This window comes from Streptomyces sp. NPDC002817 (assembly GCF_053592055.1).
Genome location: NZ_JBSFUY010000003.1, coordinates 473,644 through 528,702 on the forward strand (window position 1 = coordinate 473,644; position 55,059 = coordinate 528,702).

51 protein-coding genes, 1 tRNA gene and 2 pseudogenes (2 of these 54 cut by a window edge) are annotated in these 55,059 nt (G+C 70.2%); 21 read left to right on the top strand and 33 right to left on the bottom strand.

Annotated features, from left to right (window positions below; genetic code table 11):
* The 3 genes and pseudogenes from ACWD3I_RS08215 to ACWD3I_RS08225 form a co-directional block, all read left to right on the top strand.
* Nucleotides 1–980 carry the 3' portion of a HAMP domain-containing sensor histidine kinase gene (locus ACWD3I_RS08215; protein WP_365394651.1) on the top strand. 493 nt of this gene lie to the left of the window's left edge, so 980 of the gene's 1,473 nt are visible here — the last part of the coding sequence; its start codon lies beyond the left edge, outside the window; its stop codon occupies nt 978–980.
* Nucleotides 977–1,618 carry a hypothetical protein gene (locus tag ACWD3I_RS08220; RefSeq protein WP_365394650.1) on the top strand — a complete coding sequence of 214 codons (642 nt, stop codon included), beginning with the start codon at nt 977–979 and terminating at the stop codon, nt 1,616–1,618. The genes ACWD3I_RS08215 and ACWD3I_RS08220 overlap by 4 nt, the downstream gene beginning before the upstream one ends.
* Before the next feature lie 31 nt (nt 1,619–1,649).
* Nucleotides 1,650–1,832: pseudogene (locus ACWD3I_RS08225) on the top strand (hypothetical protein); the annotation flags it as partial.
* On the opposite strand, the gene ACWD3I_RS08230 reads toward ACWD3I_RS08225, so the two are convergent.
* The 10 genes from ACWD3I_RS08230 to ACWD3I_RS08275 all read right to left on the bottom strand — a co-directional run bounded on the left by ACWD3I_RS08230 (nt 1,765) and on the right by ACWD3I_RS08275 (nt 10,999).
* The gene (locus ACWD3I_RS08230; RefSeq protein ID WP_365394649.1) at nt 1,765–2,118 is read right to left on the bottom strand and encodes a helix-turn-helix domain-containing protein; all 354 of its coding nucleotides are present in this window, start codon (nt 2,116–2,118) and stop codon (nt 1,765–1,767) included. The pseudogene ACWD3I_RS08225 and the gene ACWD3I_RS08230 sit on opposite strands and share 68 nt — an antisense overlap.
* Nucleotides 2,119–2,657: 539 nt before the next feature.
* Nucleotides 2,658–2,996 (bottom strand): CBS domain-containing protein, encoded by a 339-nt coding sequence (locus ACWD3I_RS08235; protein ID WP_451084046.1) that lies wholly within the window; start codon nt 2,994–2,996, stop codon nt 2,658–2,660.
* 52 nt (nt 2,997–3,048) lie between these two features.
* Nucleotides 3,049–4,560: a DEAD/DEAH box helicase gene (locus tag ACWD3I_RS08240; protein ID WP_365394648.1), complete on the bottom strand. Its 1,512-nt coding sequence runs from the start codon at nt 4,558–4,560 to the stop codon at nt 3,049–3,051.
* A 244-nt stretch (nt 4,561–4,804) separates the two neighbouring features.
* Nucleotides 4,805–5,008 carry a cold-shock protein gene (locus tag ACWD3I_RS08245; RefSeq protein ID WP_004986771.1) on the bottom strand — a complete coding sequence of 68 codons (204 nt, stop codon included), beginning with the start codon at nt 5,006–5,008 and terminating at the stop codon, nt 4,805–4,807.
* Nucleotides 5,009–5,421: 413 nt separating this feature from the next.
* On the bottom strand, nt 5,422–5,889 hold the full coding sequence (locus tag ACWD3I_RS08250; protein WP_365394647.1) for a DUF5990 family protein: 468 nt from the start codon (nt 5,887–5,889) through the stop codon (nt 5,422–5,424).
* 67 nt (nt 5,890–5,956) lie between these two features.
* Complete coding sequence (locus tag ACWD3I_RS08255; protein ID WP_365394646.1) at nt 5,957–6,535, bottom strand: hypothetical protein; 579 nt, start codon at nt 6,533–6,535, stop codon at nt 5,957–5,959.
* Between the two features lie 381 nt (nt 6,536–6,916).
* The gene (locus ACWD3I_RS08260; protein WP_365394645.1) at nt 6,917–7,648 is read right to left on the bottom strand and encodes a GAF and ANTAR domain-containing protein; all 732 of its coding nucleotides are present in this window, start codon (nt 7,646–7,648) and stop codon (nt 6,917–6,919) included.
* 12 nt (nt 7,649–7,660) lie between these two features.
* The gene (locus tag ACWD3I_RS08265; RefSeq protein WP_365394644.1) at nt 7,661–8,512 is read right to left on the bottom strand and encodes a GAF and ANTAR domain-containing protein; all 852 of its coding nucleotides are present in this window, start codon (nt 8,510–8,512) and stop codon (nt 7,661–7,663) included.
* 22 nt (nt 8,513–8,534) lie between these two features.
* Nucleotides 8,535–10,400 carry a CheR family methyltransferase gene (locus tag ACWD3I_RS08270; protein ID WP_365394643.1) on the bottom strand — a complete coding sequence of 622 codons (1,866 nt, stop codon included), beginning with the start codon at nt 10,398–10,400 and terminating at the stop codon, nt 8,535–8,537.
* Nucleotides 10,400–10,999 (bottom strand): chemotaxis protein CheB, encoded by a 600-nt coding sequence (locus tag ACWD3I_RS08275; RefSeq protein WP_365394642.1) that lies wholly within the window; start codon nt 10,997–10,999, stop codon nt 10,400–10,402. Before ACWD3I_RS08275 ends, ACWD3I_RS08270 begins: the two co-directional genes overlap by 1 nt.
* Before the next feature lie 282 nt (nt 11,000–11,281).
* On the opposite strand from ACWD3I_RS08275, the gene ACWD3I_RS08280 reads away from it, so the two are divergent.
* Nucleotides 11,282–11,620, top strand: a complete 339-nt coding sequence (locus tag ACWD3I_RS08280; RefSeq protein WP_365394641.1) for an STAS domain-containing protein — start codon at nt 11,282–11,284, stop codon at nt 11,618–11,620.
* A 155-nt stretch (nt 11,621–11,775) separates the two neighbouring features.
* Here the strand turns inward: ACWD3I_RS08280 and ACWD3I_RS08285 are convergent.
* Nucleotides 11,776–11,849 (bottom strand) — tRNA-Gly (locus ACWD3I_RS08285).
* Nucleotides 11,850–12,350: 501 nt separating this feature from the next.
* Between ACWD3I_RS08285 and dcd the strand changes: the two genes are divergently transcribed.
* Complete coding sequence (gene dcd, locus ACWD3I_RS08290) at nt 12,351–12,926, top strand: dCTP deaminase (RefSeq protein WP_030600337.1); 576 nt, start codon at nt 12,351–12,353, stop codon at nt 12,924–12,926.
* Nucleotides 12,923–13,432 (top strand): phosphoribosyltransferase, encoded by a 510-nt coding sequence (locus tag ACWD3I_RS08295; RefSeq protein WP_365394640.1) that lies wholly within the window; start codon nt 12,923–12,925, stop codon nt 13,430–13,432. The genes dcd and ACWD3I_RS08295 overlap by 4 nt, the downstream gene beginning before the upstream one ends.
* 61 nt (nt 13,433–13,493) lie before the next feature.
* Here ACWD3I_RS08295 and ACWD3I_RS08300 read toward each other — a convergent pair whose 3' ends face one another.
* On the bottom strand, nt 13,494–13,973 hold the full coding sequence (locus tag ACWD3I_RS08300) for a hypothetical protein (RefSeq protein WP_365394639.1): 480 nt from the start codon (nt 13,971–13,973) through the stop codon (nt 13,494–13,496).
* 287 nt (nt 13,974–14,260) lie between these two features.
* On the opposite strand from ACWD3I_RS08300, the gene ACWD3I_RS08305 reads away from it, so the two are divergent.
* Entirely contained in the window at nt 14,261–14,590 is a 330-nt protein-coding gene (locus ACWD3I_RS08305; RefSeq protein WP_365394638.1) for a hypothetical protein, read from the top strand.
* Between the two features lie 254 nt (nt 14,591–14,844).
* Here ACWD3I_RS08305 and ACWD3I_RS08310 read toward each other — a convergent pair whose 3' ends face one another.
* From ACWD3I_RS08310 to ACWD3I_RS08340, 7 genes are all read right to left on the bottom strand, one after another.
* A complete protein-coding gene (locus ACWD3I_RS08310; protein ID WP_365394636.1) occupies nt 14,845–15,795 on the bottom strand; it encodes a Yip1 family protein in 951 nt (316 codons plus the stop codon).
* A 43-nt stretch (nt 15,796–15,838) separates the two neighbouring features.
* Entirely contained in the window at nt 15,839–17,251 is a 1,413-nt protein-coding gene (locus tag ACWD3I_RS08315) for an FG-GAP-like repeat-containing protein (protein WP_365394635.1), read from the bottom strand.
* Nucleotides 17,252–17,254: 3 nt separating this feature from the next.
* Nucleotides 17,255–18,706, bottom strand: coding sequence for an FG-GAP-like repeat-containing protein (locus ACWD3I_RS08320; RefSeq protein WP_365394634.1), 1,452 nt, complete (start codon nt 18,704–18,706; stop codon nt 17,255–17,257).
* Nucleotides 18,707–18,750: 44 nt separating this feature from the next.
* Nucleotides 18,751–20,106, bottom strand: a complete 1,356-nt coding sequence (locus tag ACWD3I_RS08325) for an FG-GAP and VCBS repeat-containing protein (RefSeq protein WP_365394633.1) — start codon at nt 20,104–20,106, stop codon at nt 18,751–18,753.
* 17 nt (nt 20,107–20,123) lie between these two features.
* Nucleotides 20,124–21,557, bottom strand: coding sequence for an FG-GAP repeat protein (locus ACWD3I_RS08330; RefSeq protein WP_365394632.1), 1,434 nt, complete (start codon nt 21,555–21,557; stop codon nt 20,124–20,126).
* A 146-nt stretch (nt 21,558–21,703) separates the two neighbouring features.
* On the bottom strand, nt 21,704–23,188 hold the full coding sequence (locus ACWD3I_RS08335) for an integrin alpha (RefSeq protein WP_365394631.1): 1,485 nt from the start codon (nt 23,186–23,188) through the stop codon (nt 21,704–21,706).
* Nucleotides 23,189–23,378: 190 nt separating this feature from the next.
* Complete coding sequence (locus ACWD3I_RS08340) at nt 23,379–24,662, bottom strand: FG-GAP repeat domain-containing protein (RefSeq protein WP_365394725.1); 1,284 nt, start codon at nt 24,660–24,662, stop codon at nt 23,379–23,381.
* A gap of 155 nt (nt 24,663–24,817) precedes the next feature.
* Here ACWD3I_RS08340 and ACWD3I_RS08345 point away from each other — a divergent pair.
* Both ACWD3I_RS08345 and ACWD3I_RS08350 read left to right on the top strand, forming a co-directional pair.
* A pseudogene (locus ACWD3I_RS08345) lies at nt 24,818–25,459 on the top strand (M15 family metallopeptidase); the annotation flags it as partial.
* A 90-nt stretch (nt 25,460–25,549) separates the two neighbouring features.
* Nucleotides 25,550–25,963, top strand: a complete 414-nt coding sequence (locus tag ACWD3I_RS08350) for a GNAT family N-acetyltransferase (protein WP_451084053.1) — start codon at nt 25,550–25,552, stop codon at nt 25,961–25,963.
* A 288-nt stretch (nt 25,964–26,251) separates the two neighbouring features.
* Here ACWD3I_RS08350 and ACWD3I_RS08355 read toward each other — a convergent pair whose 3' ends face one another.
* The 3 genes from ACWD3I_RS08355 to ACWD3I_RS08365 all read right to left on the bottom strand — a co-directional run bounded on the left by ACWD3I_RS08355 (nt 26,252) and on the right by ACWD3I_RS08365 (nt 30,074).
* Nucleotides 26,252–27,181, bottom strand: coding sequence for an RNA polymerase sigma-70 factor (locus ACWD3I_RS08355; protein WP_365394630.1), 930 nt, complete (start codon nt 27,179–27,181; stop codon nt 26,252–26,254).
* Between the two features lie 43 nt (nt 27,182–27,224).
* Nucleotides 27,225–27,608 (bottom strand): DoxX family protein, encoded by a 384-nt coding sequence (locus ACWD3I_RS08360; RefSeq protein WP_365394629.1) that lies wholly within the window; start codon nt 27,606–27,608, stop codon nt 27,225–27,227.
* Between the two features lie 198 nt (nt 27,609–27,806).
* Nucleotides 27,807–30,074: a (Fe-S)-binding protein gene (locus ACWD3I_RS08365; RefSeq protein WP_365394628.1), complete on the bottom strand. Its 2,268-nt coding sequence runs from the start codon at nt 30,072–30,074 to the stop codon at nt 27,807–27,809.
* Between the two features lie 207 nt (nt 30,075–30,281).
* On the opposite strand from ACWD3I_RS08365, the gene ACWD3I_RS08370 reads away from it, so the two are divergent.
* From ACWD3I_RS08370 to ACWD3I_RS08390, 5 genes are all read left to right on the top strand, one after another.
* Nucleotides 30,282–31,268: an MraY family glycosyltransferase gene (locus ACWD3I_RS08370; protein WP_365394627.1), complete on the top strand. Its 987-nt coding sequence runs from the start codon at nt 30,282–30,284 to the stop codon at nt 31,266–31,268.
* Between the two features lie 94 nt (nt 31,269–31,362).
* Entirely contained in the window at nt 31,363–33,207 is a 1,845-nt protein-coding gene (gene dnaK / locus ACWD3I_RS08375; RefSeq protein WP_365394626.1) for a molecular chaperone DnaK, read from the top strand.
* Nucleotides 33,204–33,851: a nucleotide exchange factor GrpE gene (grpE, locus tag ACWD3I_RS08380; protein ID WP_266889665.1), complete on the top strand. Its 648-nt coding sequence runs from the start codon at nt 33,204–33,206 to the stop codon at nt 33,849–33,851. Before dnaK ends, grpE begins: the two co-directional genes overlap by 4 nt.
* 42 nt (nt 33,852–33,893) lie before the next feature.
* A complete protein-coding gene (gene dnaJ / locus ACWD3I_RS08385) occupies nt 33,894–35,078 on the top strand; it encodes a molecular chaperone DnaJ (RefSeq protein WP_365394625.1) in 1,185 nt (394 codons plus the stop codon).
* 5 nt (nt 35,079–35,083) lie between these two features.
* A complete protein-coding gene (locus tag ACWD3I_RS08390; RefSeq protein WP_266889660.1) occupies nt 35,084–35,530 on the top strand; it encodes a heat shock protein transcriptional repressor HspR in 447 nt (148 codons plus the stop codon).
* A gap of 64 nt (nt 35,531–35,594) precedes the next feature.
* Here the strand turns inward: ACWD3I_RS08390 and ACWD3I_RS08395 are convergent, their stop codons facing one another.
* Nucleotides 35,595–38,027: a PA14 domain-containing protein gene (locus ACWD3I_RS08395; RefSeq protein ID WP_365394624.1), complete on the bottom strand. Its 2,433-nt coding sequence runs from the start codon at nt 38,025–38,027 to the stop codon at nt 35,595–35,597.
* A gap of 88 nt (nt 38,028–38,115) precedes the next feature.
* Nucleotides 38,116–38,631 carry a hypothetical protein gene (locus ACWD3I_RS08400; protein WP_365394623.1) on the bottom strand — a complete coding sequence of 172 codons (516 nt, stop codon included), beginning with the start codon at nt 38,629–38,631 and terminating at the stop codon, nt 38,116–38,118.
* Nucleotides 38,632–38,863: 232 nt separating this feature from the next.
* On the opposite strand from ACWD3I_RS08400, the gene ACWD3I_RS08405 reads away from it, so the two are divergent.
* A complete protein-coding gene (locus ACWD3I_RS08405; RefSeq protein WP_365394622.1) occupies nt 38,864–39,970 on the top strand; it encodes a sugar ABC transporter substrate-binding protein in 1,107 nt (368 codons plus the stop codon).
* Nucleotides 39,971–39,979: 9 nt separating this feature from the next.
* Here the strand turns inward: ACWD3I_RS08405 and ACWD3I_RS08410 are convergent, their stop codons facing one another.
* Complete coding sequence (locus ACWD3I_RS08410; RefSeq protein WP_365394621.1) at nt 39,980–40,534, bottom strand: DUF4352 domain-containing protein; 555 nt, start codon at nt 40,532–40,534, stop codon at nt 39,980–39,982.
* 177 nt (nt 40,535–40,711) lie between these two features.
* On the opposite strand from ACWD3I_RS08410, the gene ACWD3I_RS08415 reads away from it, so the two are divergent.
* Nucleotides 40,712–42,085: a WD40 repeat domain-containing protein gene (locus tag ACWD3I_RS08415; protein ID WP_365394620.1), complete on the top strand. Its 1,374-nt coding sequence runs from the start codon at nt 40,712–40,714 to the stop codon at nt 42,083–42,085.
* Nucleotides 42,086–42,128: 43 nt separating this feature from the next.
* Here the strand turns inward: ACWD3I_RS08415 and ACWD3I_RS08420 are convergent, their stop codons facing one another.
* Genes ACWD3I_RS08420 through ACWD3I_RS08430 form a run of 3 tightly spaced genes read right to left on the bottom strand, consistent with a single transcriptional unit; the run spans nt 42,129 to nt 45,449 of the window.
* Entirely contained in the window at nt 42,129–42,971 is an 843-nt protein-coding gene (locus ACWD3I_RS08420) for a transglutaminase family protein (protein WP_365394619.1), read from the bottom strand.
* 1 nt (nt 42,972) lies between these two features.
* Nucleotides 42,973–43,905, bottom strand: coding sequence for an alpha-E domain-containing protein (locus ACWD3I_RS08425; RefSeq protein ID WP_046247609.1), 933 nt, complete (start codon nt 43,903–43,905; stop codon nt 42,973–42,975).
* A complete protein-coding gene (locus ACWD3I_RS08430) occupies nt 43,902–45,449 on the bottom strand; it encodes a circularly permuted type 2 ATP-grasp protein (RefSeq protein WP_365394618.1) in 1,548 nt (515 codons plus the stop codon). Before ACWD3I_RS08430 ends, ACWD3I_RS08425 begins: the two co-directional genes overlap by 4 nt.
* 310 nt (nt 45,450–45,759) lie before the next feature.
* On the opposite strand from ACWD3I_RS08430, the gene ACWD3I_RS08435 reads away from it, so the two are divergent.
* On the top strand, nt 45,760–46,791 hold the full coding sequence (locus tag ACWD3I_RS08435; protein WP_365394617.1) for a helix-turn-helix transcriptional regulator: 1,032 nt from the start codon (nt 45,760–45,762) through the stop codon (nt 46,789–46,791).
* A gap of 21 nt (nt 46,792–46,812) precedes the next feature.
* On the opposite strand, the gene ACWD3I_RS08440 is transcribed toward ACWD3I_RS08435, so the two are convergent.
* Nucleotides 46,813–47,784: a helix-turn-helix transcriptional regulator gene (locus tag ACWD3I_RS08440; RefSeq protein WP_451084047.1), complete on the bottom strand. Its 972-nt coding sequence runs from the start codon at nt 47,782–47,784 to the stop codon at nt 46,813–46,815.
* Nucleotides 47,785–47,955: 171 nt separating this feature from the next.
* Here ACWD3I_RS08440 and ACWD3I_RS08445 point away from each other — a divergent pair, with 171 nt between their 5' ends.
* Nucleotides 47,956–48,153, top strand: a complete 198-nt coding sequence (locus tag ACWD3I_RS08445; RefSeq protein ID WP_451084048.1) for a hypothetical protein — start codon at nt 47,956–47,958, stop codon at nt 48,151–48,153.
* A 1-nt stretch (nt 48,154) separates the two neighbouring features.
* Entirely contained in the window at nt 48,155–48,490 is a 336-nt protein-coding gene (locus ACWD3I_RS08450) for a Rieske (2Fe-2S) protein (RefSeq protein ID WP_046247603.1), read from the top strand.
* A 151-nt stretch (nt 48,491–48,641) separates the two neighbouring features.
* On the opposite strand, the gene ACWD3I_RS08455 is transcribed toward ACWD3I_RS08450, so the two are convergent.
* Nucleotides 48,642–49,070: a pyridoxamine 5'-phosphate oxidase family protein gene (locus ACWD3I_RS08455; protein WP_266889637.1), complete on the bottom strand. Its 429-nt coding sequence runs from the start codon at nt 49,068–49,070 to the stop codon at nt 48,642–48,644.
* A 120-nt stretch (nt 49,071–49,190) separates the two neighbouring features.
* On the opposite strand from ACWD3I_RS08455, the gene clpB reads away from it, so the two are divergent.
* Nucleotides 49,191–51,788 carry an ATP-dependent chaperone ClpB gene (gene clpB, locus ACWD3I_RS08460; protein WP_365408091.1) on the top strand — a complete coding sequence of 866 codons (2,598 nt, stop codon included), beginning with the start codon at nt 49,191–49,193 and terminating at the stop codon, nt 51,786–51,788.
* Between the two features lie 36 nt (nt 51,789–51,824).
* Here clpB and ACWD3I_RS08465 read toward each other — a convergent pair whose 3' ends face one another.
* The gene (locus ACWD3I_RS08465; protein ID WP_365408088.1) at nt 51,825–51,956 is read right to left on the bottom strand and encodes a hypothetical protein; all 132 of its coding nucleotides are present in this window, start codon (nt 51,954–51,956) and stop codon (nt 51,825–51,827) included.
* 127 nt (nt 51,957–52,083) lie between these two features.
* On the opposite strand from ACWD3I_RS08465, the gene ACWD3I_RS08470 reads away from it, so the two are divergent.
* Complete coding sequence (locus tag ACWD3I_RS08470; RefSeq protein WP_365408085.1) at nt 52,084–52,614, top strand: type III secretion system chaperone family protein; 531 nt, start codon at nt 52,084–52,086, stop codon at nt 52,612–52,614.
* Nucleotides 52,615–52,640: 26 nt separating this feature from the next.
* Here ACWD3I_RS08470 and ACWD3I_RS08475 read toward each other — a convergent pair whose 3' ends face one another.
* Together ACWD3I_RS08475 and ACWD3I_RS08480 are read right to left on the bottom strand one after the other, a co-directional pair.
* The gene (locus ACWD3I_RS08475) at nt 52,641–53,831 is read right to left on the bottom strand and encodes a hypothetical protein (RefSeq protein WP_365408105.1); all 1,191 of its coding nucleotides are present in this window, start codon (nt 53,829–53,831) and stop codon (nt 52,641–52,643) included.
* Between the two features lie 481 nt (nt 53,832–54,312).
* Nucleotides 54,313–55,059: the 3' portion of a pyridoxal phosphate-dependent aminotransferase gene (locus ACWD3I_RS08480; RefSeq protein WP_307028046.1), read on the bottom strand. 414 nt of this gene lie beyond the right edge of the window; the window shows 747 of its 1,161 coding nt (coding positions 415–1,161); its start codon lies off the right edge, out of view — the gene reads right to left on this strand; the stop codon is at nt 54,313–54,315.

The window sequence follows — 55,059 nt, forward strand, 5'->3', positions numbered from 1 at the left end:
CCGTCATGCGGATGACCGACGAGCAGATCAACGTCGACGCCCTCCTCATGGCCGCCCGCGACGGAGCCCTGCCCGGCCTCGCCATCGCGCTGATACCCGCCCTGATCGCCGCGCGCAGCGTGCTGCGTCCGGTGCGGGAACTGCGCCAGGCGGCCCGGAACATGGGCAGCGGCAGACTCGACACCCGGATACGGGTGCGCGGCAGTGACGAACTGGCCGACCTGGCACGCACGTTCAACGAGTCGACGGGCCAACTGGAGCGGTCCGTACGGGAACTGCGCGAGGCCGAGGAACGCGCCCGCCGCTTCGCCTCCGACGTCTCGCACGAACTGCGCACCCCCCTCGCCGGAATGCTCGCCGTCACCGAGGTCCTCGACGAGGACGCGGACGGCCTGGACCCCGACACCGCCCGGGCGGTCCGGCTGGTCAGCGCGGAGACCGGAAAGCTCGCCGTGCTCGTCGAGGACCTGATGGAGATCTCCCGCTTCGACGCCCGCGCCGCCGAGCTGAACGCCGACGAGGTCGATGTGGCCGTGGCCATCCGCAAGACCCTGCAGAACCGGCACTGGACCGACGACCGGGTCCGCACCGAACTCCCCGACGGCATCCGGGCCCGGCTCGACCCGCGCCGCTTCGACGTCGTGATCGCCAACCTCGTCGGCAACGCCCTGCGGCACGGCGGCGCGCCCGTCACCGTACGGCTGCGCACCGAGGCACGCCTTCCGGGCCCGCCGGTGCTGATCACCGACGTCGTGGACAGCGGGCCCGGCATCCGCACCGAATCGCTCCCGCACATCTTCGACCGCTTCTACAAGGCCGACTCGGCCCGTACCCGCTCGGCGGGCAGCGGCCTGGGGCTGGCGATCACACTGGAGAACGTGAAGCTGCACGGCGGCACGATCCACGCCGGGAACCGGCCGGGGGGCGGTGCCGTCTTCGCCGTCGAAATACCGCTCTACTCGGAGGAGACCGGCGGATGAGGCGACGTGTGTCGGCTGTGGCCCTCGCTGTCGCGGCCGGCGTACCGCTGCTCGGTGGCTGCGGTATCCAGGAGACCGACGTCATCGAGGCGGGCGGTCCCGCCAGCGTCCAGGCCTTCCTCAATCGCGAGGACGACATGCTGCTCTTCTTCCGCTCCCCCGACGGAGGGCTGAGCCCCGTGATCCGGTCGGCCGGGCCGGAGACCGTGTCCGGCGAGGGATCCGCCGTCCATACGACGACCGCCGGGGACCAGGACGCGACTCAGCCCGTGCCGACGGAGAAGGTCGTCTCGGCGCTCCTCGCCGGCCCGGCGGACGAAGACCGGGCCGCGGGTCTGACCACCGCTCTCCCCGCCGCCCGCCCCGGCGGAACCGTCAAGGTCGACGCCTCCTTGAGCGGCAGGGTCACGACCCGCCTCCCGCTCGCCCTGGAGGGGCTGGACACCATCGCCCTGCGCCAGCTCACCTGCACGATCGCCTACAGCCAGGACGCCGACGGCCGGATCGTCGTGGAGTTGCGAGGACAGGACGGGGCATCGAGGTCGGGCACCTGCGGACTCGCTCCCGGCAGCGCGGGGAACGTGCCCACGGTCACCGAGACCCGGGAGCGGGGCTCGTCGGCCGGCGCGAGTGGCTGAGGAGACGTCGTAAGGGGGGAGGCCAGGCGTCGGTGGAAGCGAGGCCGAGATCGTCCGGCAGGGGATTCACCTCGCGGCGACGGCGAACCGGGTCCGGGACGAGCCACTGCTCTCGCGGACCTTCGAGGGGCCGGGTCGTCACGTGATCAGCTGGAACCGGGGACGGACCCGTCGTGCGCCTCGTGTCCGGCACGGCGGCGGTACTCGGCGTTGATGCGCTGAGCCTCCTCGAGCTGGTCCTCGAGGATGACGATGCGGCAAGCGGCCTCGATCGGGGTGCCCTTGTCGACGAGCTCGCGGGCACGCGCGGCGATCCGCAGCTGGTAGCGGGAGTACCGGCGGTGTCCGCCCTCCGAGCGCAGCGGAGTGATCAGACGAGCCTCGCCGAGGGCGCGGAGGAAGGCCGGGGTGGTGCCGAGCATCTCGGCGGCCCGCCCCATCGTGTATGCGGGGTAGTCGTCGTCGTCGAGACGATTACCGAGGGGGGTATCTGCTGTCATGTCACCTCGTAGTACAACGCGTCGAGGGGCCCTGGTGCCGTACGGCACCAGGGCCCCGAAGGAAATTCAACACCATCTGTCGGCTCTCGTGCTGTGCCGACCTTCTGTTTCCGCTACCGGCCCTTCAAGAGGGGGTGCGGGGATCGCGGCTGCGTGACCGGGGACCACCTTCCAATCCGGGGTCTTGCGGTACCCGGCCGAGTGCTGCTCGGGCCGGGCGATCCTGATGGCGTCCGTCCTCCGTCCTTCCTCTGTACCAACCACTTGGCCTGCGAACTTCAGGTACTGCAACCCCGGCAGTTCGTGTCTGCCGGGTATCGCCGGACCGTGCTCGATGAGAAAAGGCTAACCGTGTCGGAACTCAATGTCTACTCTGACAAGAACAGATTTCGGCTTCTTGGGGGAACAGATAGCTTTGATCTGTCACTAAGGGTGACGTGACCCTCCCCGCAGGGGCGAAGAACGGACGGCGTCAGACAGCAGTGAGGGCCCTGCCGACATGTGTCGGCAGGGCCCTCACCGGGATCCTGAAGGTGGTTCTAGCCGAGGCGAGCCATGGCCCGGCCGTGCTCCGCGACGACGGTGCGCCGAGGGGCGGGCGAGATGAACGCTCCGCCGAGGACGTCCCGCAGACGGATCCGGTCCGTGTACGTGGAACTGTCGCGGTGAACGACGAGCTCCGCCCGGGTGACCGAGCCCGTGCAGTGGTCGTCCCCGTCGACCAGGAGGAGGAACTCGACACGGGCACCGGCCATGACGGACAGCGCGACCTCGACGGTCATGTCGTCCCGGACCCGGGGGCCGGACGTGTCCATGGCGTCGACCACGGCCATCGGGGCCAGGTCCGCGTGCTGTCGCTGTGTCCGAACCGGTGTCAAAGGTGCCTCCTGGGAGATGGGGAGCTTCTGGACGATGCTTCGGGCCGCGGGGTCAGGCCGCGGAGTCGAGGGCGGGCTGCTGCGCCCGGCGCCGCCCCGCTCCTCCGCCGGCGCGCCCCCGACCGGAGCGGTCCTGGCGGCCTCGGGACGAGGGAGCCCCGGAGGACCCGGCACGGCGGGGACGGGCCACCGCCGGTGCCGTGATGACGACAGGGACGCCGGAAGGGGCCTGGGCGCCGGTGATACGCGTCAGTTCCGCCTCACCGGACCGTACGGAGGCGATCTGCGGGGTGATGCCGGCCGAGGCCATCAACCGGCTCATGCCACGGCGCTGGCCGGGTGTCACGAGGGTGACGACACTGCCGGACTCGCCGGCACGGGCGGTACGGCCACCGCGGTGCAGGTAGTCCTTGGGGTCGGTGGGCGGATCCACGTTGACGACCAGGTCGAGGTTGTCGATGTGGATGCCGCGGGCCGCGACGTTGGTCGCCACCAGTACCGTCACATGCCCGGTCTTGAACTGGGCGAGGGTCCGGGTGCGCTGGGGCTGGGACTTGCCACCGTGCAGAGCCGCGGCGCGGACACCGCTGTTCAGCAGGTGCTGGGTCAGCCGGTCCACGGCGTGCTTGGTGTCCAGGAACATGAGCACCCGGCCGTCGCGCGCCGCGATCTCGGTGGTCGTGCGGTGCTTGTCCGCTTCGGGCACGTGGAGCACGTGGTGCTCCATCGTGGTGACCGCACCCGCCGACGGGTCGACGGAATGGACCACCGGGTCGGACAGGTACTGGCGGACCAGCCGGTCGACGTTGCGGTCCAGGGTGGCCGAGAAGAGCATCCGCTGCCCCTCGGGGCGCACCTGGTCGAGCAGGGCGGTGACCTGGGGCATGAAGCCCATGTCGGCCATCTGGTCGGCCTCGTCGAGGACGGTGATGTCGACGTCGTCCAGGCGGCAGTCGCCACGGTCGATGAGGTCCTTGAGCCGTCCCGGAGTCGCGACGACGATCTCCACCCCGGCCCGCAGCGCGCGCGTCTGCCTGCTCATCGGCAGGCCGCCGACCACGGTGGTCAGCCGGAGCTTCACGGAGCGGGCGTACGGGGTGAGCGCGTCGGTCACCTGCTGGGCGAGCTCGCGGGTGGGGACGAGGACCAGGGCGAGCGGCTGCCGCGGTTCCGCGCGCCGTCCCGTCGTACGGGCCAGCACCGCGAGGCCGAAGGCGAGGGTCTTGCCCGACCCGGTACGGCCGCGGCCGAGCACGTCACGTCCGGCGAGGGAGTTCGGGAGCGTCGCGCCCTGGATGGGGAACGGCACGGTCATGCCCTCGCGTCCGAGCGCGGCCAGCAAGGGCGTCGGCAGAGCGAGGTCGGAGAACGACTCGACCGCGGGCAGCGCGGGTGTGATCGTCACCGGGAGCGCGAACTCGCCCTGGAGTGCGGCCGGTCGGCGCCCGTTGCCGTTGGAACGCCGCGGAGCACCCGAGCGCTGGGCGGCAGAGCTCCAGGAGGTGCGGGCCGGGCGGTCGGAGCGGGTGGTACGGGCAGTGCGGGCGGTGCGTGCGCGGTTCAAGCGGAACCTTTCCTCGATGTGAGCACGTAGGCACGTAGCAAGGAGTTTCCGCAGCAAAAGAAACGGCGCAGATAATCACGAGAACGGCCCGGTGATGATGAGCGCCGAATCGGATCGACGGGGGAATGCGTCACCGTTCGGTGATGCGATGGAGCCTTCCCGTCACGCGCTCTGAAATGCAGCGAGCTGGGGCCCGCACCCCAAGGTGCGGGCCCCAGCTGCGAAAGATGCGTTGCTGCCGGTGTCAGGCGGGAACGATGTTCTCCGCCGTCGGGCCCTTCTGGCCCTGAGCGATGTCGAACGACACCTTCTGACCTTCCAGCAGCTCGCGGAAGCCCTGGGCGGCAATGTTGGAGTAGTGGGCGAAGACGTCGGCGCCGCCGCCGTCCTGCTCGATGAAGCCGAAGCCCTTTTCCGCGTTGAACCACTTCACGGTGCCAGTAGCCATGTCATTTCTCCTTCGGAGACGATTTCCGGAATTCACCCTGTGTGGATTCCGCGTCGCCCGTGCTGATTAGCCCGTCGGAAAATGAACCCTCTGGCAACCACACCTGCAACTGACAACGACATTAGCATGCCGCGATCGTCCCTGTGCGGTCCGTAATTCCACTGAGGTTGACGGTCGAGGAATACTCGCAGTGCACCGGTCTCATTTCTTACTTCACGGATACAGATATTGGCCCGCGTGGATGAGCTGTTTTCTGGCGAACGTTTCCGGCCGCAGCGCCATGACCTCCGTCGATGTGCCGTGCGCCGCTGTCGGCGCCCTCGCCGCACGGGACACCGGCGGACGTGCCGGGACCCGGTCGACGCAAGGAATGTCACATCCGCCCGCAAGAGGCGGCACCGACAGCCGGCGTCCTACTCGGCGTGTGCCGCGGTCCAGGCGATCCGCGGGGGCTCGACCCGTGCGCACAGCGGCCCGCCCTGCGCGTCGGTCAGTCCGAGCCGCCCGACCAGCAGCCCGTCGCGCGCGGCGGCGGCCAGCGTGTCGGCGGGGATGACGTCGAGCATGAGCTTGGCGCGGCGGAACATCGTGAACGTGCCCGACTCGTCGACCGTGCCCCACGACAGATAGATGAACCGCCGCCCCAGACGGTTCTGCACGTAGGGACCCTTGACCTCGGTACCGGCCGGCGAGGCGTTCGACGTGCACTCCAGGGTCCATGTCGCGGACGGCGCGTCCCCGGGCTGCGGCTCGAGGAGCTCGGCCGGACGGTCGCGGCGTTGCACGGCGACATGGACGTTGTCGTAGGTGGTCACCGTGCCGTCGACAGGGGCGGGGTGGGTGAGGCCGGGCAGGTCGATGGCGTCGATGCGGATGCGCATGGCCGCCATCATCCGGCATGGCCCGCGCGGAGGGCAGGGGACCTCGAACGGCGGCACCGGCCCGAGGTCACCGCAGCGGCCTGCGGATCCACACATCGCGGGCCATCGGTGCCGGGCCGAAACCGTCATGGGCGGCACGGGGGCGGAGTTCGCCCAGTTTCGACCACCCCCAGGAGCGCAGGGCGTCCGCCGCCGCGTCGCTCTCCGACCCGTCGCCGGTCCGCTCCACGGCCGCGACGACCAGGTCGGCCTCGAGGCGTGCCAGGAGCCGCTCGCCCAGGCGGGTCGCGATGCCGGTGAGGCGGTGGGCGGGCAGGACCATCAGCTCGGCCAGCAGGAACATCCGGCCCGAGACGGTGAGTTCCTCGATGTCCTCGGGCAGTTCTCCGCGCAGTCCCGACCACCACGTGCCGGTACGGGCCATCCGGAATCCGTAGGCGCACCCCACCAGGCCGACCGCGTCGGCGACCACCATGTCGAAGTCCGGGTGCTGCACTTCCTGTTCGAACCGGTCGAGGAAGGCCTGACGGTCGTGGTACTCGGCGCCCGGGGCACCGCGATACGCCTTGGCGTAGAGGTCCGCCACGGCAGCCCGCTGCTGATCGGCCTGCCAGCGGGACAGTCTGCGCAGGTGCACCTCTGTCATGCGAGCCTCCCCCGGCCGAGGGACGGACACCCCCGGACACAGCATGGTGACATCCGGGGCTGACGGGGTAAACCGGGCGTCGGGACACGGGCCGACCGGGCACGAACTGATGGCTCCCCGTCACGCATGGCAGCCGCGGCGTGAGAGTGAGGGGCATACCGCTCACCCGTTGGTGGCGTCCACGTCGCCCGAGGGCCGCGCGATCATCAAGGCCGCCGAGCCTGGGGGTAGGTACGCGATCCGGGCCCGGGGCCTGTCACGCGGGTACCGACGCGACCCCTGCGCCCGGTCACCCCGACTTCCGCGCCGTACTTCCTCGCGGTCGCCCATCCACGTGCCAGGGCCTGCGGGCAGAAGATCCTCTGTGGTGTGCGGCCGCAGTCATTCCCCGATCAGCTCGCGATCGGCGCACCCTTCGACCACCTCGCGCGCCACGTCGCTCAACGGCCGTTGGCGTGAACGCGCATGCCTGCGCAGGCGGGCGAAGGCGTCGTCCACACTCACCGCCCAACGTGTCGCGAGGATGCCCTTGGCCTGTTCGATGATCACGCGGCTGGTCAGGGCCAGTTCCAGCTGGGCGGTGAGCGTCCGGCTGTGGTCGGCCTCCCGCGCGCGCTGAAGGGTGACGGCGGTGAAGTCCGCCATCGACTGGCCGAGGGCCAGCGCGTCCTGGGAGAAGGCGTGCTGCCGTGCGCCGGACAGCAGCACGAGTGCACCGCTGGTCCGGGTCCGCTCGCGCAAGGGGAGGGCGGCCACGCGGGTGTAGCCCAGTCCCAGGGCCCGCGCGGCATAGTGGGGCCAGCGCTGCCTGGCCGGGCCGCCGTCGAGGGCCGCCAGGGCCGGGAGCCCGCGGGTGAAGCGGCAGTCGTGACCGGGGCCTTCCCGCCAGCCGACAGCGTCGCGCTCCAGCCTCCACACCTCGGAGTCGGAACCCGCCACGTGCGTGGCCTCGAGCTCCCCGGGGGCGAACACCACGGCCGCGGCACCGGCGCCGAGCAAAGCCGGGCTGCGGCGCGCCAGGACCGAAAGGGTTCCGGGAATGTCCATGGGGCCGTCCGTCGTACCACCGGCCAGGGCCACGAATACGTCGGCCAGCCGCTGTTCGGGCGTCATGGCGTCGCTCCCTCAGTCGAGTTCCGGGGCGCCGTGCAGGATCCCTCGTGCGATCACCTCGGTGGACACCTCCTCGGTGAACGCCCGGGCCTTGATGAGCGCCAGTGCGTCGCCGACCGTGCAGCCGATCCGTGCGGAGAGCATGCCTGCCGCCTGCTGCACGGTCACCCTCAGGTCGGTCCCGCCGTAGAGGTCCGGGTCGGCATCGGGGCCGAGCAGCACGATGCGGGTGAGGGCCTCGGCGACATCGGCGAGACCGGCCGACCCGGAGTGGGCGGGGTGAGGGTCGAACACCGCCAGTGCGCCGATGCAGCTGTCCTGCGTCCGCAGCGGAACGGCGGTCACCGCGGTGATACCGAGGGAGGTGACGGCGGGGCCGTAACCGGGCCAGCGTGTCTCGATGGCCCGGCCCGACACCTGGACCGGGCGGCGGCCCGATGCCGCGTCCAGGGACGGGCCCTCACCGAGCACGTACTCCAGGTCCTGGGCGGCGCGGGACTGTTCGTCGGACACCGCGACAGCGAGCTGGTTGTGGCCGGAGTCGATCAGGGTGAGCGCCGCGCTGCTCGAACCGCACGCCTCCGCGACGCCGGTCATGAACCGGGGCTGGGTACCCCGTCCGGCCCATTCCGTCGTACGACGGGCGAATGCCTCATGGAGGGCGGCCGAGGAACGATGGCACGCGGCCGTGCGGTGGTGCGTCGCCGCGATCTGTGCGTACAACTCACGTCCGGTCTTCTCCGCCAGGCGTTCATGACGCTCGGCGGCCGCGTCGGCCCGCTCCGCGCGCTCCAGCGCCCGGGTGGCGCGACGCAGTGCCACCGCTGCCAGACCGTGGGCTTCTTCCTGACCCCGCGGGTTCATGCCTGAAGCGTACGTCGTGGTGTCAGTCGGAGTCGTCGCTTCTGCTCTCCTCCATCAACAGGACGACGCCTCCGTGGTGGCCGTCGAACGGGGAGCAGAACACGTCGCATGTGATGGACCGGCCGATGCGGCTCAGTGCCTCTACGCCGATCGGCCCGGAGCGTTCACGGGTCTTGAGGCAGGTGCGCACGACGGGTTGCAGCACCTCGGTGGGCAGCCCGAAGTCCAGTGCGAAGAACTTCTCGTCCATGACCTCGTCCGTACGCAGTCCCCACAGGTCGACCGCGCCTCGGTTCCAGCCCTTGACCTTCAGGTCGCGGTCCAGGACCACCACGCCCGCCTCGATGCTGGTCAGGACGGCCTCCAGGAAGGCCCTGGCCTCGTCCAGCTCCTCGGTGCGGATGCGCATCTCGTCGTTCATGGTCTCCAGTTCCTCGTTGCCCGACTGGAGTTCCTCGTTGGTGGTCTCCAACTCCTCGTTGGTGGACTGGAGTTCCTCGTTGGTGGTCTCCAGTTCCTCGATGCTGGACTGGAGTTCCTCGTTGGTGGTCTCCAGTTCCTCGTTGGTGGACTGGAGTTCCTCGTATGCCGTCTCCAGATCCTCGCGCACCCGCTTGACCTCGGCCTTCAACTGGGTGGCCACCGTGACGTCAAGGAAGGAGATGGTGGTGGCGACATGCAGGCCGCTGGGCCCGGCGATCGGCTGGATGACGATGTCGAAGTACTGGAGGTCCTCGCCCGTCCTGCGCTCCACCCTGTTGACCCGCAGGGTCCGGCGCTCGTGCATGGACTGGTCGATCAGGGACCGGAGTTCGACCGGCCGGTAGGAGATCTCCAGGTCCTGGAAGGGGCGCCCGATGTCGCTGGGTGTCAGGCCGAACTGGATCCTCGCCTGGCTGTTGATCACCACGACGGTTCCGTCGTCGTCGATGGCGATCGACGGGGTCGGGCTCGCGTCGAGGACGAGGTCGCGCAGTTGGCGGGTGCGGGCCACCGAGTGCAGTTCGATGCCCGCGCCGGCCCTGATCTTCGTGGGGGTCGGGTGGTACGGCAGCCCGGCGTCGCCCGCGCGGCGTCGGAAGATGCGCTGGCGCATGTTGACCACGTCGAACCGGTCGGCGTCGTTCAGCAGCATCTCGGCCTTGCCGAGGAAGAGGAAGGCGTTCTTGCGCAGGGCGAAGTGAAAGCGGTCGACGATCTGGGTCTGGGCCTCGACGTTGAAGTACATCAGCGTGTTGCGGCAGATCAGCAGGTCGAGCCGGGAGATCGGGGCGTCGCTGGTGATGTCGTGCCGACCGAAGATCACCCGGCGCCGCAGGTCGGGGCGGAAGCCGAACTGGGCGCCGTTCTGCTCGAAATACTTCTCGCGCAGCTCGGTGGGGAGCGGCTCCAGGCCCTTCGCCGGGTACAGCCCCGACCGGGCCTGGCGCAGTGCCTCCTCGTCGATGTCCGTGGCGTAGATCTTGACGCGGCGCAGGCACTCCTCGACGCCGAGTGCCTCCGCGAACATGATGGCCAGGGAGTACGCCTCCTCGCCGCTGGAACAGCCGGCGCTCCACACCCTGATCTCCTGTTCGGGCGGGATGTCCGCGAGCAGTTCGGGGACGACTTCACGCTGGAGGAAGGTCCAGGCGTCAGGGTCGCGGAAGAACGACGTGACGTTGATCAGGATCGTGTTGAAGAGGGCGCCGAACTCGTCCGCGCTGGTTTCGAGGAGATCCTGGTAGTCCTGGTAGGAGCGGACGCCCACGTCGGTCATCCGTTTGTGGATGCGCCGGCCCAGGGTGGAGCGCTTGTAGCCCGTGAAGTCGAAGCCGCGGGCGTCCCTGAGGAAGACGAGCAGTTCCTCCAGCGCCTCGTCGGTGTGTGTGTCCTCGGGTGCGCCCATCACTGCCTCTTGGCCTCGACAAGTCCGCGGACGACCGCCGCGATCTCCTCAAGGGGTAGCACGAAGTCCACCGCTCCCGTGTCCACCGCCGCCTGCGGCATCCCGTTGAACTCCGCCGACTGCGGATCCTGGGCGATCACCGTGCCGCCGCGCGACTTGACGGCGTCCACGCCCATCGAGCCGTCGCGGCCGGTCCCGGTGAGCACGCACGCGATCGCCCGCGGCCCGTAGGCACCGGCGACGGACTCGAAGAGGAGGTCCGCGGAGGGGCGTACGAAGTGGACGAGCTCGGTGTTGGACAGCGACATGACGCCGTCGGCGCCGATGAGGAGGTGCCGGTCGGGAGGGGCGATGTAGACGGTGCCTGGCTGTGCGCGTTCCTCGGCCTCCGCGAGCTTGACCGGAAGTTCGGTGCGGCGGGAGAGGACGTCGGCGATCACCGTCCGGTGCCGGGGGTCGAGGTGCTGGACCACCAGCACGGGCACGGGCAGCTCCGGGCCCAGCGCCCCGAGGAGCTCGGTCAGCCCGTGGATGCCGCCGGCAGATGACGCGACAGCGACGATGGCGTATTGGTCTGTGGAGGACTGGTCGGCCGTCACACTGGCGAGCCTAGTGGAGAACCGCAGGGCAGGGGCGATTCCTACCGGCCGAGTGCGTCAAGCCCCCTTGGCGAATTCCACCCCAACGGAGGAGTTCGATGCCTTGCTCATCGCATATGCCCCGGGAGCGGCCTGGCGTCGCCCTAGCATCGCCGTACTACGCCGCCCCTGCTCCCGGTGGCCGTGAACCCCTGTCGTCGCCCGCCCCGAGACCGAGGCGGGCAGTCCGTTGAATTCACGGTGATCTCCATGCCCCGGGATGCTTCTTCGCCTGTTCGCCATGTGCACAGATATCGGATACGAGGGCGTACGGTCGTCGAACTCCACGGCGAGGTGGACATCGCCGCGGCCGTCCGCATCGCCCCGGAACTGGACGAGGCGACCGACGGCCGCAACCTCTTGGTCGTGATCGACCTCAGCCCTGTCGAATTCCTGGACTGCGTCGGGCTGAGGCTGCTGTGCCGTGCCCGTCGGCGCGTCGAAGCGCGGGGCGGGCATCTGACGCTCGTCTGTCCCCATCCCATGATCCGCAAGATGCTCCGGATCGTGGGACTCGACCGGATCTTCGTCCTGGCGGTCACCCTGGACGAAGCTCTCGGCGGGCGTGCGCCGGTGAGCTGAAACGGCCGGCTGGGAGTGCCGACCGCTCGCGCGGCCGTCGATCGAAGCACCACAAGGAGAGATCCTCAGGGACCTGGTGGTGCGGTTGTGGTGCGCGCCCCGCCTGCCGGCCCAGACAACAAAGAACCCCCGGGCTCAAGGCCTGGGGGTTTTGCTGGAGCGGGTGACGAGAATCGAACTCGCACTCTCAGCTTGGGAAGCTGATGTTCTACCACTAAACTACACCCGCGTAAGACGCCGGTTGAGAACGGTGTCGGAACGCTCTGTCACTCTACCTCATGCCAGACCCCCGGCGCCGGAGCCGCGGGGTCTGAGTGCGTTTCAGGGGAGCGATGGGGCTGCGGGGCGCCGGAGTTGGGGCGTACGGTGGAGAGGTGGGAGAGGCTCCGGGAGCGGTCGGAGTGCCGCCTGGAGAGTCGTTCCTTCCATCCCGTAATGTGGCTTTTGTCGTCCGGCGAGCAGCAGCCGGACGCGGCTCTTGGGGAAGGGACTCCAGAACTTGATGGAGCGCACTGTCGTCCGTTGTGCCGATGGGCACGTGTTCAGCACCGCTTCGTTCCCGATGCAGCAGGCCGAGCGGCTCGGTCCCGGAAGACTCGTCCGGTGCCCTCGTTGCGCCCGGCTTCGCAGCGTCGTTCCGGTGACCTTGGAGAAGCAGTGAAGGAGTAGTACCCAGGCGCGCGGACCGTCCGATGGTGGTCGGTCCGCGCGCCTTGCGTATCCTCGGGGCGTGCTTCTCTCAGACAAGGACATCCGGGCCGAGATCGACGCCGGGCGAGTACGGATCGATCCCTACGACGAATCCATGGTGCAGCCGTCCAGTGTCGACGTGCGCCTCGATCGCTTCTTCCGGGTGTTCGAGAACCACCGCTACCCCCACATCGACCCCTCCGTCGAGCAGGCGGACCTCACGCGCCTCGTGGAGCCGGAGGGCGACGAGCCCTTCATCCTCCACCCCGGCGAGTTCGTCCTCGCCTCGACCTACGAGGTCATCACCCTCCCCGACGACCTCGCCTCGCGCCTGGAGGGCAAGTCCTCCCTCGGCCGCCTCGGCCTCGTCACCCACTCCACCGCCGGTTTCATCGACCCCGGCTTCTCCGGGCACGTGACGTTGGAGCTCTCCAACCTCGCCACCCTCCCCATCAAGCTCTGGCCCGGCATGAAGATCGGCCAGCTCTGCCTGTTCCGGCTCTCCTCGCCGGCCGAGTTCCCCTACGGCAGCGAGCGCTACGGCTCCCGCTACCAGGGCCAGCGCGGCCCGACGGCCTCCCGCTCCTTCCTCAACTTCCACAGGACGCAGGTATGAGCGGCGTACGGGAGAACCTGACGTACGAGGGATTCGGCGTCGCCGTCCGCGAGCTCGCGCAGACCATCGCCGACGACGGCTACGAGCCCGACGTCGTCCTCTCCATCGCCCGCGGCGGCGTGTTTGTCGCGGGCGGCCTGGCATACGCGCTGGACTGCAAGAACATCCACCTGGTCAACGTCGAGTTCTACACCGGCGTAGGCACCACCCTCGACATGCCCGTCATGCTCGCCCCCGTCCCCAACGCCATCGACTTCTCCTCCAAAAAGGTCCTCATCACCGACGACGTCGCCGACACCGGCAAGACCCTCAAGCTGGTCCGCGACTTCTGCCTCGACACCGTCGCCGAGGTCCGCAGCGCCGTCGTCTACGAGAAGACGCAGTCGCTGGTGAAGTGCGAGTACGTGTGGAAGCGGACGGATGAGTGGATCAACTTTCCGTGGAGTGTGCTGCCTCCGGTACATAAGTCTGGCGAGGCGCCGAAGGAGAACAGGGAAGCGCTCTGACCTGCGGCACCGGCAAGTCAGGAAGCCCTCGGCTGATCGCCGAGGGCTTTCTACGTAACGGCTACCCCACTCGTGCAAGGGACAGCACGCTGCGCGTGGGCTCGGCTCGCCACATGGCTGCCAACGGTGGGCAGGACTCGATGAACCGGCGCATCTCCACGAGTGAGGCGGTCCTGGGAGTACCGATCACGGCGAAGGCGTATCCGGTGTCCTGACGTCCGAGGCGGTCGAGATCGGCCCATGCCTGGTCTTCGGCGAAGATGAGCTCCAGCTCCACTTTCCAGTACTCAGGCTGCCAGCCGGGATCATCGCGCTCGCCGACCCCGGTGACCGCTAGCTGTCGCCCGAAGGACAGCGAGGGCTGGTCGTCGTTCCAGTCCCACCGGCCCCATTCGGCGATGAAGCCATCACCGTCATCCTCGGCCCGCTCGATCCCGTCGACCTCGACCTGGCAGAACTCGCCGAAACCATCCCAGGCGGCATCGACGTCGAGCACGGAATCGGGCTCGACCCCGCGCTGTCTCAAGACCTGCGCGAACACCTCGGTGCTGGATCTCCATGGGATGGGCATGCGGGATGCTACCGCTGTGCGCCTCGCTGCTCCGGGTACGCCCCCGGAGCTGTGGCGCAGTGTCACGCTTTCCAACTTGTGGCGGTGGGGTGTTGGGCCGCGTGCAGGTGCGTTCACCTGGCTTCATACGAGGTTGGCCCGTGAGGCGAACTTGACGCGGTCCTCGATGAGCGGCCTTGAACGGGGCTGAACGAGACGGAAACTGAGATGCCCGGGCGGGCCGGACTGGCTGGCATGCTCGGAGCCGAGGAGGAGTCATGGCACTGGGCCGCAAGGGAGCGCGACGCATTGTCGTCGACGGTACGGCCTACCGCTGGCGGTTGCGACGCAGGCCGACCTACTTCCAGGCGCTTGCCTGGACACCGTGCACGTTCGCGGTCGAGCACGCGGACGTCCCCGGGACAACGCTCGTGGTCACCACCGACCAGCCGCACGCGAGCAACTGGTTCGGGCGCGACGCCAAGCCCGTACTGCCGTCCGACGTTGCCCAGACCATCCAGCTTGCTCTTGGTGAGGGCTGGACCCCCACGGCTCCGGGCTCCCCGTTCCACCTGAACCTCTCAACCGGCTTCACGCCCTCGCCCTGAGCAAGCCAGCGGCGCGAAGTGGTGGCTCTATCTGCTGGAGGCCACGTAGAGCCTCGTACAGGGCGCCGTAGGCGGTCCAACAGCCGATGCTGCCGTCGTCGTACAGGCTGCCCATGTACCAGTCGTCGTCCTCGACAGGCTTGACGAGACACAGGCTGTGGAAACCGAGAACGATCTCGGATGATCTCACTCGAACGGAAAAGGGGCTCCCCGTCGTGGAGAGCCCCTTTTCGGCGTGCTCGGAGGACCGTCGTTCAGAAGGTGCCCAGCTTCACGATCGAGAGCAGAGCGATCAGTTGGATCGACGCTGCGCCCAGGGCCTTGGGCCAGGGGAGGTCGTGGGACTTGGAGACCATCAGGGTCAGGAGGGCGCCCGCTGCCACCCAGGTCGCCCAGCCGACGCCCTGGACGAAGGTGGCGTCGCCGCCGAAGAACATGGCGAGGACCAGGCGGGGGGCGTCCGTCAGGGACATGATCAGCATGGAGAGGCCGACCGTGGGCTGCCAGGCGCCGTCGCCGCCGAGTTGGCGGGCCAGGGTGTGGGTCACCACGCCCAGGACGAAGGAGGACAGGACCATCGCGACCGCCGTCGTCAGGACGATCGGGACCGCGTTGGAGAGGGTGGCGTTTATGGCGTCCTCGCGGGCGCCGTCGAAGCCGAAGACGGCGAGCAGGCCGTAGAGGAACGTCACGATCAGGGCCGGGACCCACATCGTGTAGTCGCGCATCTGGAGGAAGGTCCGGTTGGGGGCCGTGACGATGCCCCTCAGGAGGTCCTTCCAATGCAGGCGGGGGCCCACCGGGCCGGCCGGCGGGGTCGAGCCCGCGCGGTACGTGCCGCCCTGGTTGTAGGGGTCCTCGCCGACCGAGAACGCCTGGGTGTGACCCGGGTTGTTCGCCGCGTACGGGTCGTGGCCGCCGTCGCCGAAGTACTCCGGCTCGTCGTACCCGCCGCCGCCCTGGGGGCCGCCGTACTGCTGCTGCCCCGGGTGCGGGTGCGAAGGCGGCGCGGGGTAGCCGCCGTACGGCGGTCCCTGCGGGGCCTGCTGCCCGTACGGAGGTTGTTGCGGTCGCGTGTGAGGAGCGCCGTTGTCCCGGCCGCGTCCGATCCTGAATCCAGCCACGCCTTCGAACGTACCTGGTCCCGGAGAGCCGCGTGCCGGGCCCGAGGGTTCGGGCCCGGCTTTGCTGCCGAGCTGTGACATCCCCTAAGGGGTTGTCATGGCTGTCCCTGACACGTCGTGAGGGTCAGTCTGTGAGCGGAGTACCGAGCTCCGGCTGGGGGTGTGCGCCCAGGCCGATGGCGCCCGCACCGAAGCTGACCACGCCCTTCGTCGTCAGCCGGGTCGAGGTGCCCTTGAGGAACCACAGGGCGCCGTCGTGAGCGTTCTCACCAGGCGCGCCGACGGCCAGATCGGCCTTGCCGTCACGGTTGGTGTCGGTCAGCCGGACGGCGGTGCCGAACTGGTCGTCCCGCTCGGACGCGCCGGGGACGCCGGCCGTGTCCTGCTGGTAGCTGTACGACGTGCCGGGGGACAGGCCCTTCGTATCGGCCGGGATGATCGTGACCGAACCGGCGTCCGACCGACTGCCGATCCCCTCGTGGCGGGCCCCGACCGCGAGGTCGGCGCGGCCGTCGCCGTTGATGTCGCCGAGCGCCACCGACCAGCCGAACCAGTCGCCCGTCTCGCCCGTGCCGGGCACGCCCGCCGTGTCCTGGCTGATGGTGACGGCCGCGCGGGAGGTGTCGGGTCCCTTCGTGGAGCCGTACGTCACGGTGACGCTGCCGCCGACCGTGCCGTCCCCGTAGTCGCCGCTGACGATGTCGTCGAAGCCGTCGCCGTCGATGTCGCCGACCGCGGTGGCGTGGCCCGGGCCGGCCTCCCCGGCGAACGTCCTGGCGGAGCCGCCCGGCGACAGGTACACCGCCTGGCGGGCGACCGAGCCCAGGCTGCCGCCGCCGATCACCAGGTCGTCCGTGCCGTCGCCGTTGATGTCGCCGGCGGTGAGGCTGTCGAGGCCCAGCGCATTGCGGCCGCCCGGTGCGAAGCCGGTGCGGCCGGCCAGGGTGCTGCCCTTGCCGGTGCCGCCGAGGTAGAGGGAGACGCCGTTGTAGTTGCCCGCGCCCACGGCCAGGTCGTCGCGGCCGTCGCCGTCGAAGTCGCCCGCGGCGAGGTGCCGGCCGAAGTACTTGGGCTTGTCCGCGGTGGGGGCGGCGAGCGCGGTGCCGCCGGACAGGCCGGACTTGGAGCCCCACAGGACGGTGACGGAGCCGGAGAGCGCGCCGGCGGTGGTGCCCTCGTACGGGGTGCCGACGGCGAGGTCCGCGTAGCCGTCGCTGTTGAAGTCGCCGGTGGCCGTGGCCGCACCGAAGCCGTCGTCGCTCTCCGAGGTGCCGGGGACGCCGGCCGAATTCTGCGATATCACCTTGGAGTCGGCGACCTTCGGCCCGGTGGACGAGCCGTGGGTGACGACCACGGCGCCGGCGCTCCGGGCGGAGCCGACGGTGGCGAGCGAGGCCGAGACGGCAAGGTCGCGGTAGCCGTCGCCGTTGAAGTCGCCGGGCAGGCCCGAGGGGGCCGCCGCGGCCGGGGCGGCCAGGGTCAGCGGGACGAGGCCCGCGGCCAGCAGGGCCGCGAGCGCCGTCGTACGGATGCGCATCGGTCAGCCTTCCAGGACGTCGCCGAAGTACGCGTCGCCGGAGGGGCCGCCCAGGGTCGGGCCGCTGAAGGACTTCGAACCGGTGGCGGTGATGCCGGAGGTGGTGGACTTGAGGAACCAGACGGCGCCGTCGCTGCTGTTCTCGCCGGAGGCCGAGGTCACCAGTTCCGTGCGGCCGTTGTTGTCGATGTCCGTGAGGTGGACCGCGTAGCCGAAGTGGTCGTAGGACTCCGCAGTGCCGGCGACGTTCGCCGTGTTCTGGGAGTAGGACTTCGAGCCGGTGCCGGTCAGGCCGGAGGCCGAGCCGCGCAGGATCGTGACCGTGCCCGCGTGCTTCGCCGAGCCGATGGTCTCCTGCTCGGAGCCGATCGCGATGTCGGCGTAGCCGTCGCCGTTGACGTCGCCGGCCGACAGGCTCCAGCCGAAGAAGTCGAACTTCTCGGCCGTGCCGGGGACGCTCGCCGAGTCCTGGGTGAACTTCACCGGCGTGCGGGTGGACAGGCCCGTGGACGCGCCGTAGGTCACCGTCACCGCGCCGCCGAGGCCGCCGTTCGGCTCGGACGTCGACTTCTCCATGAAGTTGCCGGTGACGATGTCGCCGTAGCCGTCCTTGTTCACGTCGGCGATGACGCCGGCGTAGCCGCCCGCGAGCTTCTTGCCGACCTTGAGGGTGGTGGTGGCGTTGCCCGTGTAGAGGACGCTGCGGGTGCGGTAGTCGCCGGTGCTGGTCTCCTCCTGGCCCATGACCAGCAGGTCGGTGCGGCCGTCGGCGTTGACCTCGCCCGCGATGAGGCCGTCGGGGTAGATCGTGGTCTGGTCGACCGTGTCGACGCCGACGAGCGAAGCGGCCTTGCCGGTACGGGAGACGGGGCCGCGGAAGATGTTCAGGGACGGCGTGGAGTTGTTGCCGGCGGCCAGGTCGGTGTGGCCGTCGCCGTCGAAGTCGCCGGCCGCGAGGGACCAGCCCAGCTCGTTGCGGTACTCCGGCAGCGGGGAGGAGATGTCGGTGCCGGACTTGATGCCGGTCGCGCCGCCCCACAGCACGGTCAGCGCGCCGTAGGAGTCGGTGGAGCCGATCTTCTCGCCGTGCACGCCGACCACGATGTCCGTGTAGCCGTCGCCGTCCATGTCGCCCGTGGTGAGACGGTCGCCGAAGTAGTCGCCGGCCTCCGGGGTACCGGGGATGCCGTCCGTGGCCTGGCTGATGATCTGGCGCTTGCTGGTGTCGAGGCCGCTCTTGGTGCCGTAGACGACGGCGACGTAGCCCGCGCCGGTCTTGCCGGAGATCTTGGCGATGGGGGCGGCGATCGCGACATCGCGGTAGCCGTCGCCGTTGAAGTCGCCGGTCAGGCCGGAGGGGGCGGCGGTCGCGGTCGTCGCGGCCGAGAGGGTGAGCAGACCGCCGGTGAGGGTGGCCGCGGCGGCGGTCGCGAGGGTGGTTCTGAGGTGGCGCATCGGGGTTCTCCTGTGACAGGTGCGTGAGGTGGGGGAGGGCCGGCTCAGTCGAGGAGGCCGCTGCCGAACTCCGGCAGGTGCTCGGCGCCGGTCGCCGTCGGTACCGTGGCCGTGCCGCGCAGGACGAGCGCGTCGTCCGTCAGGCCCACCGTCAGGTCGGCCCTGCCGTCTCGGGTCAGGTCGCGCAGGCGCAGGTCGAAGCCGAAGAAGACGCCCGCGGTGGCCGGGCCCGTGATCGTCTGGGGGATCCAGGTGGAGCGGGTGCCGGTCAGGCCGTCGGAGCCGCCGCGGAAGAGGTGGACGCCGCCCTGGTAGTCGTTGCCGGCGACGTTCTCGTTCGGGACGCCGACCGCGAGGTCCGCGTAACCGTCGCCGTCGGTGTCACCGGCCGCGAGGGCGGAGCCGAAGTTGTCGAACTCCTCGGGGGTGCCGGAGACGCCGGAGCTGGCCTGGTTGTACGTCATCGAGCCGCTGGGGCCCGAGGACGTGCCGCGCCAGACGCTGACCGCGCCCTTCTCGTTGTTGTTGGCGGGCAGACCGACGGCGATGTCGCCGTAGCCGTTCTTGTCGAAGTCGCCGATCGCCAGGGTCCAGGGAGCGCTGGTGTACGTCTTGGACGCGCCCGAGGCCAGACCGGAGGCGGCGCCCTTGAGGAACCAGATGCGGTGCTTGGCGGCGCCGTCGGTGACCTGCTCGCCGATGACCACCAGGTCGGTCCGGCCGTCGCCGTTGACCTTGCCGGCCTCCAGACGGTACGAGCTCCAGCCCTGGCCCGACTTGTCGATCCTGCTGACGGTGCCCGTGGACCCGGACTTGGTGAAGGAGCCCCGGTACAGCCAGGCCTCGTCGCCGCCGATGACCGCCAGGTCGGGCGAACCGTCGCCGTTGAAGTCGCCGGTGGCGAGGTCGTGGCCGAACCGGCTGCCGGCGCCGGACTTCGGGGTGACGTTGGTTCCGCCGGAGAGGCCGGTCTTCGCGCCCCAGACGATCGTGACCGAGCCGCGGTGCTCGGAACTCCCCACCGTCTCCATGGGGTTGCCGACGATCAGGTCCGCGTAACCGTCCTTGTTGAGGTCGCCGCTGGTGAGTGAGTCGCCGAAGTTGTCGTCGGCCTCACCGGTGCCGGGGATGCCCGGGCTGCCCTGGTGGACGACCTGGGTGTGCGAGGTGTCGAGGCCGCTCGCGTCGCCGTAGACGACCTTGACGGCGCCGCCCTTCCAGCCGCCGGTGCCGGAGACGCTCTTGTAGTAGTGGCTGTACGCCACGTCCCGGTAGCCGTCGCCGTTGAAGTCGTCGTAGTGCTTGGCGACCGCCGCCGACGCGGGGGCGGCGAGGAACAGCGGGGTGAGGCCCGTCGCCACGAGGGTGACGGTCAGGGCGGCCGCGGTGCTTGTGCGCATGGTTTCGCTCCTGTGGGTCAGCCGATGAGGCCGGTGCCGAACGCGCCGTAGCCGCTGGACATGCCGAGGGAACCGGGGCCGAAGGAACGGACGCCGGCGGTGGTCGTGCCATGGAACGCCCAGACGGCGCCGACGCCCTCGTTCTCGAAGCCGGCGGCCGCCGTGAAGTCGGCATCGCCGTCGCCGTTGACGTCGGAGAGCAGGACGTCCGAGCCGAAGTAGTCGGTGTCCTCCGGGACGCCGGGAACGTCGTAGGTGTCCTGGGAGAGGACACGGCCGCCGGACAGGCGCGGGCCGGGCAGCACCACGGAGGAGCCGGAGTCCTCGGACTGGGTGGTGTCCTTGAAGGGGATGCCGATCGCGAGGTCGTCGTAGCCGTCGTTGTTGTGGTCGCCGATGGAGACCGCGGCGCCGAAGCCGTCGCCCGCCTTCTCCGTGCCCGGGACTCCCTCGGTGTCCTGGGTGAGTTCGGCCAGCGGGGCGTCGCCGTTGACGGGCCCGCCGGCCGAGCCGCGGATGACGACGACCTTGCCGCCGCGGCTGCCGGACTGGTCGTCCTCCTCGGTGAAGACGTTGCCGAGGGCGATCTCGTCGTAGCCGTCGCCGTCGATGTCGCCGAGCGCGATCGACGTGCCGCCGTTCAGGGGGCGCGGCGAGGTGGTGTCGGGGCCGGCGGCGGCGCCGAGGTAGGCGACGCCCCTGGACCAACTGCCGGAGGCGTGCGAGGTGTTGTGGGTGCGGTAGGTGAGGACCAGGTCGGACTTCTTGTCGCCGTCGGTGTCGCCTGCCTTCATGGCGTCGACGGAGTACGCGGTCTCCGGCAGGCCGATCTTCTTCACCGTGCCGGTGGTGCCGGACTTGGTGAAGCCGCCGCGGATCACATACGACTTGGTGCCGCCCGTGCCGACGGCGAGGTCGGCCTTGGCGTCGCCGTCGAAGTCGCCGGTGGTGAGGAGCCGGCCCCAGTTGTCGTGGGAGGAGACCGCCGGGTCCTTGACCGCGGTGCCGCCCTTGACGCCGCTCGCGGAGCCCCACAGCACGGTGACGGAGCCGCCGTCGACGTCGGTGCCGACGTCCTCGCCGGGTGCGCCGACGGCGAGGTCGGTGTAGCCGTCCTTGTTCAGGTCGGCGATCGCGAGGGCCTCGCCGAAGCTGTCCTCGGCCTCGGCGGTGCCGGGCACGCCCGTGGTGTTCTGGCTGAGGACGGTGCGCTTGGCCGGGTCGAGGCCGTTCTTGGTGCCGTACAGGACGGCGACGTAGCCGGCCATGCCCTTGCCGCCGACCTTCGCGTACGGCGCGGCGAACGCGACGTCGCCGTAGCCGTCGCCGTTGAAGTCCGCGGTGTACTGCTTCGTCGTGGCCGCCGTCGTGGCCGCCGTCGAGGCCGGGGCCGCGAGGGTGAGCAGGCCGCCGGTGAGTGCCACCGCGGTGGCGATGCGCAGAAGTCGCATGGGGTTCTTCCGTTTCGGGGGTACGTCGAGGGTGTACGGCGCCGGGCCACCGGGCCGCAGACCGGCCCGGTGGCAGAGTGGCCGAGTGACAGAGTGGTTCAGCCGCTCAGCCGCTCAGCCGCTCAGCCGCTCAGCCGCTCAGCCGGTCAGTCGGCGAAGTTGGCGCTGAAGGCAGGGCTGCCCGTCGTCGAGACGCCCGACGTGCTCGGGGAGACCGTGCGGGAGCCGGTCGTGGTGATCTTCGTGCCGTTGGAGGGCAGGTAGAGGACCGCGCCGTTGCCGTCGTTCTCGTAGGAGCCCGCGATCAGGTCGGCGCGGCCGTCACCGGTGACGTCGTCGAGCTTGACGTCGGCGCCGAGCGCGTCGTTCTTCTCGTCCTCGCCGGGCACGCCCGCGGTGGACTGGGCGAAGGACTGGGCGCCGGAGGAGGTGTTCAGACCGGAGGCCGAGCCGTACAGGACGGTGACCATGCCGGTGTCGGTGGCGCTGCCGATGTTCTCGCCGGCTACGCCGACCACGAGGTCCTGGAAGCCGTCGCCGTTGATGTCGCCGAGGTCCAGCTCGTAGCCGAACCAGTCGTTCTTCTCGGAGGTACCGGGGACGTTGCCGGTGTTCTGGGTGATGCCGGTGACCGAGCCGGCGCCGCTCGCGGAGCCGTAGGTGATCCAGACCTTGCCGCCGTCGGCGCCGCCCGGGTAGGTGACGCTGCCGTCGTCGGTGGTCCTGTTCCAGTACATGCCGGAGACGATGTCGCCGAAGCCGTCGGCGTTGATGTCACCGATCGCGGTGATGGCACCGGGCTTGAGGGTCTGCGCGGACGCGACGGACAGGCCGCTCGCGGTGCCGGGGACCAGGTAGTTGGTGTTCCAGCCGTAGTCGGTCTCGGTCTCGAAGCCGTCGACCACCAGGTCGGTGCGGCCGTCGCCGTTGACGTCGCCCGCGGTGAGGTTGAGCGGGCCGCGGGCGTTGCCGCCGGACTGGATCGGGGGCTTGATGGTGGAGCGGCCGCCGACCGCGGTGCCGGAAGCGCTGATGCCGCCCTTGTAGACGTAGATCGTGCTGGAGGTGTTGCCCACCGCGAGGTCGTCCGTGCCGTCGCCGTCGTAGTCGCCCGCGGCGAGGTTCTTGCCCCAGGTGTCGTGCGAGGAGGGGGCCGGGTCGGCGATGGTCACGCCGGTGCCGGTGATGCCCTTCGTGGAGCCCCACAGCACGGCCAGACCGCCGCCGTCGGTGTCGCTGCCGACGTCCTCCCAGGGGGCGGAGACGGCGATGTCGTCGTAGCCGTCGTCGTTGAAGTCGCCGTAGGCGGTCTCCGCGCCGAAGAAGTCGTTCGTCTCGGCGGTGCCGGGCACGCCCGCGGTGTTCTGGCTGATCACGGAGCGCTTCGCGGACGACACCCCGGTGCCGGTGCCGTACAGGACGACGAGCTGCCCGGCGCCCTGCTTGCCGTTCACGTACGCACCGGCGGCCGAGAAGGCCACGTCGCCGATGCCGTCACCGTTGAAGTCGGCCTTCGGCACGACCGTCGAGTCCGCGGCCGTCGCCGTCGCGGCCGAGAAGGTGAGCAGACCGCCCGTCAGCGCGGCAGCGGTGGCCGTCGCGAGGGCGAGTCGCAGATGGTGCTGGTGCATGCGGGTTCTCCTGCGGCATGCGGGGACGCCTGGCGGGGCGTCCACAGTCGATGGGGGCGGACCGACCGTGTTCGCCGGGAGTACTCCTCGGCCACACAGGTCGGTCGGCGCACAGGAGACCTCTGTCGGTACGTAAGGGTTGTACGTGTGTTCGGTAAATTCTTGTGCCCCCCGTGACCGCTGGGGCTTCTCAGTCGGCTGCCAGGAACTCCGAGGTGGAGAAGGTGACCGTCGGCTCGGTGCTCACGAGCCCCTTCTTCGCCCCGGGGAAGACCGCGACGGTGTCCTTGGTCTCGCCCTGGTACGTCCGCACCGCGAGGTCCGCCCGCCCGTCCCCGTCGAAGTCGCCCACGGCGAGGACCCGGGCGGTGCCCACGGCGCCCGGCTCGACGGTGACCATGCCCGACGCCGACAGTCCGGCCGTACGGCCTCGGAACACCTTGATCCGCGACCCGCTGGAGACCAGTTCGCTCAGCCCGTCGCCGTCGAAGTCGGCCGCGTCGAGCATGGAGCCGGGGGAGGAGAGGGTGGCGCGGCCGGCGGTGGGCAGGTCGTAGCGCAGGGCGGTGCCGCCCATCGCGCCGATCGCCGCGTCCAGGGCCTTGCCCTTGCCGAAGCGGCCGAGGGCGACGTCGATGCCGGCCGGCAGGAGGGTGCCGGTGCGGGTCGGCCCGGTGGGGCCGCCGAGGACGAGGGCGGAGGTGGCGGTGCCGTCCGCCGTACGGACGACCAGGTCGTCGTATCCGTCGCGGTTCACGTCCGTGGCCGGGCCCGTGGGGAACTCGCCGGGGGCGGGGACGGGGGCGGTGGCCGCCTTCGGGGCGCCCTTCTTGGTGAACGGGCCCCGCAGGTAGGTGAGTCGGGAGCCCGAGGCGTGCAGGACGAGGTCCTGGGCGTCGTCCCCGTCGAAGTCCCCGCACACCGGCTGGTCCGGCCAGTCGTTGCCGGCCCGGGCGCGTGCCGGGACGACGAGCTTGACCGCCTTGCCGGTCAGTCCTGACGGGGAGCCGAAGAGGACCTGGAGCGGGACCGGCGGCTGACCCTGGCCGTCGTAGGGCGGATCGGTCGACACGACGAGGTCCGTGAAGCCGTCCCCGTCGAGGTCACAGGTGGCCTCCGCCTCGAACACGGCGGGCAGCTGCCCCTTGGTGGCGACGGCCTGCTTCGCCGGACTCAGCAACTGTCTCGCTCCCGGCGTCAGCCCGCGCGCGCTCCCGTACACGATCCCGATGCCCGCGTCGTCCGCGTGCACCTGCGCTTTGACCAGGTCGTCGAGTACGAGGTCCCGGTGGCCGTCGCCGTTGAAGTCGTCGGCGACCTCGCTGCCCTTGCCGCGCGGGACGGGCAGCTTCGCGGGAGCGTTCGCGGCGCGCACGGGCGGCGTGCTGTGGTCGGCGCTCTCGGCGTGCTGGGTGGGTCCGCAGGAGACGAGCAGGAGGGCGCCGCAGAGCACCGCCGTACCCGCCCCGGCCATTCGCACGCGCACCGCACACCTCGTCAGCATCATCGACAACGAACCCCGGCAATGATGCACGCGTTCGAGCCCGGGGTTAAGGGGGAGTTCGGCCGGGGTTTGCGGTCGAGGGCCCGGGTGCGGGCCGCACAGGTGCCGCGAGCCATGATCGACGCATGACCGAGATCGTGCTGATGTCAGATCCCCGGGTCGCGGCGGTCCCCGTGGCCGACAGCGGTGAACCCTTCGTCGACGTACGGGAGTTCCTCGTCGTCGACCCGCGCAAGGAGGACGTGCGAGGGGCCTTCGCACACCTGCGGGAGGGCGTCCTGGCCCGGCTGTTGAGGGCCCAGGAGATGCTGCCGCAGGGCCTCCGGCTGCTGTTCGTCGAGGGGTACCGGCCGCCCGCCCTTCAGCGCCGCTACTTCGAGAACTACGCCCGCACCCTGCGCTCCGCCAACCCGGACCGTACGGAGGCGGAGCTGCGGGACGCCACCAGTCGGTACGTCTCCCCGCCGGAGATCGCCCCGCACAGTGCCGGCGCGGCGGTCGACCTCACCCTCGTGGACGCCGACGGACACGAACTCGACATGGGGACCCGGGTCAACGCCAGTCCGGAGGAGAGCGACGGCGCCTGCTTCACGGACGCCCCCGGCATCGGCGCAGAGGCGCGCGCGAACCGTCGGCTGCTCGGCACCGCCCTGACCGCGGCGGGCCTGGTCAACTACCCCACCGAGTGGTGGCACTGGTCCTACGGAGACCGCTACTGGGCGCTCGCCACCGGAGCCGGACAGGCGCTCCACGGCCCTCAGGAACTCCCCGTCGTACGGCTCGCGCGGTACACCGGGGCCGACCTCGACGAGATCACCGGCGCTGTCGAGGACCCCTTCGAGGTCGCCGCGTACGGGGTGACGGCCCGGGACAAGGACGTGCACTTCGGGGTCCGCAGCGAGGGCCGGCTGGTCGCGCACGCCGGGCTGGTGGAGGCGGACGTCGAGGTGGGGGAGCGGCGGCTGCGGGTGGCCGGGCTCGGTGGTGTGGTCGTCGCACCCGGCATGCGCGGACACGGCCTGGCCCGGCTGGTCGTGGACACGGCCGTCGCACACGCCCGGGGGACCGGGGCGGAGTTCGGGCTGCTGTTCTGTCTGCCGGACCGGGTGGCGCTCTACGAGAAGCTGGGATGGCGGGTGCTGCCGGGCGGGATGCGCGTCGAGCAGCCTGGCGGGGTGATCGACCATCCGCTGCGGACGATGTGGACGCCGCTGGCGGAGGGCGCGGTGTGGCCGCAGGGGCCCGCGCGGCTGCGGTCGTTGCCGATGTAGTGCCGGGGAGCGCTGAGGTGCCCGGGGGTCCGCTACGGCGGTCAGGGCGTCGTGACGACGTCGTCGCAGCGCTGGTCCAGGTGGGGGGCGGCCTGCCGGCCACAGCCGTCCGCCAGCCGTGTCGGCGAACCAGCGCCGGCCGTCCGGGGAGGCGGAGTCGGGGCTGGGGCCGACGCCGTAGCGGTGGCCGGGGCGAGGACCGGGTGGAAGCGGGTGTCGGCGGTGGGGTACCGCCGCGGGTCACCCGGACGGGTCAGCCGGATCGGGCCATCTGTCGAGGGGCGGGTGTCACGGGGTGTCCCGCACCTCGCGGTGGACCGACCAGGCGTCCGCCACCGGGCCCAGGTGCCGGAGTTTGTCGGGGTTGATGACGTTGCGGATCGTCCGGATCCGCCCGTCGTGGACGTCGAGGACCATGGTGTGGAGCACCCTGCCGTCCCGGTCCCGGAAGACCGCCCCCGGCTCGCCGTTGACCTCGAGCGGCGCGAACGTCACCGCGGCCCGGGCCATCCGGGGGAAGACGTCGGCCAGCAGCCGGGCCACGTTCCGCGCGCCGACGACGGCCCTGGCCAGCTGCGGGGCCTTGCCGCCGCCGTCGCCGACCAGCGTCACCTCGGCGGCGAGCAGTTCCTGGAGGCCGTCCACATCGCCCTCGCGCAGCGCCTGGAAGAACCGCGACGCCAGTTCCGTCCGCTCCTTGGGGCTCGCCTCGAACCGGGGCCGGCCCTCGGCCATGTGGCGCCGCGCCCGCACCACCAGCTGGCGGCACGCCGCCTCCGAGCGCCCCACCGCCGACGCGACCTCGGGAAAGCCGAAGTCGAACACCTCCCGCAGCACGAACACCGCCCGCTCCAGCGGACTGAGCCGCTCCAGCAGCAAAAGGGTCGCCGTCGACACCGAGTCCGCCAGCTCCGCCGACCGCTCCGGGTCCTGGTAGGGGTCGGCGAGCAGCGGCTCCGGGAACCACGGCCCGACATAGGCCTCGCGCCGGACGCGGGCCGAACGGAGCACGTTGATCGAGACCCGGGTCACCGCGGCCGAGAGATAGGCCTTGACCGAGCGGGGCTCGGTCGGCGAGGCCTCGTAGCGCAGCCAGGTCTCCTGGACGGCGTCCTCGGCCTCGGTGACGCTGCCCAGGATCCGGTAGGCGATCGAGAAGAGCAGCGGCCGCAGTTCCTGGAACTCCTCGGTCCTGGTCCTGGTCCTGGTCCTGCTCATGCCGCTCTCCTTGGCCGACGGTGCTCCTGATTCTCCCGCCTTGTCAGCCGACGAACGACTCGGGGCCGAACCGGCCCCACGCGATGAACACCGCGAGCACGAGATAGACCGAGTTCAGCACCACGAACTTCGCCTCGCCGAGCCGGCCGTGGGTGACCATCGCACCGACCATCAGCAGGATCCAGCAGACGGCGGTCACCGGCACCAGGGCCGGCGCGACGTCGACCACGGCGGGCAGGATCAGGCCGACGGCGGCCAGCAGTTCGAGGACACCGAGACTTTTGAGGAAACCGACGCTCACCTGTGCCGTCCAGGCCCCGCCGGCGGCCGCGGCCAGCTTCTCCCGGGGCACGAAGGCCTTGGTGGCGCCACCGGCCAGGGCGACCGCGGCGAGCAGCGCGGCACCGATCCACAGGGCGAGGTTCATCGTCCACTCCTTGAGTCCTTGAGCGAGGTCGTCGTCACCCCTTACGACAAGACGGCGGCCTCGCCAGTGACATCGCCGAGCACGTGGACCGGATCCGGAGCCTTGTGAACGGCGGTGGGAGAGATCTGCCCGTCGCCGTTGAACCGCGACGCCCCCCGCACCCAGGTGGGTGCGGGGGGCGTCGGAGTGCGGTGCGGGCTACTTCACCGGCTCCGGTTCCGGGGCGGGCTCCGTCTCCGTCGCGTCCTGCGGGTCCACCGGGGTCTTCACGGACTCCAGCAGGAGCTGGGCCACGTCGACGACCGTGACGGACTCCTTGGCCTTGCCCTCGTTCTTCTTGCCGTTGACCGAGTCGGTCAGCATGACGAGGCAGAACGGGCAGGCCGTGGAGACGATGTCGGGGTTCAGGGAGAGAGCTTCGTCGACGCGCTCGTTGTTGATGCGCTTGCCGATCCGCTCCTCCATCCACATCCGCGCACCACCGGCACCGCAGCAGAAGCCGCGCTCCTTGTGGCGGTGCATCTCCTGCTGGCGCAGGCCCGGGACGGCCGACATGATCTCGCGCGGGGGCGTGTAGATCTTGTTGTGACGGCCCAGGTAGCAGGGGTCGTGGTAGGTGATGAGTCCGTCGACCGGGGTGACCGGCAGCAGCTTGCCCTCGTCGATGAGGTGCTGGAGCAGCTGGGTGTGGTGGATGGTCTCGTAGTCGCCGCCGAGCTGCGGGTACTCGTTGCCGATGGTGTTGAGGCAGTGCGGGCAGGTGGCGACGATCTTCTTCGCCGACCGCGGCTTCTTCGTCTCCGGGTCCTCGTCGTCCTCGCCGAACGCCATGTTCAGCGCGGCCACGTTCTCCATGCCGAGTTCCTGGAACAACGGCTCGTTGCCGAGGCGGCGGGCCGAGTCACCGGTGCACTTCTCGTCGCCGCCCATGATCGCGAACTTGACGCCCGCGATGTGGAGCAGTTCCGCGAAGGCCTTGGTGGTCTTCTTGGCACGGTCCTCCAGGGAGCCCGCGCAACCGACCCAGTACAGGTACTCGACCTCGGAGAGGTCCTCGATGTCCTTGCCGACGACCGGCACCTCGAAGTCGAGTTCCTTGAGCCACTCCAGGCGCTGCTTCTTCGCCAGGCCCCAGGGGTTGCCCTTCTTCTCCAGGTTCTTGAGCATCGTGCCCGCCTCGGACGGGAACGCGGACTCGATCATCACCTGGTAGCGGCGCATGTCGACGATGTGGTCGACGTGCTCGATGTCGACGGGGCACTGCTCGACACAGGCGCCGCAGGTGGTGCAGGACCACAGGACGTCCGGGTCGATCACGCCGTTCTCCTCGGCGGTGCCGATCAGCGGGCGCTCGGCCTCCGCCAGAGCCGCGGCGGGCACACCGGCCAGCTGCTCCTCGGACGCCTTCTCCTCGCCCTCCATCGTCTTGCCGCCGCCCGCCAGCAGGTAGGGCGCCTTGGCGTGCGAGTGGTCCCGCAGCGACATGATCAGCAGCTTCGGGGAGAGCGGCTTGCCGGTGTTCCAGGCCGGGCACTGCGACTGGCAGCGACCGCACTCGGTGCAGGTCGAGAAGTCGAGGAGGCCCTTCCAGGAGAACTGCTCGACCTGGGAGACGCCGAAGACGTCGTCCTCGCCCGGGTCGGTGAAGTCGATCGGCTTGCCGCCGGAGGTCATCGGCTGGAGGCCGCCGAGCGCGGTGGAGCCGTCCGCGTTGCGCTTGAACCAGATGTTCGGGAACGCGAGGAACCGGTGCCAGGCGACGCTCATGTTGGCGTTCAGCGAGACGACGATCATCCAGATGAACGAGACGCTGACCTTGATGCCGGCGAACAGGTAGACCAGCGTCTGCAGCGTGGAGACGTCGAGCGACCGGAACGCGGCGACCAGCGGGTACGAGGCGAAGAACGCGGCCTCGTAGTGGTCCACGTGGTGCATCGCGCCCTCAAGACCGCGCAGCACGTAGATCACGATGCCGATGGTGAGGATGACGTACTCGACGAAGTACGCCTGCCAGGCCTTGGAGCCCGTGAAGCGGGACTTGCGGCCGGGGCGCGAGGGCAGGTTCAGCAGGCGGATCGCGATCAGCACGGCGATGCCGAGGCCGGTCATCACGGTGATGAACTCGACGTACATCTCCCAGGGCAGCCAGCCGCCGATGACCGGGAGGACGAAGTCGGCCTGGAAGAGCTGGCCCAGGGCCTGGCCCAGGATCGGGATCAGCGTCAGGAAGCCCATCGCCACGAACCAGTGGGCGAAGCCCACGATCCCCCAGCGGTTCATCCGCGTGTGGCCGAGGAACTCCTTCACCAACGTCACACTGCGCTGGTAGGGGTTGTCGATCCGGGTGCCGGCGGGCAGAGGCTGGCCGAGCATGAAAAACCGGACGAACTGCGCGATGACGCGTGCGAACAGTGCCGCGCCGACCACAGTCAGGACCAGCGACACGATGATCGCGGCGAGTTGCATGTCGGGGCTCCTCGGGCCTGCGATGGGGTTCTTTCGAGCGGGGTGGAGCGAGATTACTAAGCGGTAACTTATGCAGTTCTACGAGAGTACCCGCATCGTCTCCCGCACTGTAGCCAGCCGTGCGGTGATCTATGTCGCTGAGGGTTGCCTTAAGAACTGACCGTGTTATTCGTACCAAATTGATACATTCGCCCCTAATTTAGACCTGTGCTCTACGGGATCGCAGCCGCCACGACCGCCCTCCTCCTCGCCACCGTCCTCACCGCACTGCTCCGCACGGCCGCCCTGCGGCTCGGGGTCGTCGACCGGCGGTGGCAGCACCGCAAGGTGCCGCTGTTCGGGGGTGTGGCGGTGGTGCTCGCGACCTGCCTGGTGGCGGTCGTGGGTGACCGGACCGGCGTGGCGCCCCTCGGCTCCGGCGTCGGCGAGCTGCTCGTCGCCGGGGCCGTGGTCGCCGGGCTGGGGCTGTTCGCGGACGTACGGCGGGTCAAGGCGCGGGCGCTGGTCGCCGGTACGGCGGTGGCGGCGGCCTGTGTCGTGCCGTACGGGGAGACCGGTGTCGCCGGAGGGCTTCTCGCCGTCTGCTGGATCGTCCTCGTCACCGTCGGTTTCCGGGCTCTGGACCATGCCGACGGTCTCGCGGGGGCCGTCGGGGTCGTCACCGCCTTCGGGGTCGGCGCCTGTGCCGCGGTCGAGGTGATGGACGGGCTCGCGGTACTGCTGAGCGTGCTGGCCGCCGCGCTGACCGGGTTCCTCATGCACAACTGGCCGCCCGCGCGCGTGGGGCTCGGTTCGTGCGGGTCGCTGTTCGCCGGGTTCGTGCTCGCCTCGGCGGCGGTGGTGACCCGGGCCGGCTACGGGTTCGGCTCCAGCGCGGCGGTGCTGTTCGCACTGACGGCCCTGATCGCCGCCGAGGGACTCCTTGTCGCCCTGACCCGCCGCGGCACCCGCACCGGCACCGGCCACCTCGCCCACCGGCTCAGGCGGCTCGGGCTCACCCCGCAGGGAGTGATCGTCGTCCTCGGTGCGGGAGCCTTCTGCGGGGTACTCGTCGGGGTCCTCGTGCACCTCGGGTGGCTCGCGGAGTCGGGGGTCCTCTGGGTGGTCGGGGGCGCCCTGATCGTCGTACTCGCACTCCTCCGTGCGAAGCCGTCCGCGCAGGTCAGGGCTCAGTTGCGTGTAAGGAACGGATAAGAGTTGAGCCCCCCTGACTCAGGTCTGTTGACCGGGCGGCGGACGTCATGCACACTTGAGTCCGTTCCACTCAAGTCAGCTGGAGGAAATCACCATGGCACGTGCGGTCGGCATCGACCTGGGCACGACGAACTCGGTCGTCAGCGTTCTGGAGGGCGGCGAGCCCACCGTCATCACCAACGCCGAGGGTGCCAGGACCACGCCGTCCGTCGTCGCCTTCGCGAAGAACGGTGAGGTGCTGGTCGGCGAGGTCGCCAAGCGCCAGGCGGTCACGAACGTGGACCGGACCATCCGCTCCGTCAAGCGCCACATGGGCACGGACTGGAAGGTCGAGCTCGACGGGAAGCCCTTCAACCCGCAGCAGATGTCCGCGTTCATCCTGCAGAAGCTGAAGCGCGACGCCGAGTCCTACCTGGGCGAGAAGGTGACCGACGCGGTCATCACCGTCCCGGCGTACTTCAACGACTCCGAGCGTCAGGCGACGAAGGAAGCCGGCGAGATCGCCGGTCTCAACGTCCTTCGTATCGTCAACGAGCCCACCGCGGCCGCGCTCGCGTACGGCCTCGACAAGGACGACCAGACGATCCTCGTCTTCGACCTCGGTGGCGGCACCTTCGACGTGTCCCTCCTGGAGATCGGCGACGGCGTCGTCGAGGTGAAGGCCACCAACGGCGACAACCACCTCGGTGGTGACGACTGGGACCAGCGCGTCGTCGACTACCTGGTGCAGCAGTTCAAGGCCGGCCACGGTGTGGACCTCGCCAAGGACAAGATGGCCCTCCAGCGCCTCCGCGAGGCCGCCGAGAAGGCCAAGATCGAGCTGTCGAGCTCCACCGAGACCTCGATCAACCTGCCCTACATCACCGCCTCCGCCGAGGGCCCGCTGCACCTGGACGAGAAGCTCACCCGGGCTCAGTTCCAGCAGCTGACCGCGGACCTCCTGGAGCGCTGCAAGACCCCGTTCTTCAACGTCATGAAGGACGCCGGCGTCTCCATCAACGAGATCGACCACGTCGTCCTCGTCGGTGGCTCCACCCGTATGCCCGCCGTCGCCGAGCTCGTGCGCGAGCTGACCGGCGGCAAGGACGCCAACAAGGGCGTCAACCCGGACGAGGTCGTCGCCATCGGCGCCGCCCTGCAGGCCGGTGTCCTCAAGGGTGAGGTCAAGGACGTCCTGCTCCTCGACGTGACCCCGCTGTCCCTGGGTATCGAGACCAAGGGCGGCATCATGACCAAGCTCATCGAGCGGAACACGACGATCCCGACCAAGCGGTCCGAGATCTTCACGACGGCCGAGGACAACCAGCCGTCCGTGCAGATCCAGGTCTACCAGGGCGAGCGCGAGATCGCGGCGTACAACAAGAAGCTCGGGATGTTCGAGCTGACCGGTCTGCCGCCGGCCCCGCGCGGTGTCCCGCAGATCGAGGTCGCCTTCGACATCGACGCCAACGGCATCATGCACGTGACCGCGAAGGACCTGGGCACGGGCAAGGAGCAGAAGATGACCGTCACCGGTGGCTCCTCGCTGCCGAAGGACGAGGTCAACCGGATGCGCGAAGAGGCCGAGAAGTACGCGGAGGAGGACCACGCCCGCCGCGAGGCCGCCGAGTCCCGCAACCAGGGCGAGCAGCTCGTCTACCAGACGGAGAAGTTCCTCAAGGACAACGAGGACAAGGTCCCCGGCGAGGTCAAGACCGAGGTCGAGGCCGCCGTCGAGGAGCTGAAGGCCGCGCTCAAGGGCGAGGACACCGCCGAGATCCGCACCGCCACCGAGAAGGTCGCGGCGGTCTCGCAGAAGGTCGGCCAGGCCATGTACGCCGACGCCCAGGCCGCGCAGGCCGCGGGCGGCGCCGACGCCGGTGCCGAGGCTCCCAAGGCCGACGACGACGTCGTGGACGCCGAGATCGTGGACGACGAGCGCAAGGACGGTGCCGCGTGACCGAGGAGACCCCGGGCTTCGAGGAGAAGCCCGACGTCCCCTCCGGCGCGACCCCCGACGACGCCGAGCCGAAGGCCGCCCCCCAGGAGGGGGCGGCCCCGGCCGGGGACGCAACAGCACAGATCGCCGGTCTGACGGCCCAGCTGGACCAGGCCCGCAAGGCGCTCGAAGAGCGCACCGCGGACCTCCAGCGGCTCCAGGCCGAGTTCCAGAACTACCGCCGCCGCGTGGAGCGGGACCGGATCACGGTCAAGGAGATCGCCGTCGCGAACCTCCTGACCGAACTCCTGCCCGTGCTCGACGACATCGGCCGCGCGCGGGACCACGGCGAGTTCGTCGGCGGATTCAAGTCCGTCGGGGAGTCGCTGGAGACCGTCGCGGCGAAGATGGGTCTGCAGCAGTTCGGCAAGGAGGGCGAGCCCTTCGACCCGACCATCCACGAGGCCCTGATGCACAGCTACGCGCCGGACGTCACCGAGACGACGTGCGTGGCGATCCTGCAGCCCGGGTATCGCATCGGCGAGCGCACCATCCGCCCCGCGCGGGTGGCCGTCGCCGAACCGCAGCCGGGCGCGCAGACGGTCAAGGCCGAGGAGGACTCCACGGCCGACGACGACAAGGACAACGGCCCTGAGGAGGGCTGAGGTCACCACTGAGCGGGACACCAGGAAGGGGGCGCGTCGAGGATGAGCACCAAGGACTTCATCGAGAAGGACTTCTACAAGGTCCTCGGCGTCCCCAAGGACGCCACCGAGGCCGAGATCAAGAAGGCGTACCGGAAGCTCGCCCGCGAGTTCCACCCGGACGCCAACAAGGGCAACGTCAAGGCCGAGGAGCGCTTCAAGGAGATCTCCGAGGCGAACGACGTCCTCGGTGACCCCAAGAAGCGCAAGGAGTACGACGAGGCCCGCGCCCTCTTCGGCAACGGCGGCTTCCGCCCGGGGCCGGGCGCGGGCGGCGGCTCCTTCAACTTCGACCTGGGCGATCTCTTCGGAGGCGGCGCGCAGGGCGGTGGCGCCGGGGGTTCCGGCGGCTTCGGCGGCGGGATCGGCGACGTCTTCGGCGGCCTGTTCAACCGGGGCGGTACGGGCACGACCCGTACCCAGCCCCGACGTGGCCAGGACATCGACACCGAGGTCACCCTGAGCTTCACCGAGGCCATCGAGGGTGCCACGGTGCCGCTGCGGATGTCCTCGCAGTCCCCGTGCAAGGCCTGCTCCGGCACCGGCGACAAGAACGGCACACCGCGCGTGTGCCCGACCTGCGTCGGCACCGGCCAGGTGGCGCGGGGCTCCGGCGGCGGCTTCTCCCTCACCGACCCCTGCCCGGACTGCAAGGGCCGCGGGCTGATGGCCGAGCACCCCTGCCTGGAGTGCAAGGGCAGCGGCCGCGCCAAGTCCTCCCGGACCATGCAGGTCCGCATCCCCGCCGGGGTGACGGACAGTCAGCGGATCCGGCTGCGCGGCAAGGGCGCACCGGGCGAGCGCGGCGGCCCGGCCGGCGACCTGTACGTCACCGTGCACGTCGACACGCACCCGGTCTTCGGCCGCAAGGACGACAACCTCACGGTCACGGTCCCGGTCACATTCACCGAGGCGGCTCTCGGCGGCGAGGTCAGGGTCCCGACCCTGGGCGGCCCCGCCGTCACGCTGAAGCTGCCGCCGGGCACGCCCAACGGCCGCACCATGCGCGCCCGGGGCAAGGGCGCGGTCCGCAAGGACGGCACCCGTGGCGACCTCCTGGTCACCGTCGAGGTGAGTGTCCCGACGGACCTGACGGGGAAGGCTCGTGACGCACTCGAGGCGTATCGCGAGGCGACCGCGGGCGAGGACCCGCGGGCGGAGCTGTTCCAGGCCGCGAAGGGAGCTTGATCGAGATGGACGGCCGTCGACGCAACCCGTATGAACTGACCGAGGAGACCCCGGTCTACGTCATCTCGGTGGCGGCCCAGCTCTCGGGCCTGCATCCGCAGACCCTGCGCCAGTACGACCGCCTGGGCCTGGTCTCCCCGGACCGCACCGCCGGCCGGGGCCGCCGCTACTCGGCCCGTGACATCGAACTGCTCCGCGCGGTGCAGGCGTTGTCGCAGGACGAGGGCATCAACCTCGCCGGCATCAAGCGCATCATCGAGCTGGAGAACCAGGTCGCCGCGCTGCAGTCCCGCGTCGCCGAAATGGAGGCCGCCCTCGACGGCGCCGCCGCGGCGATGCAGCAGCGGGAGGCGGCGGTGCATGCGTCGTACCGCCGTGACCTGGTGCCGTATCAGGAAGTGCAGCAGACCAGCGCGTTGGTGGTGTGGCGTCCCAAGGGGCGGCAGGACTGAGGTACCCAAGTGCACGTGAAGGGGCCCGGAGGACGAACCTCCGGGCCCCTTCACATGTGCGGGCTCAGAGCCAGGAGTCCCAGATGCCGTACGCCATCGGCGTGGACGCGGCCTCCGCGCCGGCGGCGTCCAGGCGGACGACGCGGTAGTAGTACAGATCCAGCGTGTCCTCGTGGACCGTCTTGTCCATGTGGAACACGGCGTCGTACATCGTGCCCTCGGCGAGGGTGACATAGGCGGCCGAGGCCGGGTCCCAGCGCTCCACGCGGTAGCTCGCGAACCGGTCGCAGTCGCCGAGGCCGGAGCTCTCGGAGCAGCCGACGTACAGCTCCGGGTACTGGTCCTCACGGATCTCGGTCCCCGTCCAGCCCGGCGGCCGGGTGTCGGGCAGGGTGACGGAGAGCTCGGCGGGGTGGAAGGCCTCGGGGCCGGCGTACCAGTCGATCAGGGGGGAGCCGTCCGTGGCGGCCACCTTGTAGGTGTGCGCGGCGCCGTCGGGGACCGTCGGGCAGAGGATCTCGGTCTCGGCCAGGGAGTCGCCCGTCCAGCAGTTCTGGTCCCAGACGGTCTCGCCGGTCTCCGGGTCCGTGACGCCCTGCCACACCTTGTAGCCCGTGACGTCGTCGTCGGCCGGCGGTGTCCAGGTCAGGCGTACACCGAGCGGGATCTGCTCGGCGGCCAGGTTCTGCACCGGGGCAGGGCGCTCGGTGTCCGGCGTGGTCCCGGTGGCGGCGGGGCCGGGCTGCGACTCATGACCGTACGGGTCGATCGTCACGACCGTGTAGTCGTACGTCGTCTCGGAGGCACCGGAGACGTCCCAGCAGACGCCGTTGATCTGCCGGGCACCGGCGTAGTCGGGGGCGTCGCCGGTGTTCCAGGTCCAGTAGGTCTCCGGGTCCGCCAGCGGCAGGTCCTGCGAGCTGTTGGGCTTGCAGGCGCTCACCACGCTGCTCTCGCCGGTCGCCTTGTCGGTGCGGGTGATCCGGTAGGTGAGCAGCGGCTCGTCCTCGCCGAAGGTCCACGGGTCGGCGCTGCTCCACTCGATCATCACCCCCTCGTCGAACCTGCTCGCGGTGGTGCGGAACGGCGCGATCGCCCCGGGCCGGTCCGCCATCGTCAGCGTGACCTCCACCGGGGCGGCCGCATTGCCCTTCGCGTCCACCGAGCGCACCGCGTACCGGTAGCTGTCGGCGACCGCGAGCAGCTGGCGCGGCACGGCGTCGGTTGCCGTGGTGGTGGTCGGGGTGTTGCCCGTGGCGCCGGGCAGCGCGTCGAGCCAGCCGCCGGTCGTCGGGTCGTACTGGAGGACCTGGTACGAGGCGGCTCCGTCGACGGCCGACCACAGCATGTGCGGAACGCCCGACCGGTACTCGACGCGCGCGTCGGCCGCGGTCGCCGGCGGTGTCAGGTCCGAGGTGGTGAAGGTGGCGGCGGGCGAGTACGCGGACCAGTTCCCGACGGCGTCCCGGGCCCGGCCCCGGTAGGTGACCTTGCTGCCGTCGGCGGCGTGACCGGTGTCGCAGATCGCGCCCTTGGTGCCGGTGTACACGGTGGCCCAGGTGTTGGTGGCGGAGTTCAGCCGCTGCATCTCGTACAGCGCGATGTCGGCCGCGTTCTCCGCGGTCGTGACCAACTCCGGGGCCGCGTAGGGCTGGTCCACCGGGCACGCGTCCATCTCGACGAACGGCGCTGCGGGCGGGGTGGTGTCCACGCTCGTGACCGCCTGGTCGGCGGTGCCGGTCGAGACGTTGCCCGCCCTGTCGTAGGCGCGGACCTCGTAGTAGTAGGTGGCACCGGTGGGCGGAGGGGTGTCCGTGTACGAGGTGGAGGTGGTCGTGGCGAGCGCCTTGCTGCCGAAGGAGGCGCCCTTGAGCCGCCGGTAGACCTTGTACCCGGAGAGGTCCATCTCCTTGTTCTTCGCCCAGCCGGCCTTGGCCTTGTTGCCGCTCTTGTCGTACGAGACGGAGATCCCGGCCGGGGTGAGGGGCTTGACCTTGTCGACGGTGGCGGAGGTGCGGGGCGTGTAGCCGAACTTGACCTTGGCGGAGCCGGTCCAGTTGACGTGGTCGACGCGGAGGGTGTGCTTGCCGGAGGGGATGGTCACGTTGACGGTCCTGGAGACGGTCGACGAGACGTTCTTCCACAGGTCGATCTTGCGGACGCCGTCGACGTAGACCCGTATGCCGTCCAGCCCGGAGGCGGCGAGGGCGAAGGGGCCGCCGGAGCCGAAGTCCCGGGTCACCGACCAGCGGACGCCGAAGTTGTCGCTCGGCAGGCCGGAAGCCGGAGACCCGGTCCAGCTCTGGTCGACGGCGCTGTCGCAGTCGGTCTTCCTCGGGGTGCCGGAGAAGCTCGTGTTCGCGAAGAACTGCCGCTTGAAGACCGGCGAGGTGCAGGTGGTCGCGGCGGAGGCGGGCGTGAGCGTGAGCAGGGTGCCCGCGGTGGCGAGTACGACGGCGGTCGCGGTGGCCGCGGTCGTACGTCTGGCTGGGTTCATGCGGTCCTTCGGTCCTGTCCGACGACGGGAGAGATCACCGTCGTCGGATCAGGACCGGCAAGGGCACCGATTGGTTGTACGGCCCACTTCAGGGAATCGCGTCGAAGACCAGGTCGGCGGCCGCCGACCACATCGACTCCGCGCCCGTGCCGAACGCGGCGGCCAGCGCGTAGCCGACGGCCGCGTCCATGGCGTCCGGCTTGGCGTCCGACCGCCACTCGGCGGCCTTCACCTCGCCGTCGCCCTTCGAGTGGAAGTCGCCCAGCCGCCGGCCGTCGCGCAGGAGGCGGCTGTCCGGCATGGAGTGGGGCACCAGCCGCCAGTGCCGGCCCGCGTGCCGGACGTCGACCCGGTACGAACGCCGGATCAGCCGTCCCCGGCCGGGGGACAGCGCGGCCGCCTCGCCGCCGACGGTGAGGATGAGCAGACCGGCGTCCCGGGTGCCGATCGGGATGTCCCCGTCGGCCTTGGTGCCGGTCGCCCGGCTCAGCACGACCCGCGGTATCGCCTCGCCCTCGACGACGACTTCACCCCGCCAGGTGTTCAGGCGGACGGTGAGCGGGCCGAAGAGGGTGTCCGTGACGGAGCTTTCGCTGATGGTCATCCGGTCCTCGTGGAGTCGTCAGGAGTTCGGTGCTCTGACTGTCCAGTCGCCCGCCGGCGGGGGTTCGGTTCCGCTCAGGTGGCACGCATCTGCACAGAAGCTACACGCGTTAACGTTGCTATCTCATTTGACGGTTGCTTCTTGACTGATACGTGAAGGCCGCGTTGGCTTCCTTCACCTGGGTGCGCAATATGCGCCCGAGTCCGGAAGGCACCAGATAGTGAGCTCCCCAATGCGTCGTACCGCCATATGCGTGGCCGTGTCATCGATGGCCCTCTCGCTCTCCGCCTGCGGGGCGCTGGGAGTCTCGGGGGACAGTGCCGACGCGAGTCCCACCAAGGGCGACGACGTCACGGTGGGCGTGCTGATGCCGGAGCGGACCAACTCGCGGTACGAGGAGTTCGACTACCCGATCATCCAGAAGAAGGTCGCCGAGCTCACCGACAAGAAGGGCAACACGGTCTACGCCAACGGCGAGGCCGACGCGGCCAAGCAGGCGACCCAGATGCAGAAGATGATCGACGACAAGGTCGACGTCATCCTGCTGGACGCCGTGGACTCCAAGAAGATCGCGTCGACGGTGAAGAAGGCGAAGGACGCGGGCATCCCCGTCATCGCCTACGACCGTCTCGCCGAGGGGCCCATCGACGCGTACGTCTCCTTCGACAACGAACTCGTCGGCGAGGTGCAGGGCCGCACCCTGGTCGAGTCGCTGGGCTCGGACATCGACACCTCCGACAAGATCGTGATGATCAACGGCTCGCCCTCCGACCCGAACGCGGGCCAGTTCAAGGCCGGCGCGCTGTCCGAGATCAACGGCAAGGTGACGATCGCCAAGAGGTACGACGTCGACGGCTGGAAGCCGGAGATCGCCAAGAAGGACATGGCCGAGGCGATCAAGGCGATCGGCAAGGACAACATCGCCGCCGTCTACTCCGCCAACGACGCCATGGCCGGCTCCGCCATCGAGGCCATGGAGGAGGCGGGCATCACCGACCTGCCGCCGATCACCGGCCAGGACGCGGAACTGCCCGCCGTGCAGCGGATCGTCGCCGGCGAGCAGTACATGAGCGTGTACAAGTCCTACCCGCTGGAGGCCGAGGCCGCCGCGGAGATGGCCGTGGCCAAGGTCCAGGGCAAGGACATCCTGTTCGACTCCCTCACCCAGGACTCCGTGGACAGCCCCACCGACAAGGGCATCCCGGCGCAGCTGGTGACGGTGTCCGCACTGACGCAGGCGAACATCAAGAGCACGGTCGTCGCCGACGGCATCTACACGGTGGACCAGATCTGCACCGCCAAGTACGCGGCGGACTGCGCGGCGATCAAGCTCAAGTAGGTCAGCCGCTCAATTGCCGGCCAGCGGCTTCATCGGTACCAGCACCCCGTTCGGCGCCCGTCCGATCGGCTTGGTGCTGGTGAAGCTGGACGGGTCGTTGTCCCCCGAGACGCGCAGGCCGGTGGCCTTCGCGTCCTTGGGGACGTCATACCAGAGCTCGACCTCCATGAGGGTGTGGCCGCCGAGCTTCACCGTGTCCGACTGGCGGCGTACCGCCATCGCGAAGGAGTCGGGCCGGGCCCGGTCGCCGGTGACGCCCGCGAGATGCTGCCGGGCCGACTCGTAGACGTGGTAGTTCGGGTCCCTGTTCTCCACCCGCAGCCGGGCGGCACAGAACTGTCCCTGCGGCGGCGCGTCGGCGTGCGACCCGGTCACCCCCGTGATGCCGCAGCGCAACGACAGGACGGTGAAGGTGAGATGGCCGTCCTTGTACGCCCGTGAAGGGCTCTGGGAGGGGGACGCGGAGGGCGGCGGCGCCCCGCCGGAGTCCCCGCCCCCGCAGCCCGTGAGGAGCAGCAGGGCGAGCACGGGGGCCGTACGACGGAGCAGGCGTGCGGTCGGCATAGGGGCGATTGTGCGCCCCGGGTGGGGAGAAGTGAACGTTCTGGGCGCTTCGGCCCGCGGGAGCCGGGCGCGGTAAAGCCAAGATCAAGAACTGGTCTAGGATGCCGGGCTGTCATGTCTCGAACACGGGGGAAGAACATGCTGCCCACGAACATGCCGCCCATCAAAGGGAGCCGCGTGCGCACGCGCGCCGCGGTCGTCGGTCTGTCTCTGTCCATGGCGCTGCTGACGGGCTGCGGCGGTGACGACGGCACCGAGTCCGCCGCCGACGGCGGGAAGGCCACCGGGAAGCCGGCGGCGAGCGGCCCGGCGTACCAGGGCGCCGCCCTGCCCGGCTACGCGCAGAAGGCCGCCTGGAGCCTGCCCACGGACAACCCGGAGCTCGGTGTCCTGGACCTCGGCGGGGTCCTGCTGTTCGCCAAGGACGCGAGCGGCGCCTACCTCACCGACGCCTCCGTCGACGGCGAGCCCGACGACGTCAACCGCGTCCTGTTCGCCTCCGACGAGGCGGAGAAGCTCACGCTGGAGTTCCGGGACGCAAAGACCGGCGCGGTCACCAAGAGCCTCGGCGTGACCGCGCAGTCGGTCGAGGGCGTCACCTGGAAGGACGGCGCCCCGGCGATCGCCGTCGGCACGTCCGCGACGAAGGAGTCCGACGGTCTGACCCAGGAGGAGACGACCACCTCGGCGACCCTGTACTCCGTCGAGGGCACGAAGCTGGGCGAGACGGCCGGCTACGAGTTCGGCCACATCGTCAGCGGCTACGCGGTCGCCGCCGCCGACGGTGCCGTGACCCTCACCCCGATCGGCGGCGGCACCGCCCGCACGGTCCCCTGCAACGGCGACGACGACGCCGAGTGCGACTACGACGCGGAGACGGGGACCGCCAGCGGTGACAAGACGCACGCCCCGGTGATCGCGGGCGGCTACTACCCGGGCTTCGAGGCGGCCGGCAACTACGACTACGACCCCTCGGACATCACCCTCAACGACCTGGCCACCGGTAAGCAGATCTGGTCCTCCGCCAAGGCCGAGACACCCAAGGGCGTCGTGCTCGACGACGAGGGACAGCCGAGGGACCGCACGATCCGGATCGTGAAGGTCACCGACGGCAAGGCCCTGGTCGCCTGGAAGAAGGACATCGGCCTCAGCCCCACCACCCAGGTCTACGCCTGGTACGACCTGGCGAGCGGCGCCCTGACCGCCTCCTACGAGGGCGGCGAGCTCGTCGTGTACTCCGCCGACGGTGAGCTGGCGGCCCTGGACAAGAGCGAGTTCGACACCGGCTTCGACGGCACGGCGGTCTGGAAGACGGCCGACGGCACCCGGCTGTGGGCCCAGGAGGAGGGCGAGAACGCGCTCGACCCGATCCGCTTCTCCGGTAACGGCAAGGTCCTGTACGGCAGCACGGACGACGGCGACCTGGCCGTGGACGTCACGACGCGCAAGGTCCTCGCCAAGGACCTGACCGCCGTCCCGGACGTGAACACACGGACCGGGTACGGGTATCTGGCCACGGAGGACGGCTTCTTCGCCTTCGCACCGGCGTAACCGAGGCGCAGGGCCGGGATCCGCCGCCCGGCCCTGCCCCCGTTCACGCCACCCGGGTGAACTCCACCGTCACCTCCGGCGGTCCGCCCGGAACACCCCGGTAGATGCCCTTGTGGGGGGTGACGTCGTCGTAGTCCCGGCCACGCCCCACGACCACATGCGACTCGTCGGCCCGCGTCCGGTTGGTCGGGTCGTAGCCGCACCAGTCGCCCGCCCAGTACTCGATCCAGGCATGGCTCTCCCCGGCGACCGCCCGGTGGAGCTCTGCGTCCCGCTCGGGGTGGAGATAGCCGGAGACGTACCGGGCCGGCAGTCCCACGCCCCGCAGCAGAGCGACGGTGAGGTGGGTGATGTCCTGGCAGACCCCGGCGCCCTGCTCCCAGGCCTCGGCGGCGGAGGTGTTCACGCTCGTGGCGCCGGGGAGGTAGGAGACCCGGTCGGCGACCAGGGCGGAGACGGCGACGGCGGAATCGTGCGGGTCGAGGCCGGCCGCGGCCTTCCGGGCCTTCTTCACCAGCTTGGGCGGGACCGTCGTACGGACCGTGGGGCCGGCGAACTCCAACAGGCGGGAGTTCCTGGCCTGTTCGGCCACCTCCGGCCAGCCGGGTGCGGTCGGCAGTGGTTCCGGCGGGGACGTCTCGACCAGGCTGGAGGCCGTGATGGTGAGGTCCGCATGGGGGTCCATCAGGTCGAAGCCGGTGACCTGGGTGCCCCAGTAGTCCCAGTACGACCAGGTCGCGGCGGCCGGCGTGACGGTGACCCGGGAGTCCAGCGTGGTCTGCCCCGGCAGCGTCAGCGGGGTCATGCGGACCTCGTTGTGCGAGGAGACGGCGGCCTGGGCGTACGCGACGCGGGTGATGTGCTTGATGCGGAGGCGACGGGTCATGTCAGGCTCCTTCCTGGGCCCACACCACGGGCCCCTGGTACGGGAAGAACCGCTCCGCGACCCCCTCAGCCGAGGTCATGCAGGCCTGCTGCAAGTCCTGGAGCAGGACGGGGAGTTGATCCTGGAGGGCGTGCGAGTCGAGGTATTCCAGACGGGTGCGCAACCGGCCGATCGGGCGGCGTGCCGGGTCCTGGCGAGGGCGGCCGAGGGCGCTGAGGCACTCCTCCGCGGTGGTCAGCGCGTGCAGTGCCGAGCGCGGGAAGCCGCGGTCCAGGAGCAGGAACTCGGCCACCCGCGCGCTGTCGCCGAAGCCGCTGTGCACGCGCGCGTACGCCTCGTCGGCCCCGGACGCGCTCAACAGCGTCGTCCAGTCGGGCGCGTGCGCGGCGTCAAGCACCCGCACGGACAGCAGCCGTACGGTCATGTCCACCCGCTCCAGGCTGCGCCCCAGCACCACGAACCGCCAGCTGTCGTCCCGGCTCATCGTGGAGTCGGCGAGCCCGAAGAACAGCGCGGCACGCGCGCGTACCAGCTCCAGATAGCCGTAGGGGCCCGTACGGCGGGCCGCGCGCCGCTGGTCGGCGAGCGCGTGCCAGGTGGAGTTGAGGCACTCCCACATCTCGGAGGAGACGGCCTCACGGGCGCTGCGGGCGTTCAGCCGCGCCGCGCCCAGCGCGCCCTCGATCGAGCAGGTCGAACGGGCGTCGAAGGCGAGCTGGTCGAGGACCTGCTGCATGTCGACGCGCTCGTCGCCCGCGTCGACGCCGAGGATCGCGTACAGCGACCGGCAGGCCGCGTCCTCGTCGCGCCAGGGGTCCTCCAGCATGCGGTGCAGATACGCGTCGAGGATGCGCCCGGTGGCGTCCGCCCGCTCGACATACCGCCCGGTCCAGGTCAGCGCCTCGGCTATCCGGGAGAGGATCACGTCGCTCATTGCTGCTGCGCTCCTTCCTGTACGACGGTGGGGGTGCCGTCGGGACCCAGCTGACGGGGTGCGACGCCCGGCAGGGCCGTCCCGGCGCTCGGTTCCTCGGGATGTTCGGCGGGCCCCTCGGCGAGGACCCAGGTGTCCTTGGAGCCGCCGCCCTGGCTGGAGTTGACGATCAGGTTGCCCTCCTGGAGGGCGACCCGGGTGAGGCCGCCGGGCAGGACCCAGATGTCGTCGCCGTCGTTGACGGCGAACGGCCTGAGGTCGATGTGGCGGGGTGCCATGCGCTCACCGGCGAGGGTGGGGGAGGTGGACAGGGCGACGGGCCGCTGGGCGATGAACCCGCGCGGGTCGGCGGTGACGGCCTTCCTGGTCCTCTCCAGGGTCCGCTTGTCCGCCTTGGGCCCGATGACGATGCCCTGGCCGCCGGCCCCGTCGACGGGCTTGATGACGAGCTGGTCGATCTGGTCGAGCACGGCGTCCAGTTGCCCCGGCTCGTCGGGCCGGAAGGACTCCACGTTGGGGAGCACCGGCTCCTCCCCGAGGTAGTACCGGATCAGGTCCGGGACGTAGGTGTAGAGCAGCTTGTCGTCCGCGATGCCGTTGCCCACGGCGTTGGCGAGGGTGACGTTGCCCGCCATGGCCGCGTTCATGACCCCCGGGCAGCCGATCACCGAGTCCGGCCGGAAGTGCAGCGGATCGAGGAAGTCGTCGTCGAGGCGCCGGTATACGACGTGGACGGGCATCTCGCCGCGTGTGGTCCGCATCCACACCCGGTTGTTCCGGCACACCAGGTCGTGCCCCTCGACGAGCTGGACGCCCATCAGCCGGGCCAGCAGGGCGTGTTCGAAGTAGGCCGCGTTGCTGGGCCCGGGGGTGAGCACGACGACCCGGGGATCCGACGTACCGCCGGGAGCGGCGGCGCGCAGGGCGGCGAGCAGCTTCTGCCCGTACCCGTCGACGGGCAGGACGTGCTGCTCGGCGAAGAGGGAGGGGAAGACCCTGGTCATGGCCCTGCGGTTCTCGATGACGTAGGAAACCCCGCTGGGCACCCGCACGTTGTCCTCGAGCACCCGGAAGTCCCCGGCCTCGTCCCGTACGAGATCGATTCCCGCCACATGGATCCGTACCCCGCCGGGTGGCTCGACCCCGTGGGCGGCCCGGTGGAAATGAGGGGAGTTGAGCAGCAGCCGCCAGGGCACGACCCCGTCCTCGAAGGCCCGGCAGTGCCCGTAGGCGTCGGCCAGATAGGCCTCCAGCGCCCGCACCCGCTGACTCACCCCGCGTTGTACGAGATCCCATTCGAGGGCGTCGAGGATCCTCGGTACGAGGTCCAGCGGCCAGGGCCGCTCCTCGCCCGCGAAGGCGTACGTCACGCCCCTGTCGGTGAACGCCCGGGCCATCTGGTCGGCCCGGAAGCGCAGTTCGCTCGGCTCGATCGGCTGAAGGGCCGCCAGCACCGGCTCGTAGGCGGTCCTGACCTCACCCGGCCGCACAAACATCTCGTCCCACGCGTCGGCCAACGCGTACGCGTCAAATATGTCCGCCATGAAAGGACGTTAGAGGCGATACGTAACGCGGCGATCACCCGCGCATTTCGGGCAGCGTACGCGGAGAGCCGGATTCCCTTTGCGGAGGCCTTCTGTGGGTAGGGCCCACCAGCATCAGCTTGTTGCAACTCGACGGGCGGAGGCGCGGATAATAGTGGGCATACAGGTGGTTTCCCTCGGTCACAGGGGGCGGAGCCGTGTTGCGGAGCAGGACCGGTCCGCGCATAGTTGCGGACCCGTAGGGGTGTGTCAGTGCCACAAGCGCGCGCACGCCGGGCACGAGAGGCTGGATACGGGGGTGGGCTGGGCGATGGCCGGGCACGGGACGGACGAGCACCCACACGGTGCTGACCGACTGTGCGAGGCCGGGGATCGCGTGTATTCCCGGGCCGTACGGCGCGGACGCGTGCCGCGCGAGGACGCCGGACCGGTGCCCTGCCTGCTGGAGCTGGCGCTGCTGCACCCGGACCCCGACGACATGGACTGGCTCGTGCCGACCTCCCCGCAGGAGGTCATGACACGGCTGCTGCGCGGGGTCCACGAGGAGGTGAGCGCGAGCCAGCGGCGGATGGGGTCGGCGGTGGCCGCCTTCGAGTGGTACGCGGGACTTGCGCCGCAGCAGCGCTCCTCGGCCGCGGAGGGCTCCTCGATCCGGGTCCTGGACGGCCTCTCCCGGATCCAGGCCGCGATGGACGCGGCGACGGAGGCGTGCACGACGGAGGTCCTGACCGTGCAGCCGGGCGGTATCCGCCCCGAACACGAGCTGACGGAGGGCCTGCACCGGGCGCTGGCGCTGCGCGGCCGGGGCGTGCGGATGCGGGACCTCTACACGCATGTGGCGCGGCACGGCCAGGGGCTGCTGAACTACCTGGAGCTGATGGGTGACGCGGTGGAGGCCAGGACCCTCGACGAGGTCATCGACCGGCTGATCCTCTTCGACCGCACGGTCGCCTTCATCCCGGCGAGCCCGGACCGCACGCTGGCCCTGGAGCTGCGGCATCCGGCGCTGGTGAACTACCTGTTCACGACCTTCGAGCGGCTGTGGCGCCTCGCGATCCCGCTGACCGCTCCGCTCCCCGACACGGGCATCGAGGGCATCTCCCACCGCGAACAGTCCATCGCGGCACTCCTGGCGGAGGGCCACCAGGACGCGGTGATCGCGGAACGTCTCGGCATCAGCGTCCGTACGTGCCGGGCGCACATCGCGCGGCTGTCGGAGACGCTGGGCGCGGCGAGCCGGACGCAGCTGGGCGTACGCATCGCCCAGGTGGGTCTGGACGGTCCCCGGGACACGGGCCCGTACCTCAGTGTTCCTGGGCAAGGATCCCCGACTGTCCGCTGAGGCGGCCGAGTCGGCCCGTGGTCACGAGTGGCTCTCTCCCCCTGTCGTCGGCTCGGTCGACTTGAGGATTCCGGACTCGGCAATGAGGAAGCCGAGCTGGGCGCGGCTGCCGCTGCCCAGAGCCGCGGCCAGCTTGGCGATGTGCGCACGGCAGGTGCGCACGTTCATGCCCAGCCGGCGGGCGATGGCCTCGTCGACATGGCCTTCCACCAGGAGTTTGGCGATGGAGTGCTGGATGTCCGTGATGCCGTCGGCGGCGGTTTCGTAGGGGGCCCCGGCGCTCAGCGGGACCGAGCGGCCCCACATGAACTCGAAGACCTTGATCAGGTAGCGGACGAGGCCCGGGTGGCGTAGTTCCAGGGCGACTTCCTGGTCATCGCGGGTGGGGATGAAGGCAACCGTCTCGTCGCAGATGATGAGGCGCTCGACCAGCTCGTCGATGGTGCGGTACTCCACCTTGCCTTTGGAGAGCTGCTCCACGTAGGCCAGCTTCTCCGGGCTGTACCTGGCGGTGTGCTGGTAGAGCGTCCGGATCCGCACACCACGTTCGATCAACGTCGTGTCTCGTTCCAGTCCCTGAACGAGGCTGCGCTCGGTTCTGCGGTTGCTGGGCTGGACCGTGAGCATCTCGGCCTGGCACTGGCCCGCGGCCAGGTTGAGCGCGGCGTTGATCCGGTCGCGGCCCTCCAGCACCGTGATGGAGTGCGTGGGCGTCGTCGCCTGGGCGCTGAGCGCCATGAACGGCTTGAAAGCATCTGCCAGTTCGATCGACAGCTGCCTGCGCTCAGTGATCTCGTGCTCTATGGGGTTGAGTCGCTGCGCCAGGGCGATCGCCGGGGGCACCGGGCGCAGCCAGCTCGGATCGTCGGGATCAGGGTGCAGCAGGTCGAACTCGATCAAGCAGGGTGCGGCCTCCACGTCCGAGCGCGCGACGCGTCCTGTGCGCAGAGCGTTCGCATAAAGCAGGCCACCTTCCTCACACAGCGTGGTCACCGCGTGTGGATGTGTCGCACTTGTCCCCTTTGTTGTCAAATCTCCACCCCCCAGGGTCCTGAACGTGCAGGAACATGATGCATCGATTGTGTGGCCATGACGTGCCCGAATGAGCCATCGTCTTATCTCACGGGGTGAAGAGGGGACCTTCAAGTGAGGACGAAGCCGACTATGCAGAAGAAATTGCTTCGCTCGGTGCTTGCCGCTGCTTTTTCCGCCGTTATGGCCTTCGGAGCGTTGAGCGGCTTGTCCGATGCGAAGGGCGACGTTCGGGCGGACAGCGCTTGGCGGGTTGCAGCCGCGTCCACGCCGCAGCCCGGAGACAGCGCCTGGGAGACCGACGACAGCGCCTGGGCGGTCGAGAGCTGACATGACCACTCCGCCCGACGATCGCTCATTCCGCCGCGAAATGGCCACGGCATACCGCTCCGGCTGGCACTTCATCGACCTGGTCACCGCGATCCCCCACGCCGGTGACTCGTTGATGGTGACCGTCTTCGGTGAGCCGGTGGTCGTCACGCGGGACGAGGACGAGGACCTGCGGGCGTACCGGTGTCTGCGGCGGCCTCGGGGGGCGCCGCAGCCAGTGCGGTGTGCCATTCGGTACGGAATGATCTTTGTGAATCTCGACCAACGAGACCATCGGCTGGTGGAACCGGAATCCCCCACCTCACGGGCCATCCCAGCCACCCCCCGCAGTGCCTGACGCGATTCCCCCGTCGTAACAGATCGCGCAGGTGCTTCCCCCCGCAGCGGCGTCACCGTGACCTGAACACGGTGACGCCGCTGTGTTTCCGGGGATATTTCCGGGTATCCACCCAATCGATCGCTGGCCGGAAGAGATCGCTCACACGTCCTCACGCGTGACCGAGCGCCCGTGTCACCTCGATCTCGATCACCACCCGCGCGGGATTCGGCCGCGGCACCCGCTCGTAGCGCTGCGCGTACCGTCGCACCGCCTCCGCGACCCGGTCCGGCTCCGTGCGGACGCGGGCCCGCCCCTCCAGCGTCGCCCACCGCCGGCCCGCCGTCTGGCACACCGCCACCCGCGCCCCCTCCGGCCCGGCCGCCAGCACGTTCCGCGCCTTCTTGCTGGACCCGCTCGTGATCACCCGAGCAAGTCCGGCCTCCACGTCGTATGTCACTCCGACCGGCACGACATGCGGGCTGCCGTCCGGGCGCAGGGTCGTCAGCGTGCACAGGTGCCGCTCCCGCCAGAAGCTGAGATACGGCTCGTCGAGGGCCGTGAGGTCCCGGGGGTGCGTTGTCGTGGGAGGAGTCGTCATGGCTGGGAAGTTAACCCCTCCAAGGCTCCCGCACCCCACCTTGAGTGGAATAGACTCAACTTTGTGTACGTTGACTGAGTCAGTCCAGGGAGAGCCGACACCGAGGAGGAGTACGCGAACGTGGACGCCGAGCTGACCAACCGGAGCCGGGACGCGATCAACGCGGCCGAGAAGCGGGCCGCCACCGAAGGGCACCCGGATCTCACTCCCGCTCACCTGCTGCTGGCTCTGCTCCAGGGGCAGGACAACGAGAACATCGTCGATCTGCTGGCCGCCGTCGAGGCCGACCAGGCCGCCGTGCGGGCCGGTGCGGAGAAGATCCTCGCCGGGCTGCCCAGCGTGACCGGATCCACCGTCGCGCCCCCGCAGCCCAGCCGTGACCTGCTCGCCGTGGTCGCCGACGCCGGCGCCCGCGCCAAGGACCTCGGTGACGAGTACCTCTCCACCGAGCATCTGCTCATGGGCATCGCCGCGAAGGGCGGCCAGGCCGCGGACGTACTCTCCTCGCAGGGCGCGAACGCCAGGAAGTTGCAGGAGGCGTTCCAGAAGGCCAGGGGAGGGCGCCGGGTGACCACACCCGATCCGGAGGGGCAGTACAAGGCCCTGGAGAAGTTCGGCACCGATTTCACCGCCGCGGCCCGCGAGGGCAAGCTCGACCCCGTCATCGGGCGGGACCAGGAGATCCGGCGGGTCGTGCAGGTGCTGTCCCGGCGCACCAAGAACAACCCGGTCCTCATCGGTGAGCCCGGCGTCGGCAAGACCGCCGTCGTCGAAGGGCTCGCCCAGCGGATCGTGAAGGGGGACGTGCCCGAGTCCCTCAAGAACAAGCGGCTCGTCGCCCTCGACCTGGGCGCCATGGTCGCCGGCGCCAAGTACCGCGGTGAGTTCGAGGAGCGGCTCAAGACCGTCCTCGCCGAGATCAAGGCCTCCGACGGGCAGATCGTCACCTTCATCGACGAGCTGCACACCGTCGTGGGCGCCGGGGCCGGCGGCGACTCCGCCATGGACGCCGGCAACATGCTCAAGCCGATGCTCGCCCGCGGTGAGCTGCGCATGGTCGGCGCGACGACGCTGGACGAGTACCGGGAGCGGATCGAGAAGGACCCGGCCCTGGAGCGCCGCTTCCAGCAGGTGCTGGTCGCCGAGCCGACGGTCGAGGACACGATCGCGATCCTGCGCGGACTCAAGGGCCGCTACGAGGCCCACCACAAGGTCCAGATCGCCGACGCCGCCCTCGTCGCCGCCGCCACCCTCTCCGACCGGTACATCACCTCCCGCTTCCTGCCCGACAAGGCCATCGACCTCGTCGACGAGTCCGCCTCCCGCCTCCGTATGGAGATCGACTCCTCGCCCCTGGAGATCGACGAACTCCAGCGCGCCGTCGACCGGTTGAAGATGGAGGAGCTCGCCCTGGAGAAGGAGACCGACCCGGCCTCCCGCGAGCGCCTGGAGCGGCTGCGCCGCGATCTCGCCGACAAGGAGGAGGAGCTGCGGGGTCTGACCGCCCGCTGGGAGAAGGAGAAGCAGTCCCTCAACCGCGTCGGTGAGCTGAAGGAACGCCTCGACGATCTGCGCGGCCAGGCCGAACGCGCCCAGCGCGACGGCGACTTCGACACCGCCAGCAAGCTGCTCTACGGCGAGATCCCCACCCTGGAACGGGACTTGGCGGAAGCCTCCCAGGCCGAGGAGGAGGTCTCCAAGGACACCATGGTCAAGGAGGAGGTCGGTCCGGACGACATCGCCGACGTCGTCGCCGCCTGGACCGGTATCCCCGCAGGCCGCCTCATGGAGGGCGAGACGCAGAAACTCCTGCGCATGGAGGAGGAGTTGGGGCGTCGGCTGATCGGTCAGGCGCAGGCCGTGCAGGCGGTCTCCGACGCCGTGCGCCGCACCCGGGCCGGCATCGCCGACCCGGACCGCCCCACCGGCTCCTTCCTGTTCCTCGGACCGACGGGCGTCGGCAAGACCGAACTCGCCAAGGCGCTCGCCGACTTCCTCTTCGACGACGAGCGGGCGATGATCCGCATCGACATGAGCGAGTACGGCGAGAAGCACAGCGTCGCCCGTCTCGTCGGCGCGCCTCCCGGCTACATCGGCTACGAGGAGGGCGGCCAGTTGACGGAAGCCGTCCGCAGGCGGCCGTACAGCGTGGTGCTGCTGGACGAGGTGGAGAAGGCGCACCCCGAGGTCTTCGACATCCTGCTCCAGGTGCTGGACGACGGGCGTCTGACGGACGGCCAGGGCCGCACCGTGGACTTCCGCAACACCATCCTGGTGCTGACGTCGAACCTCGGCAGCCAGTTCCTGGTCGACCCGATGACGAGTGAGACGGAGAAGAAGGAACAGGTGCTGGAGGTGGTGCGGACCAGCTTCAAGCCGGAGTTCCTCAACCGTCTCGACGACCTGGTCGTCTTCTCGGCCCTGAACAAGGACGAGCTGGGCCGGATCGCCCGTCTCCAGGTCGACCGGCTGGCCAAGCGCCTCGCGGAACGCCGTCTCACCCTGGTGGTCACCGACGAGGCCCTGACCTGGCTCGCCGACGAGGGCAACGACCCGGCGTACGGTGCCCGGCCCCTGCGGCGCCTCGTCCAGACCGCCATCGGCGACCGCCTCGCCAAGGAGATCCTCTCCGGCGAGGTCAAGGACGGCGACACGGTCCGGGTGGACGCCTTCGGGGACGGTCTGATCGTCGGACCGGCGACCGGCAAGACGCTCTGATCCATGAGCGAGGGGGCCCGTCCGGGGCCCCCTCGCTCACCCGACCAGCACCCAGGCCGCCATCATCGCGAGGAAGCCGAACAGGAGCAGCGCGGGCAGTCCCAGAATGGCGGCCACCACTCCCCACCTGGTACGTCCCGTCGTTTCGCCGCCGTGTGCCATCGCCATGAGCCCCGCCCCTTCGCGCCCTGCCGACCGGTTCCTGTCAGCTGTCGGCTGACAGTACCCGTCGGGGTTGCCACGCCCCTCCCCGTATGGGGGAGGATGGCGGAATCCGTACGAAGGGAAATTCACGGTGACCATCGATCCGTCCTCGATTCCGAACTTCGGGGGCAAGCAGCCCGAGCCGCAGCCCCAAGGACCGGCGGGTCCCGTCGTCCCGGATCAGGACCTCGTGAAGCAGCTCCTCGAACAGATGGAGCTGAAGTACGTCGTCGACGAAGAGGGTGACCTCGCAGCGCCGTGGGAGCAGTTCCGTACGTACTTCATGTTCCGTGGCGAGGATGACCAGCAGGTCTTCTCGGTGCGGACGTTCTACGACCGGCCCCACCAGATCGACGAGAAGCCGCAGCTGCTGGAGTCCATCGACGACTGGAACCGCCGCACCCTGTGGCCCAAGGTCTACACGCACACCCATGACGACGGCACCGTCCGTCTGATCGGCGAGGCGCAGATGCTGATCGGCACCGGCGTCAGCCTGGAGCACTTCGTCTCCTCGACGGTCAGCTGGGTGCGGGCCGCCATCGAGTTCGACAAGTGGCTCGTCGAGCAGCTCGGCCTCGAGCAGGAGGTCAACGAAGCGGAGAAGCCCGAGGACGAGGAGTAGATCCCTCAGCCACCCTCGGCACCCGACTACAGGGGCGTATCGGCGAGTACGACCAGATACGCGCCGTAGCCGAACGAGAGCCCGGCCAGGGCGCCGGCCATCACGGCCGCGTGCCAGGGCCGGGCTCTCGCCGTCCGCACCAGCGCCCGCGCGAGCGGCAGCAGAAGCGGGAAGGCGGGGAGCAGGAACCGGGGCTTCGACGCGAAGAAGCCCGAGCCGCCCAGCGTGATCAACAGGAGTACACCGCTGTAGGCCAGCAGGGGCAGCGGGGCACGGTCGGCCAGCAGCAGCGCGAACAGCACGACCGCCGCCGCGACGATCAGCAGGGCCATGGGGAAGACCAGCCGGTCGCCCTGGAGCAGCAGCCGGCGCACGAAGCGCAGGGAGCCCCGGCCGAAGTCGAAGCGTGAGCCCCACCGGCGCTGCACCTCGAAGTAGCCGCCGAGCAGGTCGCCCTTGCGGTGCCCGACCCACAGCACGTACGCGCACCAGCCGAGCGGGGCGAGCGCCGCGCCCGTCCACAGCCTGTGGGTAACTTTTCCGCGCCGCCTCCAGATCTCGCAGGCCGCCGTCACCAGCACCGCCGCCGCGACCGCGAACCCGTTCGGCCGAGCCAGCCCCGCCAGCGTGGCGAGCGTGCCCGCCCACAGCCAGCGGTCGGTGAGCACGGCGTACAGCGACCAGGCGGCGAACGCGGTCAGCAGGGGTTCGGTGTACGCCATCGACAGCACGACCGAGTGCGGCAGCAGGCCCCAGAGCAGTACGAGGGTGGCGGCGACGGCCCGGCCGTGGAGGTGTGCGCCGAGCGCGTAGAGGCCGGCGGCGGCGACGGCCGCGGCGGTCCAGGAGACCAGCAGGCCCGCCGCGCCGCCGCTCAGCGGGCTCACCGCGGTCACCGCCCGGACCAGCGCCGGGTACAGCGGGAAGAAGGCCAGGTCGCTGAAGACCAGGTCCGGGCGGAGGTGCAGCGCGCGGCCGTAGCCGTGCTCGGCGATCCCCAGGTACCACCGGGAGTCCCAGGACCGCCCGAGCAGGGTGAGCGGCCGGTTCCCGGTGGCCCAGGCGGTCGCCGCGAGCACGGCGACACCGGTGAGCCGGGCGAGTGCGAACAGGCCGAGAGCCGTACCGAGCGTCGCCGCGAGAGGTGCGCGGGGGGCGGTCCGCCCGGCGGCGGTGTGTGTGACGGCGGGCGGTGCGAGGGTACTGGCGTGAGTCACACCCGCACATTGCAGGGGAAAGCGGGCATAAGCGAGCATTGACCGCCCGGGCGGGTGTGGATTCACCGCGCCCGGCGTGGCGGCGCGACGCGGCCCCCCGACGTCATCGGGCTCCGGGACCCGGGCGGTGAGCCGGGCGGCGACGGCGGTGAGGGCCGCGTCGCGCCGGGCGCCCTCGATGTGCGGGATCCGGTGCCGGGCGACGGCGAAGCCCGAGGCCGGCTCCTCGCGATGGGCGGGACCGTGGATGCGCTCGCCGAGCGCGACGGTCCGCGCGATCCGCTCACGAGGCGCCAACTTCCCGAAGCCCGGGGCGTCCTGGCGACAGTGGTGGTACCCCACCAGCACCCCGCGCTCGGAGTGGAGCCCGTGCGAGGGGTACCGGACACGCGTCAACGGCAGATCCGTCTCCGTCACCCCGCCGTAGATCCGGTGGTCCTCCTCCCACCAGCGCCGCCACGCAGCACGCCGCGTCGGCGGTCTACCGCAGGAGGCGGGCGGCGGCGTCGCGCAGCACCTCGTCCCGCTTGCAGAACGCGAACCGCACCTGGCTGCGGCCGGCCTCCTTGTCGTCGTAGAAGACCGAGTTGGGGACGGCGACCACACCGGAGCGTTCCGGCAGGCCGCGGCAGAAGGCCAGGGCGTCCTTCTCGCCCAGGGCGGCGATGTCGGTGGTGATGAAGTAGGTGCCCTGCGGCCGGAACACCTCGAAGCCCGCCGCGGTGAGCCCGTCGGCGAGGATGTCGCGCTTGCCGCGCAGCTCCTCGCGGAAGCCGGTGAAATAGCTGTCCGGCAGCCGCAGCGCCTCCGCGATCGCGTACTGGAACGGCCCGGACGACACATACGTCAGGAACTGCTTCGCCGTACGGACGGCGGCGATCAGCGGCGCGGCCGCGGTGATCCAGCCGACCTTCCAGCCGGTGAAGGAGAAGGTCTTGCCCGCGGAGGAGATGGAGACCGTACGGTCGCGCATCCCCGGCAGCGAGATCAGCGGGATGTGCTCGGCGTCGTCGTAGGTCAGGTGCTCGTACACCTCGTCGGTCACCACGAGCAGATCCCGCTCGACCGCCAGCTCGGCGATCGCCGTCAGCTCCTCGCGGGTCAGCACCATGCCGGTCGGGTTGTGCGGGGAGTTGAGCAGCAGCAGCCGGGTGCGGTCGGTCACCGCGTCCCGGAGCGCGTCGAGGTCCGGGCGGAAGTCGGGGGCGCGCAGGGTCAGCGGGACGCG

What these genes read in the sequence shown, in the direction of transcription:
- ACWD3I_RS08220 (WP_365394650.1), top strand. Translation starts at nt 977, where the DNA reads ATGAGGCGACGTGTGTCGGCTGTGGCCCTCGCTGTCGCGGCCGGCGTA.
- ACWD3I_RS08230 (WP_365394649.1), bottom strand. Translation starts at nt 2,118, where the DNA reads ATGACAGCAGATACCCCCCTCGGTAATCGTCTCGACGACGACGACTAC.
- ACWD3I_RS08245 (WP_004986771.1), bottom strand. Translation starts at nt 5,008, where the DNA reads ATGGCTACTGGCACCGTGAAGTGGTTCAACGCGGAAAAGGGCTTCGGC.
- ACWD3I_RS08250 (WP_365394647.1), bottom strand. Translation starts at nt 5,889, where the DNA reads ATGCGCATCCGCATCGACGCCATCGACCTGCCCGGCCTCACCCACCCC.
- ACWD3I_RS08255 (WP_365394646.1), bottom strand. Translation starts at nt 6,535, where the DNA reads ATGACAGAGGTGCACCTGCGCAGACTGTCCCGCTGGCAGGCCGATCAG.
- ACWD3I_RS08260 (WP_365394645.1), bottom strand. Translation starts at nt 7,648, where the DNA reads ATGACGCCCGAACAGCGGCTGGCCGACGTATTCGTGGCCCTGGCCGGT.
- ACWD3I_RS08265 (WP_365394644.1), bottom strand. Translation starts at nt 8,512, where the DNA reads ATGAACCCGCGGGGTCAGGAAGAAGCCCACGGTCTGGCAGCGGTGGCA.
- ACWD3I_RS08270 (WP_365394643.1), bottom strand. Translation starts at nt 10,400, where the DNA reads ATGGGCGCACCCGAGGACACACACACCGACGAGGCGCTGGAGGAACTG.
- ACWD3I_RS08295 (WP_365394640.1), top strand. Translation starts at nt 12,923, where the DNA reads ATGAGCGGCGTACGGGAGAACCTGACGTACGAGGGATTCGGCGTCGCC.
- ACWD3I_RS08305 (WP_365394638.1), top strand. Translation starts at nt 14,261, where the DNA reads ATGGCACTGGGCCGCAAGGGAGCGCGACGCATTGTCGTCGACGGTACG.
- ACWD3I_RS08310 (WP_365394636.1), bottom strand. Translation starts at nt 15,795, where the DNA reads ATGTCACAGCTCGGCAGCAAAGCCGGGCCCGAACCCTCGGGCCCGGCA.
- ACWD3I_RS08315 (WP_365394635.1), bottom strand. Translation starts at nt 17,251, where the DNA reads ATGCGCATCCGTACGACGGCGCTCGCGGCCCTGCTGGCCGCGGGCCTC.
- ACWD3I_RS08320 (WP_365394634.1), bottom strand. Translation starts at nt 18,706, where the DNA reads ATGCGCCACCTCAGAACCACCCTCGCGACCGCCGCCGCGGCCACCCTC.
- ACWD3I_RS08325 (WP_365394633.1), bottom strand. Translation starts at nt 20,106, where the DNA reads ATGCGCACAAGCACCGCGGCCGCCCTGACCGTCACCCTCGTGGCGACG.
- ACWD3I_RS08330 (WP_365394632.1), bottom strand. Translation starts at nt 21,557, where the DNA reads ATGCGACTTCTGCGCATCGCCACCGCGGTGGCACTCACCGGCGGCCTG.
- ACWD3I_RS08335 (WP_365394631.1), bottom strand. Translation starts at nt 23,188, where the DNA reads ATGCACCAGCACCATCTGCGACTCGCCCTCGCGACGGCCACCGCTGCC.
- ACWD3I_RS08340 (WP_365394725.1), bottom strand. Translation starts at nt 24,662, where the DNA reads ATGGCCGGGGCGGGTACGGCGGTGCTCTGCGGCGCCCTCCTGCTCGTC.
- ACWD3I_RS08355 (WP_365394630.1), bottom strand. Translation starts at nt 27,181, where the DNA reads ATGAGCAGGACCAGGACCAGGACCAGGACCGAGGAGTTCCAGGAACTG.
- ACWD3I_RS08360 (WP_365394629.1), bottom strand. Translation starts at nt 27,608, where the DNA reads ATGAACCTCGCCCTGTGGATCGGTGCCGCGCTGCTCGCCGCGGTCGCC.
- ACWD3I_RS08365 (WP_365394628.1), bottom strand. Translation starts at nt 30,074, where the DNA reads ATGCAACTCGCCGCGATCATCGTGTCGCTGGTCCTGACTGTGGTCGGC.
- dnaK (WP_365394626.1), top strand. Translation starts at nt 31,363, where the DNA reads ATGGCACGTGCGGTCGGCATCGACCTGGGCACGACGAACTCGGTCGTC.
- dnaJ (WP_365394625.1), top strand. Translation starts at nt 33,894, where the DNA reads ATGAGCACCAAGGACTTCATCGAGAAGGACTTCTACAAGGTCCTCGGC.
- ACWD3I_RS08390 (WP_266889660.1), top strand. Translation starts at nt 35,084, where the DNA reads ATGGACGGCCGTCGACGCAACCCGTATGAACTGACCGAGGAGACCCCG.
- ACWD3I_RS08395 (WP_365394624.1), bottom strand. Translation starts at nt 38,027, where the DNA reads ATGAACCCAGCCAGACGTACGACCGCGGCCACCGCGACCGCCGTCGTA.
- ACWD3I_RS08400 (WP_365394623.1), bottom strand. Translation starts at nt 38,631, where the DNA reads ATGACCATCAGCGAAAGCTCCGTCACGGACACCCTCTTCGGCCCGCTC.
- ACWD3I_RS08405 (WP_365394622.1), top strand. Translation starts at nt 38,864, where the DNA reads ATGCGTCGTACCGCCATATGCGTGGCCGTGTCATCGATGGCCCTCTCG.
- ACWD3I_RS08410 (WP_365394621.1), bottom strand. Translation starts at nt 40,534, where the DNA reads ATGCCGACCGCACGCCTGCTCCGTCGTACGGCCCCCGTGCTCGCCCTG.
- ACWD3I_RS08420 (WP_365394619.1), bottom strand. Translation starts at nt 42,971, where the DNA reads ATGACCCGTCGCCTCCGCATCAAGCACATCACCCGCGTCGCGTACGCC.
- ACWD3I_RS08425 (WP_046247609.1), bottom strand. Translation starts at nt 43,905, where the DNA reads ATGAGCGACGTGATCCTCTCCCGGATAGCCGAGGCGCTGACCTGGACC.
- ACWD3I_RS08430 (WP_365394618.1), bottom strand. Translation starts at nt 45,449, where the DNA reads ATGGCGGACATATTTGACGCGTACGCGTTGGCCGACGCGTGGGACGAG.
- ACWD3I_RS08435 (WP_365394617.1), top strand. Translation starts at nt 45,760, where the DNA reads ATGGCCGGGCACGGGACGGACGAGCACCCACACGGTGCTGACCGACTG.
- ACWD3I_RS08445 (WP_451084048.1), top strand. Translation starts at nt 47,956, where the DNA reads ATGCAGAAGAAATTGCTTCGCTCGGTGCTTGCCGCTGCTTTTTCCGCC.
- ACWD3I_RS08450 (WP_046247603.1), top strand. Translation starts at nt 48,155, where the DNA reads ATGACCACTCCGCCCGACGATCGCTCATTCCGCCGCGAAATGGCCACG.
- ACWD3I_RS08455 (WP_266889637.1), bottom strand. Translation starts at nt 49,070, where the DNA reads ATGACGACTCCTCCCACGACAACGCACCCCCGGGACCTCACGGCCCTC.
- ACWD3I_RS08465 (WP_365408088.1), bottom strand. Translation starts at nt 51,956, where the DNA reads ATGGCGATGGCACACGGCGGCGAAACGACGGGACGTACCAGGTGGGGA.